The following is a 57671-nucleotide window of genomic DNA, read 5'->3' as shown; positions in this document are numbered from 1 at the left end:
AAGCAGGCGACCCCAGGATCAAGGCAACACTTTTTAAAGCAGGCGACACCTATTTTGACGGTACGGCGTTCGATGTATCGGCTTCGCTTACGGGATATTGCGTTAAGAAGTTTTTGGGCAATTTCAATCCCCTCGACGACGGCGGCATTGACTATGTATATATCAGGTATGCCGACGTGCTTTTATGGAAATCGGAAGCATATCTGCAGTTGAACGACCTCAATAACGCTAAAGCCGCACTTGAAATAGTTCGGGCCAGGGCCCGCGCAAACGCCGGAGGAGGCGTATTGCCACCGGTTACTACAGGTAATAAAAATGATCTGCTCACGGCAATACAACACGAAAGACGGGTTGAGCTTGCTTTTGAAGGACATCGTTATTACGATCTTGTTCGGTGGGGGCTCGCCGCCACCGTGCTGGCTAAATCTGCTTTGGCCAATCCGCTTACGGGTTACAAAGATTATGGCGAAGGATGGCAGCCGAAGAATGCCCTGTTGCCTATTCCTCAGCGCGAAGCCGACCTGTTAGGACTTTCTCAGAATTCAGGGTACTGATTTTAATTAGATAGCAGGCTTGTATTAAGATCAGAGAGGCCTTTATGGCCTCTCCTGACAAAACCTTGCCCTGCGCGTACCATTATTTATCCGGTACCGTTATGCCCTCAATTTTACATACAATTATTTTTTGAAAGCAAACTGATATGAAAGATATCGCAAAACGATTTGAGCAGAATCCTTTGTTATCGCCTGCCAGCCTGAACCCCAGCCATGAGTACCTCGAAATTGCCTGTCTGCTGAATCCGGGCGTATTCCGTTTTAACGGCAAAGTATGGTTGTTGGTGAGAGTTGCCGAAAGGCCAAAGCAAAAGCCGGGTTATATTTCTTTTCCGGTATTAAGTGCCGCGGGTATGCAAATTATTGAGATCCCATTGAATGATCCTGGCCTGGTTGCCACAGATGCCAGGGTTATAACGTATAAAGGCACCGATTACCTTACCACCCTTTCACATTTGCGATTGCTTTGCAGTGATGACGGGTTACAGTTCTATGAGCCCAATGAATATCCTGTACTGGTTGGGGAAGGGCCGCTGGAGTATTTCGGAATTGAAGATTGCCGGGTAACAGAGCTGGATGGCACTTATTATCTTACCTATACCGCCGTTTCGGATAATGGGGTAGGTGTGGGCTTGAGAACTACCCGTGACTGGAAAGAGTTTCAATTGAACGGGATGATATTGCCGCCGCACAATAAGGACTGCGCCATTTTTGAAGAGAAGATAAATGGTAAATATTATGCATTGCACCGGCCAAGCAGTGTAGATATAGGTGGTAATTATATCTGGATCGCCTCTTCGCCTGATGGCCTTCATTGGGGAGATCATCAATGTATTATTAAAACGCGCAAAGGATATTGGGACAGCGCCCGGGTGGGTGCCGGCGCTGCCCCTGTTAAAACCGCTATGGGCTGGCTCCAAATATATCACGGCGCCAACGGGCGGCACCAATATTGCCTGGGCGCTTTTTTGCTTGATCTGGAAGAACCAACAAAAGTGCTGGCGCGTACCGAATTGCCAGTTATGGTACCCTCGGCGCCTTATGAACTGACTGGCTTTTTTGGGAATGTGGTATTTACCAACGGGCATATTGTAGACGGTGACAGGCTGGTGATCTATTACGGCGCCTCTGATGAACATGTTTGTGCAGCCACTTTCTCTATACAGGAAATATGTTCACAATTAAAATGGCAACATGCTGAATAAAATAAAGAACGAAATAGGACAGTTCAATAAGCAGCCGCACAATTTCAGGATACTTGTTTTAACAAACCTGGTATATGCTTTTGTGCTTCCTGTTATAGATATTTTTGTCGCCGCCTACGTAATGCGTAATTCAAACGACCCGGTTAAAGTAGTTGTTTATCAGCTTACCATTTATACCGGCATACCATTGACATTTTTATTGAACGGAGTATTGCTCAGGTATTTTAATATAAAATCATTGTATGCTGCGGGTATGATGTTGAGTGCAGTTTCGATGATCATTATGATGTCGCTTAAAACCCTCAATTTAACGGGTATCGGAATAGCCGGCATTATCATGGGCATTTCATTTGGGTTTTATTGGGCCAACCGCGATTACCTGGCCCTGGCCACCACCAGCGACCATAACCGCAATTATTACTATGGACTCGAAACATTTTTTTATACCATCATTGCCGTAGTGGTTCCGGTATTTATCGGCTGGTTCATTGAGTTGCACCACGGGAACACAGAGATCCACAAGGCGTATAAAATTATAACCGGGCTTGTATTGTTGATCACTGTTATTGCATCAGTAGTTTGTTATAAAGGAAGCTTTGGTAACCCGGTTAATAATAAGTACATCTATTTGAAGTTTCATCCGTTGTGGAACCGGCTGTTGGTAATGGCATTGTTAAAAGGACTCGCCCAGGGCTTTCTGGTAACCGCACCAGCCATGCTTATTATGCTCATACTCGGAAAGGAAGGCACGCTGGGGACTGTGCAGTCGGCGGGAGCCGTATTTGCAGCACTCATTATGTATATTTTAGGACGCTTTACCGGCCCTGCTCACCGCATACGCATTTTTACTGCCGGGTTGGTATTGTTTGCACTGGCCGCTTTATTAAATGGTATCTTATTTAATAAGACGGGGGTTTTATTATTCATGTTGTGTTTGCTTATTGCCAAACCCCTGCTCGATTTGGCTTATTTTCCTATACAGTTCAGGGTAATTGATGTGGTGTCGAAAATAGAGAACCGGGGTGAATTCGCTTACATTTTAAACCATGAAACAGGATTGTATGCAGGCCGTTTCCTGGGCGCGGGCACTTTTATTGTGCTGGCCTATGCCCTGTCAACCGAAATTGCGTTACGCTATGCAATTATAATTATAGCGTTGTTTCAACTGGCATCGGTGATGGTGGCAAAGAAGATTATCAGGCAGGCAAATTTACTGGCTAAAGTAAACTCCATTAATTGATCATATTAACGAAATATTATCTGAAAATAATTATGAAATATCTGTTCAATATAGCTGTTTGCTGCTTTTTTTCTTTCACCTGTTTTTCACAAGGGAAAAAACAGGTTATTCAAAAACATATATCCCGGGTAGATCAGATGCCTGACCTGCCCCGGCCTTTACATGTAATAGATTACCGGCAACTGGCACTGCGTTTCGACAGTACAGTATTTGATTTTAACGCTACAGATAGTTGCTGGCCATTGGTATGGAAAGACAGCAGCGGCAGAAATTTTCCTCAGCCGGTGGTTGGCTTATATACTGCCATTGGTGATGTTCGCCAGGGGCCCACAAATAATAAAGGGATGTTTCATGAAGCCGTAGCAACTATGGGCTCGGTATTGGGCGCATCATTGGTTGATATTGATAAAACCAACCGGCAGGGATTGAATTATGTAAGCATGTTAAAAAATTATTTTAATAAAGATGCGGGGTGGAATATCATGATGAATAATACCTGCCCGCAGGTTGGAATGTTAGGCGGTGGTTATGGTCGCGATTGGTGGTATGATGTTTTTCCGAATGTGCTTTTTTATGCCATTTATGATAAATACCCGCATGAACCAGGGCTCGATACGCTGGCCCGCAGCATTGCTGAAAAATTTTGCCGGGCAGACTCAGTGTTGCAGGGTAATTATGAATATTCGTTTTTCGATTATGCCCGCATGATACCTGTAAAATCCAGTCTTTGCGTACAGCCGGATGCAGCGGCAGGGCAGGCCTGGGTTTTATATGCCGCCTATAAGAAATTTGGTGACAGCCGTTACCTGAAGGCCGCGGTCAATGCATTAAGATCGCTTGGGAAGGTGAAGTTCAATCCCAATTATGAAGTATTGATGCCTTTCGCCGCTTATCTGGCTGCCAGGATGAATGCTGAGCTGGGCGAAAACTTCAATCTGCAAAAAATGCTTGACTGGACATTTGACGGAACGGCAGCCTGCAGGGAAGGCTGGGGCGTATTGGTGGGGAACTGGAATGGGATAGATATTTCAGGGATAGTTGGCAGTACTACTGATCATGGCGGATATGGTTTTTTAATGAATACCTATGATGCAGCCCTGCCGCTGCTGCCTATAGTCCGTTATAACAAAGCCTATGCTGCAGCTATTGGTAAATGGATGTTGAATGCAGCGAATGCTTGCAGGTTCTTTTATCCTCAATATATGCCAAAGGAACACCAGACAATTCCCCACCTGGCGCATATTGCCAGGGGCGTTATTGGTTATGAAGGAATAATTCATACTTCAGGTTATAGCCAATACGCCGGCCTGTTAGCACCTGTTGCACAAGGCGACGGCCCCCAATGGGTTCCCGGTAAGAATCCCGAGGTTTCGCAGTTAAGTGTTTATGGAAGCGCACATGCAGGCATTTTTGGAAGCATTATACATAACACTAACGTTGCCGGTATTCTGCAGCTTGATCTGCTTGCTACTGATTTTTTTCACGATGAGGCATATCCTACCTGTCTTTTGTATAATCCTTATAATGAATCCAGGGAAGTGGAGCTGTTACTTGGAAATGGCAAAAAGCTTGATCTGTATAATACTATCTCTGAAGCTTACATGGCACATGGGGTTTCAGGTGCCACACGCGTCAGATTATCTCCCCGGCAGGCGGTTGTACTGGTATGCGTACCTTCCGGCGGAAAAACGACCTATAGCGGCTCAAAAATGCTGGTCAACGGAATTGTGGTTGATTACAACTTTCATAAATAATAGGGGAAACCGCATGGGTGTGCCGTGCCTGATGCAGTTACTGTATATAAAGTTGCAGGCAGCTAATGTAATGAGTGGCGCATTCCCCAGCACGGTGATTTTAATCAGTGCACACTTTGACCGGTATCATTTAAAAGCAGAGATGTTGCAAATAAATTTGTAACAATCATTTCAAACCTGTTTTTATGATACCAAAAACAATGAAAGCTGCAGTGCTGCATCAGTTTGGAAAACCGCTGCAAATAGAAGAAGTGCCGGTAAAAGAACCGGGCGCTAACCAGGTACTTGTAAAAGTGATAACCTGCGGTGTTTGCCATACCGATCTGCATGCCTGTGAAGGCGACTGGCCTGTTAAGCCTAAGCTTCCCTTAATTCCCGGACATGAAGCCGTTGGTTATGTAGTGGCGCTGGGACGCGATGTGCAGAATTTGAAAGAAGGCGATATCGTAGGCGTACCCTGGTTATACAGTGCCTGCGGATGTTGCGACTACTGCATTACGGGATGGGAAACGTTGTGTGAAAGCCAGCAGAACGGCGGATACAGCGTTGATGGCGGCTATGCGGAATATGTAACTGCCGATGCGCGTTATGTTGCGCATTTCCCACCCAATATTAATTTTCTTGAAATTGCTCCCATTACCTGCGCCGGTGTTACCGTTTATAAAGGGCTAAAAGAAACTGATACCAAACCCGGTGAATGGGTGGCCATTTCGGGTATTGGCGGGTTGGGGCACCTGGCCGTACAATATGCCAAAGCCATGGGGCTCCACGTGGCAGCCATCGATGTGTCGGATGACAAGCTGAAACTGGCGAAGAGCCTGGGTGCTGAGTTGACCGTTAATGCCAGAGAGGCTGATCCAGGGGCATATTTGAAAAAAATGGTTGGTGGTATGCATGGCGTACTGGTTACTGCTGTTTCACCCATTGCATTTAAACAGGGGCTCTCCGCACTACGCCGTAAAGGCACCATCTCGCTTAATGGGTTACCACCAGGAAGTTTTGATCTGCCCATATTCGAAACCGTATTGAACCGCTATACGGTAAGAGGTTCAATAGTAGGCACCAGAAAGGATATGCAGGAAGCAATCTCATTTGCGGTTGAAGGAAAAGTAAAAGCCACTGTACATGCCGCCCGGCTTGAAAATATCAATACGATATTCGAAGAAATGAAAAAAGGAGAAATTGAAGGCCGGATAGTGTTGGAGATCGGGAAGGCGTGATGAGAGAAAATATATTCTTCATTCAAAATATTTTTTTATGAAAAAAAATATGGGTATTGCCGACCGGATGATCAGGATATTGATAGCTGCTGTTGTTGTTATTCTGTTTCTGACTAATATAATCACCGGAACCTGGGGATACGTACTAATAGGGATAGCAGTCATTTTTGTGCTTACCAGTTTGGTAGGGGTATGTCCGCTGTATTCCCTTCTTGGAATTAATACACGTACAATCAGGAAAGCGTAGCAATAACGCTGCCCTAAAATGAACCATTATGGGTCGTTACCTTGTATGGCAACGACCCTGGTATTTCTAAAAGGGCTAATAAGGCTTGATGATTTGACCGGTATTCGCGCCAAATACACTTTTGCTGAAGCCGTATTCAAGTTGCTGCATGGTAACGGGTATTTCGCCCGGAAAATAGGGAAAGTATTGCGGTGATTTTTCTATTACGGTCGGGCTAACCGCATTGATGCGAATACCGTTTTCCAGTTCAATGGCTGCCGCCCGTACAAATCCTTCCACCGCTGCATTGGCGGCCGATGCGTTTGCAAAATTCTTTTGCGGGTCATGGGTTAACGCGCCGGTGATTAATGTAAAAGAGCCTTTGGCGTTGATGTAGTGTTGGCCAATAAGTACCAGGTTGATCTGTCCCATCATTTTACCTTCTACTCCATTGCGAAACGTTTTATCTGTTAAATTTTTCCATGGACCCACATAGGTTGGGCCTGCTGTGCAGATCAATGCATCAAAAGAACCAATATTCTTATACATGTTCTCAATTGATTCGGGCGACGTTATATCTACCTTGACGTCATCACTATGGCGATCTGCTTTTATAACTTCATGGTCTTTTTCAAAAGCACTGGCCAAATGCCTGCCCATGGTGCCTGATGCACCGACGATAACAATTTTCATTTTCTGATTTTGCGTTTATATTTACAAATATGGTTTTGAAGGAACCGTTTGGTTTATTATAGCCTGAGCGTGAGCGATGCGCAACGTTATTTTGCATCACTCTTTTTTGAAAGCCTGCTGATCATAAATTCAAGGAGCGGCACAGCAATAAACATCATCCAGGGTACCAATGAAATAGTCAATAGGAATGTTCTTTGGTACAATGGAAGTATTGACAACTGTTTGCCAAAAAGAAAAAGGAATAGGGTGATAGAAGGGTATATTACTATCCAGATCTTCAGAGAGGCTATTAGCTTTTCTTTTGTTTTCATGCCTGTTACTTTTAGTGTTTTTTATTTATATGCAAAAGTAGATCAGGCAGGAGGGGGTATGGTAGGACAGCGATAAAGTTGAATAGGACTTATTTAAAGTTCTTTCTAAACGCCTCTGGCGAATAGCCTGTATGCTTTTTGAAAAATCTTATAAAGTAAGAAATGTCCTCATAGCCTAAGTGATCGGCTATCTCCTTTATCTGGTTGGGAGTGGCTAATAAATACCTTTTTGCTTCCAGGATTATTTGATCGTTGATAAGTTCCGATACTGTTTTCCCTACAGAAGCTTTTGTAATGGAGTTTAGCTGGTAAGAAGACAGGTTTAGCAGGTCGGCATATTGCGACGCATTTTTTATTTTCGTGATGTTGAGTTCCAAAAGCCTTAGCAGATCTTCGTAACGTTCCTGTGTGTAAGTATTTGTTGTGTTAGAAATTTGAGCTGGATTATTGCTTTGGCGCACATATTCGATGAAGAAAAGATCGAGATTGGCCTTTATTGCCTCAATAAAACCCTCCTGTTTTGCAGTATACTCGGTAGAAATATTTGTTAGAAATGAAAGTAGTTTTTTGAAACGGGTATCCTTTACTGTACAATAGTTTTTACTCGTAGCCTTCTTCCACCGTTGCGCTGTTATGCTATTCTTTGGCTGATAAAATAAATTATCAAATTCCATCAAATAACCTGTGCACTTTGCTGCTAATTGAAGTTGATGTACCTGGCCGGGGCGAAGAATGAAGACCGCATAATTGTGGATGTTGTAGCTGATAAAATCAATTTCATGAACACCGGCGCCTTTTTCCAATGCCAGAACAAAATAAAAGTCGTGTTTATGAAGTTTCTGCACCAGTTCTTTCCCTTTCAATACTTTTGATAGCTCTCTGATGCTGAACCGACCTTTATTGCTTTGTTCTTTATGCGTAGAAGCGATATGTTTGACCGGTATTTTTTTCAACGGCGGCAATTTAACTAAAATATAAATGGGCTACTCTATATAACAGGCAAAATTTTCATCATATTTAGTTGGAATGACTTCAGTGATCTCGTAGTCGGCAATCTCATTCTGGTAGAAAGGATCTTCTTTGATAATTTCCTGCAAACTGTTTTTGTCAACGTTGCGAACTAATATAATTCCGCCAGTTCTTGGGTTTTTCCTTCCGGAAAAAATAAATTTCTTTTCCGAGTAGTATTTATCCAGGAATTTGATATGTGATTCAAGAAATTTATCTACCTCGCTGTTTGCTTTTTTGTATGACAATGAAACTATAAACATGCTAAATTGCTTTTAAATATTTCTGCTGTTTGGCTGTTTGGGCATTTATTAGTTAAAAAATGCGGGTGTAAGTTATGGAAGTTGATGAATATTTTAAATAAGCTATTGTCTACCCCCCATAGTAACCGGGCGATGAGTACGAAATAGACCTGTTTAGGCATAATTCACCCCCTAAGTTGTCGTTTTTACACCGTATCAAATCCGGACGTGAATGCTAGTTTTGAGTTGTCAATAACATTCAAACTAAAATTCAACCAGCGTAATGAAAAATTTGCTCAAAACACGTACTGCTCTTAAATCAATACTGCTAATTGTAATAATGTTTGCAGCATCCCGGTCAAACGGACAACAAATCAAACCTTCCAACAGCGGTTACGCACCTGTTAATGGCATCAAAGTTTATTATGAAGTATACGGCGAGGGTAGGCCTTTAGTTTTATTACATGGTGCTTTTATGACAATTGATATGAACTGGGGCCAGTTAATCCCTGAGCTGTCAAAAACCAGGAAAGTAATTGCCATTGAATTGCAGGGACATGGGCATACTCAGTTTTCAGATAGAAAATTATCGCATACTACTTTAGCAAGTGATGTAGAAGGAGTGATGGATTACCTGAAAATTGACAGTGCTGATGTAGCAGGATATAGTTTTGGCGGCGCTGTGGCTTACCAGTTTGCCATACAAAGCCCTAAACGGTTAAGAAAATTAGTGATCATTTCTGCTACTTATAAAAGTAATGGTTGGCTACCCGAAATAAACAATGCGTTTAAGGCAATGAAGCCTGAACTTTTTGCGAACACTCCTATGAAAGCCGCATACGATGCTGTGGCACCTGATAAAACAAAATGGACAAAGTTCTTAGAGCAGATGATTGCTTACGCCGGAGTGCCTTTCAACCAGGGCGATTCTAATATTTCTAAAATTTCTGCGCCTGTATTGATCATCTCCGGTGACAATGATGGATTGGATAAAATTGAATTGATAAAAACATATAAATTGTTGGGTGGTGCTGTATGTGCTGATTTTGGAGCAATGCCAAAATCACAATTGGCCATTGTTCCTTCACAAGGGCATGTAAGCCTGATGATGCAGACAACAACGATTTTGACCTACCTGAACGGTTTTTTAAAGTAACCAATTGCAAACGGGCCTGAGAAATCATAACAGGCAATGTTGGAGCTTAGGTCGCACCTGGTTGATTACGGACTTTCCTTATAACGCCCCATCGTTATCCAGAAATGATCAATATCAGAAGTGAAAATGTTTCCCTGCCTTTGCGCGAAAACGGTAACAGAACAGATAACGCAACAAACCAGCAGGCTAATACATACAGGTATTCGACGGTACATTTGTTTCAGATTAGAATGAAGGTTAATGTAATATTGTACAATTTACAATAAAGGCTTTTCTTCACAAACAGCATTGTCGCAATGCACTCCGTAGTGAAGGATTTCAGGCCGAAGGTGCATGATGGTAGCAAGCCATCCATAAATTAAATTTGAAGCTGGTGCAACTGACTATGAGCTGCTGATCATCTTTGTTCCATTAAAACAGTAAAGCCCTGAAATCTCTATTTTTTTACATCGCATCCTTTTGGGCATTGAACGCCGCTGCCAAACCTGAATTGCCCCTGGTCTTTGGCGATCATATGGTATTGCAACGCAATCAGCCGGTACCGGTTTGGGGAAAGGCCGCGGCAGGCGCTCCGGTGAAATTGATCTTTGATAAACAAGTGAAAGAAGCGGTTGCCGGTGCAGATGGTTCGTTCCAACTCTGGCTCGATGCTATGCCTGCAAACAGCAACGGGCAATCACTTTTCGTGATCAGTGGAGATACCATTGAATACAAAGATGTGCTGGTAGGGGAGGTATGGCTTTGTTCCGGACAAAGCAATATGGAATACACCATGAACAGAAGCGCTCATTATTATAAGGCCAAACGATCTCATGGGCTTGATTCGGTGCAGGTGACCCAGGAAAATAATCCGGCAATCCGGCTCTTCCTGGTGAACCGGGAATTGACCAAACCTACTGATCGTAATAAAGGATGGCAAAGAGGGGAATATCCCTGGGTAGGGCAGTTTTCTGCAGCCGGTTACTATTATGCCCGGGAATTACAAGCGCGCTTGCAGGTGCCCGTGGGCATGATAGCTGCCTCTGTTTCCGGCTCGGCTATTGAGCCCTGGTTGCCGGCACATCCGGCTGCCAAAAGCCTGGATACTTTACAATCAGGGGAAGAACCGGCTGGTAAATTTTTCGCCGGTCGTATTCAACCCCTCGCACCCTATGCGCTAAAAGGCTTTCTCTGGTATCAGGGCGAAACCAATTGCATGTTAGATCAGCGCGAGGAGTACACCCGGAATATGTTGTTGCTTATTAAGAGCTGGCGGGGTCTTTGGAATAATAGCAGTCTTCCTTTTTATTACGTACAAATTGCGCCATTCTACTATAGTCATTCCAAAGGTAAAGGCAAGGTGCAACTGAACGACCGCAGCCTGGCTTTCTTCCGCGCGGCCCAGGATAAAGTGCTGACTTCTACACAAAACACGGCCCGCATTATTACCACCGACCTCGAGGACAATCTTGATGATATTCATCCTACTTACAAATGGGAAATTGGAAAACGACTGGCCTGGCTGGCACTTGACCACACTTATCATGTAAAGCAGGTTTCAGGAGGTCCGCGCATTTCAACCGTGCGCTTCAATGATCATCAGGCCCGCGTAAATTTCGCGAATCCTGAATCCGGACTTGAAGTACATGATGGCAGCAAGATCACAGGCTTTGAACTGGCGGGAGCAGATGGCAGGTTTTATGCGGCTACAGGAATAGTTAAGAAAAATTATGTACTGGTAAGCTCACGGGAAGTGCCTGATCCGGTGGCGCTGCAATTTGCCTGGAAGGAAGATGCCGAACCGAATCTTTTCAATAAGGCCGGCTTACCAGCGGAGCCTTTTAAAACAGGTGGGGCTGACAATCAAAGTAATGAATATGGAAAATAATAAAACCCTTTTAAATCAGCATATTGAAAATGTGAAGGGTTCTTTTGGGAGTTATTTTACTCAGGACAAACTTAAAAATGATTTTTTCAAAGGAAAGGAAAGTGAGATTTTCAGTGTATTCAATTACAAAGACGAGTTATATGAAATGGAATTATCTATACATGATGAATTTACTGTGATGAGCGTTAAAATGAAATTTGATTTTCGAGGTTTTACACATGTCTGTATTGATGTTGCAATAGGAGGCCTGGATGACACCAGTGGCTATCCCGCCGCAGGTAAATGTTATATTAACATGGAGTATGATAGCGCCCTGGAATTACATGATTGTATCCTTAGAGATTTTTACTAGGTAAGTTTTATTTATAAGTCGATATTTTTATAACTCCCCGCACTAACTATACATTATCCAGCTGTAATTATACAAAATCCCGATCTCAAAATATTGTATACAGATTTCATTATGGAACATCAGTAACCAACTTTTTGATATCAGTAGCAAAGAATTCGACGTCCCAGCATAAGATTTGGCTATACCTAAGTAAGGTATGGTATAATCTTAGCCAGGTATAGAGCAAATCCATTCGGGTATGATGTAAATCCATTCAGGTATGACCCAACCTTGGGCAGGGATGCTCCAATGTGAGCCTGGAGTACAAAAAGTTGAATCAAAATGCGGCATAGTTACATCAAAATGCGGCATCCGAAGCCTGGTAAGCCATTTCCGAAGCCTGGTAAGCCATTTCCGAAGCCTGGTAAGCCATTTCCGAAGCCTGGTAAGTCATTTCCGAAGCAACATAAGCTCCGATCTTCTAAACTTTTGTAGTTATCGGGAGAAGATGCTTCTGGAATGTGTGTTGTGGACATTTCATTGAGAGGTTATGGCTGCAACCCGGATGTCGCCGTTGCGCCATGTGGTATCTCCGTTAATTCAGTAAAAAAGCGGGCAGTGGGCTATATTTGTAAGCAGGCGCCCGGTGAAGTAGTAGCAAGGGATGTTGGTAAATGATTTCACTGGTGATCACTCCGGCCTCTTTCCGGAACTAATGGATTTGAAATAAATATGATGAAATATTCCGTTGTCAGAATTCTTTTTTGCTGCCTTGTGCTACTGGTTGGAACGACCAATGCGTTTGCCAATCTTGTTAGAGAGGATAAGCTGTACAGGAAGCTCTTTCCTTTCATTTACGAGCTTAATTTTCCTATGGGGCAATATATCAGGAATTCAAAACCCCTGGATGCTATACGGGCAAGGCTACAGCGGGATGCTCTTGATGGAATTAAGAACTGCGAAACAGCAAGCTGCTTTGGTAGTTCATTGCAATTCACGGGCGCAGAGATAAAAACCATTGGTGATGAGCTGGTGCGTTTATCGTTAACACGATACGAATGCAGGAAATGGGTCGACAGCTTTAAAATTGTATGTCCTTACGTTCTTTTTAAAGGGGAGGATGATACAGCTTTTGTTCGCAAAGCCTGGGAAACAGAGGTACGCGGCCTTAATAATATCCTGGGTGTTTATATTGAAGGACGTGCACCGCTGTACCCGAAAATAGATGCCATCAGTTTTCAAAATGATGATCCGGCTTTTCGCGATAGTATTGCCGCCGGCGTTCATGTAATATTGGATAAATATGGCAAATACATGAACTGTTTCACTTTGCCTGTTCGGCTGGCGGTGGAAGCCATGCGGTTAAATGGGCGTAATGAAGCCATCCGTTACGAACGCGATTATATATCATTTTACAACGATTATGTTGGTGGAAAGGCAAAAGAAATTAAATGGGATTCTTTTCCCTATAGTGTGATCCTGGTACCGGGTCTTGGTCCTGAACAGCCTGGCGTAAAGCTGGACCCTGGTGGCGCCCGGCGATGCGACAGCGCTGCTGTTCGGTTCCGGGCCGGGCTGGCGCCATTTATCGTAGTATCAGGCGGCCATGTACATCCCAATAAAACGCCTTATTGCGAAGCGAATGAAATGGTAAATTACCTGATAGATGTATGTCATATACCTATGGATAACCTTATTGTTGAGCCCTACGCCCGGCATACCACCACCAACCTGCGCAATACCAATCGCATTATTTTTAATGAAAATATCCCGCCAGGTAAACCGGTATTGATTGTAACCGATGCCGCGCAAACGAATTATATCAATGGCCCAATGAAAGAGAAAGTAGTGAAAGAATTAGGGTATACACCTTTCAGTTCTATGAAGAAATTAAGCGCCACGGAAACGGAATATCTTCCAACAGAAAATTCCCGGCAGGTCAATTCAATGGACCCGCTTGATCCATAAACAAAAATTCATATATCCGGAATATAACCAATTCTCCCATATTTATGGGATTGCCTTACTTAAACGAATAGGCGATTTTTGTGCTCAACACATTAATCAATGGGCCTGAAAATTACCCCTGTAATTTTATTGATACTATTCTTCACCGTCAAAACTACCGAGGCGCAGATCTATTCTTTTGGCTTTAAAGGGGGCGCCAACTACTCAAAGGTCAGCAACCTGTCTACGATCATCCTCAGCGAACCCTACTTTATAAATTACAGCATTACCGAAACAGGCCGTTACGGCTGGCACCTGGGCATTTTTTACGAATACAACTTTGAAGAACAACCCCTGGGTTTTCAGTCAGAGGTCATGTATTCCCGGCAGGGCGGCAATGTTAATTTCAGCAATTACGAAAAAGACTTTCATTATAAAATGGAGTTTGCCTACCAGTACATGAACATCGTGGGACTGGCAAAATGGTTTCCCGGTCATGGGCACTTCAGTTTTGGCGCCGGTCCTTTTCTCGGCATCAATGTAGCTTCCAGGAATATTAAATACAAGTCGTGGGGTACGGGCAAACAGGATGCTTTCGGGACCGATCTGCAGCAACAACAACAACTGCAAAATGTATTGAGGGGCAAGAATAATTTTGGCCTGGCCGTTGATGCCGGCTTTGATGTGAACCAGTATGTGAAAATAGGGGCGCGCTATTACTACAGCGCCACCAATACCGTTGAAACACAAGCCAATTCGTACAATTTTATCACGGCGAAAAACAACAATACAGTCATCGAGCTGTCTGTGGCAGTAAGTGTGGAGAAGCTATTCGACTAGTTGTTGTTTTCTTTTCCAACAAAATATATGGCAACCCTCAAAACAGGCTCACTGCTTGGCATGCTGTGGGCTATTACCTGTACTGCCTTATGCCAGTCACCCTCGCCAGGAGGTATTCATGGCGCTATACAATGGTATAGCACCGACACCGGCATTACTACGCCCGGCCTTCGCAGCAGGCTGCCCGGCGATACAGGCCTCCTCACCTTTGATAAAGCCACCACCGCATCGCTGAATTTCCATCCGGCCCTGGTATTTACAGGCGCAAACGCTATTAACGTGAACCTGGCCGGGCACGACCTGTGCAGCGCCAGCTATTTTACCGTATACCAGTCGCTCGACACTGCCCACGAAAATAATATCTGGCATCTCAGCAGCGACACCAGAACAGGGCTGGTGCTTACTACCAACCGCATGGCCGATCTTTCGGCGTATCAGTACATGAATTATATTGATGTGGTGCGTGCACAGCCTAAAGTAAATGTATATGTGCAGAACAAAGAAAAAGACTCGCTGGACACCGGAATGTATTCATGGACCATTGGCATGAAACCCACTGCACCGCAATTGCCTGTTGTGAATTTCAGGGGGTATGTGCCGGAGGTGATTGCTTACAACAGGGCGTTGAACAGCCAGGAACGTTTACAGGTAGCTTCATACCTGGCGTTGAAATATGGAATTACCTTAACAGAACCCGGCGCTACCTATTTGAACAGTGCCGGTGAAACCATCTGGAGCGGCTATGACTATCCCCAATGGCACCACAACATTGCCGCCATAGGCCGCGATGATTCGGCCGCATTGTACCAGGTTAAAGCCACCAGCAGCAACCATCCGGGCCTGCTTACCGTTTCAACAGCTGATCAACTAAATAATAACTCCTTCCTGTTGTGGGGCGATAATGGAAAACCGTTAACCCCTGCGCCCAAAATAGCAGGCCTGCCGGTGATGTTGCAAACAACCTGGCTGATGAAAAGTTATGGCAATGTGCGTGCTTTCACTACCGATGTAGTGATTGATACAAAACCGGTGGATGCCCCTTTGCCGGTACAACCTGTATACTGGCTGGCTATTGACCGCACGGGGAAAGGCAGCTTCAATATGCCTGGGGTGGAATTTGTGAAAATGGAAAAGCTCGACCCGCAGGGAAAAGCATATTTCAGGAATTTGGTATGGAATAAAGACAGTTCGGGAAAAGCCGTATGGGCTGTTATAGCCGCGCAGGACTTACTGCTGGCAACCACCATACAACAACCCACCTGTACGCAGCCCCGCGCCGGCGGGCTGCAGGTAAAGATCCTCGGCGGCCAGTCGCCCTTTCTGCTGCAGGTCCGTAATACCGGCGGATTGTCAACCAGCAAAAACATTTCTAACAGTACTGTACCGGTTACAATTGCCGGGTTAGCCGCAGGTAAATATTTCCTCGTTGTTACCGATGCAGCACAGCATATTTACAGGGATTCGTTTTATCTCAATAACGATGATGTACCGGTGCCTACAGCTTTGGCTGCCAGCTATGAACTGCCCGCAGGTAGACCGCTCACCATCAATGCAGCTGACAATATGCCCAATGGCTTATTGTGGGAATGGAGCGGCCCCAACGGCTTTCAATCATTTAACCCGCAGGTAACCATAACCGAACCGGGGTTATACACCGTGCGGTGCAGTACAAATGGCTGCGGCAGCCAGCAGGACCTGAAAGTGACTGCCGCACCGAATAATATGCTGTCCGATGTAACGGTATATCCCAATCCTTCACCGGCTGCTTTTAATGCCCGGGTAACCCTGCCCAAACCAGCGCCGGTAACCATGTCGGTGTATGCACCCGATGGCCGGCTGATCACCACACAGAAAGGAGACAATCGTTCCAATTATTTATTCACCGGCGATCTGAAGTCAGCTGGTGTATATGAACTGGTCTTTACATCGGGCCAGTCGCAAACGAGCAAAAGACTGGTAATCGCAAAATGATAATAGCCTCTTCTTATGATAAAAAACACTACCCTTCTATTATATTGTACAGGTGTACTGTCTACAGCAGTTTACATTCATAAAGAGTGGCCGGGCAGCAGCAGGGAGCCGGTTAATACCAGGAACCTACAACAACATAAAGACAGTTCAACGCGGGTACACTCCTCATTTGTTCAGCAATCAATGAGGACAGGCCATACCGGCGACCCGGTTAACGATCTTATTCAATTGCCAGAACAGCCGCAAACGCAGGGCTATGCGCCCTCTTCCATTAAAGATTTTGAAGCGGCAGACCCTGCCACCGGCATTTCCCTGATGAGCGTACCTGTTGCCAATAGCCTCGGCAATGCCGTACTTTCTTTCCCGATGAACCTGCCCGAAGGACGTGGTGGCATGGAGCCCGACATCAGCATCACCTACAATAACGAAGGCGGTACCACGTGGATGGGTACTGGCTGGAACCTGTTATCGCCTGCTATAAGCATAGATACCCGGTGGGGTGTGCCGCGCTATGATACCGGTTTGGAAACTGAAATGTATATGCTGAATGGCGAACAGATGGCGCCCGTGAATAACCGCGATACCCTTATGCCCCGGGTGGCAGATAAGCGTTTTTATGAGCGGGTAGAAGGGAACTTCAACAAGATCATTCGTCATGGTAACAGTCCTGCCAATTATTGGTGGGAAGTGGATGAAAAAAATGGCAACAGGCACTACTATGGTGGTAAGAACGGGGTGATCAACAGCGCAGTGCTCAAAGACGACAAAGGCAATATCGCTTACTGGGCGCTTACAGAAAGCAGGGACCTGAACGGTAACTTTATTAGTTATGAATACCAAACGGTGCAAAATGCCGGTGTTGCCGGAAGCAACGTAATGGGCCGCCAGCTGTACCTCAGCCGCATTTTGTATACCGGGAACGGCACTACGACCCCACCCTATAAACTGGATTTCATCAGCGACCGCTCGCTGGGCGAACCGCAACGAAAAGATGTGACCATTGACGCCCGGCTGGGTTTTAAAATGGTAAGCGCCGACCTGCTGCGGAAAGTGAACGTCAGTTTTAATAACCAGCTCATTCGCACCTACGATTTCAGTTATGCAGAAGGCGCTTTTTATAAAACCATTCTCAAAAGCATTAAAGAGATCGATGATAGCAATAAGGTGTTTTACAACCAGGAATTCGATTACTATGATGATGCGCGTATAAACAATAGCGCCACCAATTATAAGTCAAAAGACACTGCCCGGTCGTGGCAGGTCCAGGGCGATGGCCTCAAAGGTGATATTCAAAACCCCATCCCGCAATTCACCGATGAGGCTTCTGTGATCAGCACCGCCAAGGTTACCAGCAAAACAGGCGGCGTGGTGGTTACAGTAGGCGGCATCCTCGATGATTCGTGGAGCAAAAAAATGTCGGTAGGCGGCGGCCCTGTTTTTGGAAAAGACGACCAGGAAGAGATCACCAGCCTCATCGACATAAATGGCGATGGCCTGCCCGATAAAGTTTTCAAAGCCGGCGGGCAGCTCTGGTACCGCGCCAACCTGGGCGTAGCTACCCACAGCTTTGGCGGCAAAAGACCCATAACAGGCGCTAACGATTTCGGCACCAGCACAACAGATAATGTAGGGGGTGGCGTTCAGGCTTTGCCCTGGGCTGGTTTTTTTGGCTATAACTATACCAAATCCACGACTACTTCCAAAGTGTATTTTGCCGACTTCAATGGCGATGGATTGATTGATATCGCAAACGATGGCATGGTATACTTCAACCACCTGAATGCGATCACCGGCGATCCTGAATTTGCACCCAACAGCAGGTTAACGCCCAGCCCTGTTTTTCCCGGCATCCTCGACCCTTCCTTTATGCAGAAGGATACTGCCCGGCAGGCAAAACAGGAACGCGACTTTCCCTTGCAGGATATCATCCGTTTCTGGGAAGCGCCTGTGAGTGGCACTATTACTATTACTGCGCCGGTTCAATTGCAAAATGTGCCCAATACAACGGGTGCTGTCAATAATAAAAAAGATGGCGTTCGGGCAAGCATACAACAGGGCGGTACCGTGCTGTGGAGCACCACCATTGGCCCCACTGATTTTACCGTGAAAACGCCTGCGAATGTGAGCGGGCTCACCGTAACAAAAGGACAACGCATTTATTTTCGCCTGCAGTCTGTTTACAATGGCGAAGATGACCTGGTTAGCTGGGACCCCGTCATTCAATATACCACACCGGTTGTTCCCCAATCAGATGTTCAGCATAAGATCAGCAATTACTACCAGGCCTCCGCCGATTTTATTTTACATAGCATCAGCGGAAGCGGAATGGGTAAGGCCGGCACCATTGTAATTGATGGAAATTTTACAAAACAGGTTACTGCCGATTCTGTATTCCTGCAGGTTACCCGTACCCGTAATAAGGTGACGACCTCATTTTTTCAACAGGGTTTTTCGGGCAATGCCGTATTTAATGGTGGGGTGCCCGTACCCGGACAATTTGCTGTTGACACAGGCGATGTGCTGAATTTTTCCCTGGTATCCCGTTCCTATATCGACAGGTCGGCCATGCAGTGGACACCGCACTATGCCTACATTATCATTAATGACGGTACGCCCGTAACTACTTCTACCGGAGCACCTACCATGCAGGGCTATCCCATACCCAATAATGCCAATTTCAATAACTGGCTCATTACGGCCCCACCGGTTACCGTTGCGCAGCAGGACACCGTGATCCTGTGGCCACAGGTGTCGGGTGGTGGCAATGGCACCTTGTGGTTTACGGTGAAAGGCAATGATACCGTGTATGCCCGGCGCCGCATTTATATTACTGGTGGCACCATGAGCACGGCAATGGACAGCATTCACCTGGTGCGTAAGGCAGGGGAGCCGTTGTTCATGGAATATGCTACCGACACCATGGACTTTGCCGTAACCCTGGCGCCGCCAACCGTACAGGTGTACAGGGATTCATTGTATGTTGACAGTACCGGCGCCCCGAAAGACACGATCGTTCTCACCGGCGCTTTGCCGGCCAATTTGTACACCAATCCGGCACAGGAATACCTGGGGCCCCTGTTTCGCGGCTGGGGCGCTTTTGGTTTCAAAGGCGATAAGGGAAATGGCCCGCTCGATGAAACAAAGCTCAACCTTAATGAATTCAATAATTATCCTACCGATCCCAGTGTGTTTTACGACAGTGCTACCATGAGCCAGATCCCCGATCCCTCCAAAGCCGACTTTATAACTTTATATCCCGATTTGCCAAAACAGTCATGGATGGGGTACGATACCAGCGTGTATATCACAGGCGGCACTATGAGCAGTTCGCGGCTGTATATGCACGATGTAATGGTCGACACCCTGGCAGCCGGCGCCACCGCTGTGTATAAAATAAGCACCACTGAAACCAATAGTTACTCATTGGGTGTATCGGCCGGCCCTTTTAGTCCCAGTGCAGGTAAATCAGATGCAACCACTGTTATCAATACCGATGTGCTGGATATGAATGGCGACCGTTACCCCGACGTGTTAAATACATCCATTACATCCATCTTTAACAATTCGCCTGGTCCTAATATCCAATATACCCTGCCACATGGTGGGTTAGGTAACCTGACCCTGAGCCAGCCTGGTGGCTTCTCTTACAGTACCGGCTACCAGGAAGGGCTTGGTTTGGGCGGTGAATTTGAAAAGGCGTTCACCGGTAATAAAACCACTAAAGCCGCCAGTGGCGCACAGAATTCAGCCAAAGCCAGCATGGGTGTTTCGGGCAGTATAAACTGGAATGAAGACAATACCGGAAGCACCTGGGCCGATATAAATGGCGATGGCCTGCCCGACCGCGTTTTTGATGATGGCAATGTGATGCTGAACCTGGGCTACCGGTTGGCTGCACGGGAACAATGGGGCCTGCAGTCTATTGACCATGCAAAGAATTTAGCGTATGGGGCCGGACTGGGAGTCAACATCAATGGCGGATCTTTTGAAGGCGGCTTTGGCATTTCGAGAACCGATGGCAGAAACTCTTTTATCCTCAACGATATCAACGGGGATGGCTTGCCCGACCAGATGATCCTGAACGGAAATGATGTGCTCATCAGGTTCAACACCGGCAATGGCTTTGGGCCCGCCATTCCATGGAATGGCTTCAATGATATAGCCTCGCTTTTCTCTGTAGGCGAATCATACAACCTGGCTATTACCGTAACCATTCCCATCTACATTTTCTTCATCAAGATCTGTATTAATCCAAGTGGCAGTTTCGGGCACGGTACAAGCCGCCAGGAAAAAGCATTCATGGACCTCGATGGTGATGGCTATGCCGATTATGTGGAGTCAAAGAACGACGGACAATTATCAGCATCTTCCTCAGCCATCGGCCGCACCAACATGCTGCGTACCGTGAAGTCACCCATAGCGCATGGTTCCTTCACCCTGGATTATGAGCGGGTGGGCAATACCTATGCCATGCCACAAAGTAAATGGGTGCTAAAAAATGTTACGGTGTTTGATGGGGTGCCGGGCGATGGTATAGATACCATGCGCCGCCAGTTTAAATATATAGAAGGCTACCAGGACAGGTACGAAAGGGAGTTTTATGGCTTCAGCAAAGTGATCACCAGCGAACTGAATACCGCCGGTAACAATGCGGTTTACCGAAACCATGTACAACAATATTTCAATAGCAGTTATTATAATAAAGGATTGCTGGCCAGTGAGTATATCGAAGACGCTGCCGGCCATAAGTATACACAAACCAATTACACCTACGACATTCGCCCAACGGTAAAAGATACCTCAGTCAGGTTCCCCGCATTAATAACAACCGAAAAGGTATTTTACGAAGGCGGCGCCACCGCCAATGCGCATACTGCGGTGCATTATGAATATGATACGGTGGGCAATATTACGCGCATCACCGATGAGGGCGATGGCAGCAACCAGGACTTGCGGATCACCAACATCGCGTACCACAGCAATAACAGTGTATATCTTAAATCCATTCCATCCGATATCGAGATCACTACAGTAGAAGGGGTGAAGCGTAAACGCACCACCACCCTCAACACCTCAAATGCCATTGCTGGCATCAGTGAAGTATTGGCCGATGGCACGGTGGCAACTACCAGTCTGGAATATGATGGGTACGGAAATATCACCCAACTCACCCAGCCTGCCAACTACAAAAACCAGCGGATGTCGTATACTTTTGAATATGACAACGTGGTGCATAACTATCCGGTGAAAATAACAGATGCCTTTGGTTATATCACCACCAATGAATACGACTACCGGTTTGGCACAGTTACCCGTACGGTAAGCCGGAACAATGAAGAAACAAAATACGCACTCGATAATCGTGGCCGTATCATCCGGTTCACCGGTCCATATGAATTGGCGGCCGGAAAGCCTTATACCATAGCTGTTGAGTACCATACGGCAGATACGGTGCCCTATACCATAACGCGGCATTACGATCCCGAATACAACGACGATATCAACCTATACAATTTTGCAGATGGCCTGGGAAGGTCGGTGCAGTTAAAAAAACAGGTGTCGTTGTTCAAAGGGAAAGGTGTTGCCGATGAGGTAACCATGGTTGTATCGGGCACTTCTGCGTTCGATGCTTTTGGCCGGGTGATAGAACAATATTATCCGCTTACAGAAGCAATAGGCGCCCTGAATCCATTATTGAATTATGCTTCCGGCAAATTCCATTACCGGGATGTGTATGATGCGGAAGACCGCCTGGTAAAAAGAGTGCTGGCCGATAGCAGTGCCATGACTATTGCGTATACGTTGGCCGGTAGTATGATCAGCAGAACGGGCACCGATGCGCTTGGCAATAAAAAAGAAACCGGCTTCGATGTACGCGGCAGAAAACGTTTCCAGAAAGCATATGCTGCCGCCGGCCCCATTACCACCCGCTACGAGTACGATGCGCTGAATGAAATGGTGAAGGTGGTTGATGATAAGGGAAATGCCCTGCAGGCCACTTATGATAATATGGGCAGAAGAACAAGTGTAACGCATCCGGATGCAGGCCTTACCACCTTTGAATATGATGCCGCCGGTAATTTGCTGAAAAAGGTCACGGCCCAGATCCGCCAGCAGATTGCCACCAACGGCGCTATTCAATATCAATACGATTACGACCGCCTCACCGGTATTGATTATCCCCGCAATTATCAGAACAAGGTAAAATATACCTATGGCGCCCCGGGCACCGGCACAAAGGCCGGCCGGTTGATCTTACAGGAAGACGCCAGCGGCGGACAGGAGTTTTTCTACAGCATGCAGGGACAGGTGGTGAAGACGATCCGTACAGTGCTTACCAGTCCGTTGTTTTGCACCACCTATATAAGCGAGCAGGAATACGATAGCTGGAACCGGCTGAAAAAGATGGTGTATCCCGATGGAGAAACCATGCTGTACCACTATAACAAAAGTGGCGCGTTGAGCAGCATGGATGGCATTAAAATAGGAAGCGCGTACCAGTTTGTAAACCAGGTGGGGTACAATGAGTTTGATGAGCGCGTATACATGCGTTATAGTAATGGTACAGAAAATGTATACCGGTACGAAGACAAGCGCCGGTTGCTTACGCAGCTGCAGGCGCTTTCACCCACCGGGCAGGCCATGATGAACAATGCCTATACGTATGATGCCACAGGCAGGGTGTTGGGTATTATTAATAATGTGCAACCTTCCGCTGGTACATTGGGCGGGTCGGCAAAACAAAGCTACCAGTTTGATGCGCTGAATCGCCTCGAGGCGGCTACCGGCGAGTTCAGCGGCCCGGGCGGTTCTACCAAATATGGACTTACGCTGGCCTATGACAACCTGAACAATATTGTGCACAAGACCATGACTGGGGCCACCAGCGAAAGCGGGTACGATCATGCGTACAGCTATGGCGGCCGCGCCCCTTACCAGGCTACACAAATTGGAAGCAATACATACAAATATGATCTCAATGGCAACCAACTGGGGTATGGCGATATCGAAAATGCTTACGATGAAGAGAACAGGTTGGTGCGGGTAATTAACAAAGGGGTGATGAGCCAGTATACCTATGATGCCGATGACAACAGGGCGGTAAAAAGCAGCGGCGGCGTACAGGGAATAACCGTGAACGGTGCGCCTGCCGGCGCCGTAACGCATGCCGATAACTATACCGTTTATGTGAGCCCCTATATGGCGGCACAAAAAGCAACCTTCACCAAACATTATTATATCGACGGGCAGCGTGTGGCCAGCAAGCTGGGGCATGGCACTTTTACCAATATCTCCTTTCCGCAAACGGGGCTTACTGCCGGCGGTATCGACTATACCAAACGGGCGGCATTGATTGAAAAGGCCCGCAATGATTATTATGCATCGCTGGGCGTGAGCCCTGGTCCGCCCACTGATAAGAATTTTTATGCGCGCCCTGAAAACAGCGGCATTGCGGCCCCAGTATATATAGATACAACATCGCCCAATGTGCCAACAGGCTGGCCGGGCAATACCACGGCGCCGCCCAACGGTCCGCCGGTATATGTAAGCGGTATTCCTTCACGCGATTCTGTAAAAGCAGGCTATGGTTTTGAAGATGCCGGGCAATTGTATGAGGGTAGCATTTATTTCTATCACTTCGATAATGTGGGCAGCACGGCTTATGTAACCAATTTCGCGGGCCAGGTTATTCAGCATATGGAATATGCGCCATCGGGCGAAACCATAGTGAGTGAGCATGCCGGTTCTTTTCAAACGGCGTATTTGTTCAATGGAAAAGGATACGATGAAGAAACCGGTTACTACTTTTATGGGCCGCAATACTATGATCCCGCACTCAGCCAATGGCTCAATGTTACGGACCCCTCAGGCGAAGGTTCCTTGGACGAGGCCACCATGGCGTATAGTGTTGTTGACAATGACGAGGACGATGCCGATGAACTCGTAGCCAACCCGGTGGTAAGCAAGATCTCGTACAGCGGTTCGGCAGCAACAGAAAGCCAATGGCCGGAAAATAAAGCAGAAGGAGATAAGTCAGCAAAGAAAAAAGAACAAACCCGGCGGGTTTACAATAAACCGCGGCGCAAGGTGTTGGCAAACAGGTATGGCAATCTCGATTACCGGTTCAATAAATATGGACCGGCAAAGGGTTCAGCAGAAAGTCCATTCCGTGATGTGGCGCACGATGTAAGTGATTATGAGGGACCTGTTCGCGACCTGGATGACGTGGTTACCATACATGGGCGGGAAAGAAGCAATTCAGTGGTTCATCAACATGGATTTCAGCGCCAGCGAAGCATTTCACAGGTAACCATACATGTGCGGGAATTACAGCGCGTAAACAGTAATTCAATGGTGCGGTTACATGCCGCATCGGCTGTGCGCAGGAACTCGCTCAGTGTAAGCAGTGTCAGAAGGACAATTTCAGGCCGGCGGTAAATAACAAAAATTGGTAAATTAGCAGAATGTAGGGCCTGAGCGTGGCCGGTCCTGAGCAGAGCCGAAGGATCGAAACCGTACTTAACTAACTCTCCTGAAAAACACTGCACTGATATTTGTCCTGGTTATGTGGCTTCCCCTGTATACAGGGGCGCAGCATGCCCTGCAATATACCCGCCTTACAGTAGAAGATGGGTTGAGCAATAATTCGGTTCAATGCATTTTGCAGGACAAAACAGGGATGCTTTGGATTGGAACCAATGGCGGACTGAACCGGTATAACGGGGCTTATTTTATCCAGTACAGCATACTTGGCATGCCCGCACTCTCAAACAGTTCGGTAACCGCATTGATGCAGGACGACAATGGCGATATCTGGATAGGTACAGAGAATGGCCTCAACATCCTCGATAGCCGCACTAATAGCATCAGGCAATTTATTCACCGCGACGATATGCCGGGTTCATTGCCGGCAGGTGCTATCCGCGCTATTCAGAAAACCCAATACGGGCACATTTGGGTGATGGGCGAAAAATGGCTGGTTGAATTTTCGGGCAGCCGGCATTTTACCACCGTTGCCATTGATAGCGGTCTGGTGCAAAAAGATATGGTGCTTACTTCACTTGCTGAAGCCGGCAGCCAGTTGGTTTGGATCTCTTACCTCGACCAGCCTGCAACCCTGGTTAAAAGATCGGCCGTAGCAGCAGGGCAACGGTTGGGCGATCCGGTGCTGCAGGCAAATGACTATTCAAAAATTTATATCGATAACCAACAGGTAACCTGGGGCATTTCCAGTTATGGCATCAGCAGGTATAACAACCGGGAAAGGGTTTTTGACAGTTATATAAAAAACCAACATGCGGTGAGTGGCCCCAACCTGCACCTGCGCACCTGTTATTGCATTGATGCGGAAGGCAATTTATGGCAGGGCAATGAACGGGGTGGTTTGGCAAAATATGACCTGCAGCAGCGGCAGGCGATCGATTACAGTTGGCTCATTGCCGGTGTTAACGCTTCGCTGGTGTATTGCTTATACAAAGACAACAACAATACCATTTGGGCAGGAACCGACAACGGCATTATTAAGCTGTCGAACCGCGAAGCCGTGTTTGCCCGGTGTCCGTTTACCTTGCAGGGCAATGAATTGAAAAATATCCGTTGCCGCCGCATCATGGCCGACAGGTATAATACCCTGTATGCTGCCACTGAAAATTACGGGCTGCTGAAAAAAATGCGTACTACTACCGGAAGGGATACCACCATCGCTTTATCAACTTTTGGAGCGCCGCCGGTATCTAAACTACCGGTGGTAAACAACCGGATCAGTTTGTTGCTGAATGGCCGCTATGATATCGGGTACATGTACGATATGTGGTATGATGGAAACAATTATCTGTGGATGGCAGGGTTTGGCATCAGCCGGCTCAATTTGAAAACCGATTCGCTGGAGATCTTCCTGGTGAATGGTACGGAGCAGGAAAGGGAGAAAAGCATCAACCAGTTCAGTATCGCTTTTGATGGCCGTTTGTTCTGGACATCGGGGCTGCACAACCTGTATACGTTCGACCCGGCTTCTACACAAATGCAGCCTTTCCGCGACAATACCGGTAAAATGCCCTTTGAAGAACTGGCCTGCTGGAGCCTGGTGATGCGGGGTGAATGGTTGTGGGCAGGCGCCGCCAATGGATTATACAAAATAAACACCCGCACCAGGCAGGTAATAAAGCTGCCGGTGCATCAGGTGCTTGAGTTTGGGATCAATGATCTTGCTTTTGACAGCGACAGCAGTTGCTGGATCAGTACGGCCGGTGGCGGGCTCATTTGGTATAACGACTATACCAGGCAGGTGAAACAATATACAAACCGGGATGGCTTAAGCAGTAATACAGTTTGCGGGTTGCTGATAGATGATCAGCGCAATTGCTGGATCAGCACCTATGCCGGGTTAAGTTACTGGAACCGGCAAACGGGGCAATTCACCAACTTTTATGCAAAGGATGGTTTAAATACCAATGAATTCAACAGGAAGGCGCTGTATAAAGGGCCCGACGGGAAAATGATCTTTGGCGGACTGAATGGTTATATGGTGGTTGATCCGGCGAAAGTGTTCATCACCCAGCAGCCGGTAACGATAGCGCTTACCCGTTTCAGTAAAATAAACGGGGCCGGCGTACCACACGATTCCCTGTTTAACCTGCAGGCATTTACCCAGGCCATTATAGAGCCGGAGGATAAATTCTTTTCGTTTCACTTCATGTTGAGCGACCAGTATGACCCGGCGGGCGATCGTTTTTTCTATCATCTGCAGGGAGTGGACAATGCCTGGCATGATATCGGTAACCAGCATTTTGTTTCTTTCAACGGGTTATCGCCCGGTAAATATCTCCTGAAAATAAAAGGGAGTACAGGCCGGGGATCACAAACCATGAATGAATTAACCATTCACATCCGGGTAAAGCAGGTGTTTTATAAAACAACCTGGTTTATTGCGCTGGTTATTGCCGCCCTGGTAGCCATTGCCTGGCTGATAGTGAACTACCGTATTCGCCAGGTAAAGAAAATTCAGGTGCTGCGCGACCGTATTGCCAGTGACCTGCACGATGATGTGGGCAGTTCGCTGGTGCGCATTACGATACTGGCCGATGTGATGAAGCGGGGCGCAGCAGATGCAGGTATGCAGGAACAACTGGGAACTATTTCCGGCATCAGCAGGGGAGCGGTCTCTACCATGAAAGATGTGGTATGGAGTATTGATACAAGAAATGATACCATGGGCGGCATGATACAGTATATGCAGGAGCACCTGCACAACATGTTAATGCCGGCGAATATTGATTTTGAACTGAATCATACCGGTTTTACGGAACAGGAAAAACTCACTATGGAATTTCGCCAGAATGTATACCTCACCTTTAAAGAAGCGATCAACAATATTGCAAAACATGCAGGGGCCACAAGGGTATGGGTGGATATGAAAAGAGAGAACAATTATTTCATTATGCAGATCCAGGATGATGGCCGGGGTATGGGCGAACAAAAAAACAAAACCGGGCATGGCCTTTATAATATGCGGTTAAGGGCCGGCCGGTTGAAAGCCAGTATTGATATTGTTTCAGCAAAGGGCGTTACCGTAACCATGAAAGTGCCGCTTTGAACCACTTAAAAAACGAACTATGATCCATCTGGCCATAATAGAAGATGATGATGTGATAAGAAATCACCTGGCGGCTTTCTTTTCAGGCCAGGAAGCTATACAATGTGTGATAGCTGCGGGCTCGGCAGAAGATTTTTTTGAAAAAGCAGCCGGCATTGCGCAGGTGGATCTGGTATTGTCTGATATTGGGTTGCCAGGTGCCTCGGGCATTGAGGCTATTCCCGGCATCAGGCGGAAATTTCCCGACGCCTCCATCGTCATGCTTTCGGTGTATATGGATAATGACCGGGTTTTTAAAGCGCTTTGCGCCGGCGCTGTTGGTTATCTGCAAAAAGATACAGCCATGGAAGAGATCCTGGAATGCATTCACATCATCAATAAAGGCGGGTCGGTAATGTCGCCCATTATTGCCCGCAAAGTGGTAGAATATTTTGCGCCCAAACGCACCTACAATGAACCTTTGACCGCCAAAGAGCAACAGGTGGTTACCGCCATGGTCGACGGACTGAGTTATAAAATGATCGCCGCCCGGCTGGGCATTACGTTGGAAACGGTTCGCCAGCATATCAAAAACATTTACCGTAAACTGCAGGTAAACAGTAAAAGCGAAGTGATTGTAAAGTCGCTGAAAGGGGAGATCTAGCTTCCCTTATATTTTAAAAGTCAGATCAATTGAACAATATACCCGGTTACTGAGAGTTTCATAATAATTCCTGTAACGCGTTGCATTGGACGTGGTAACGGTAATATTTACATGGTTTGGATTTACCGGGATGGCATAAACAGGAGTAATGCCAATGGTAAAACGGTGTTGTGTATATTCCAGCGGGACCGTAAGCTCATAATCCAGGATCTTGAATGCCGCTGCGTCTTCGGTGCTGGCAGCTACGGTTCCTACCACCTTCTGTACGCCCTTACGGTTGGTCGCATATTTTCGTTTCTGGAAATAAGCATTATAATAGTTCTGGGTGGCGGCATTTACATAGATACCCGGTTCCAGCTGCAATCTTTCATTTAAAAACGAAAAGTCATGTTCCAGACCCAGGGTAGCTGTGTAGTCGGTTGACTGGCTGAATTTCATGCCGGCACTAACGCTGGGTGAAATATACCCGAGGTCATATGCTGCATACAGGCTTAATTCGCCTTTGGTTTCAGCGTTTACTGAATAACTGTTGGCATTGTAATAATATTTGGTACCGGAAATTTCAGCATCCCAATTGCCTTTACTCAGCATATAACCGCCGGTTAGTTCAAACAGATCTGTTCTGCCTTCGGTGGAAAGATAGTTAGCGCTTACACCGGCAAACAAGCCAGATTTATGAATATACCGCAAACCGGCAGTGATATAGGGTATTCTTACAGAATCGCTTCTGCCGAGGTACACATTATCGCTCAGGTAACCCAACTCAATTTTCAGGTGCGATCTTCTTTTTACCGGAATAGAATCGGATGCCGTTAACAGGGAGTCCTGTGCGTATGTAACAGCCGAACACAGCAGGAAGGAAATGATGAGGCAAAGCAGGGGTTTATTTTCAAGGGGCATTGTAGTGACATTAAAAGGGTCCGGGAACAACAGCTCCCGGACCTGGTTGTTGATATTAGTTTCCTGTAGCGTCTTCTACTCTTTCTTTTTTGTCCTGGTTCAGGTCTTTTTTGTCTTTTTTCAGATCTTTCACATCACCTCTTCTGTCGCGACGGTCTTTGCGAATATCCCGGTTGTCTTTCCTGAGATCTTTGTTGTCGCTCGTAATATCCTTGCGATCGTTCCTGATGTCTTTTTTATCAGCAGCAACATCAGCGGCATTGCCATCTTTTTTGTCCTGGGCCAGGTCTTTTCTGTCATTGCGAATATCTTTTTTATCCTGGTTGCGGTCTTTTACATCCTGGCGGCGGTCTTTTTTATCGCCCTGAATGTCTTTGGTATCCTTGGCGATGTCTTTTTTATCGCTGCGGATATCGCGGCGGTCGCTGCGAATGTCGCGGGTATCTTGTTTTACGCGGTGAGGATGAGCAATACGGGTTTGGGCAGAAGCGGTCAGAGAGAGGCATATGGCAATGCCGAGAATGATTGTTTTCATGATGTGTTATTTTTTATACTACTGTAGATATTAAAAACTCATTAATGTTTAATTGAGTATGCGAAAGATGTTGCGGAATGGTGGTTTGTTATTACAAATAAATGAAAGTCAGTAGGTTTGGCGTTTGTTATCGGGTTGTTATCGGGGAAGCGCGGACAATTACTCCTGGTTCATTTATATTTGATGCATCATTAAACTATCGCCATGCTACCACTTTGTGAAATTAAAGATACAGACCTCAATAAACCCGGTATAGTTATCATCGATGCACGTGGCGGGAAGGATTCCTGGCAACGATACATGGCCGGGCATTTAAAAAATGCCATCTATGCCGACCTCGACAAACACCTGGCCGCTTCTGTTACTGATGCAGCTGTAGGCGGCAGGCATCCTTTGCCTGAGATCAAAGATTTTGCCACCTTGTTGGGAACCTGGGGCATTACACCCGATAGCCATGTTATAGTGTACGATGATAAATCGGCCGCCAACAGCGCCGCCAGGTTATGGTGGATGCTACAGGCAATAGGCCACGAAAAAGTGCAGGTAATAAATGGCGGCCTGCAGGCAGCTATACATGCCAGTGTTCCCCTCAGCACAGATGTATATACGCCTGTACCCGCAGTGCCGTATCCGGTTACCTTAACCTATAAGGGTACCGCTGATATAACAGAAACCGCTGCAGCCGCACAGGATGACCACCGGTTGGTTATAGATGTTCGGGAAACAGCGCGTTACCTGGGGCAGACGGAACCTATAGATCTGATTGCAGGCCATATACCCGGAGCTGTTAATCTGCCTTATGTAAAAAATCTGGATGCTGACGGCAATTATTTACCTGCCGAAGCATTGAGAAAGGCGTATGAAGAAGTGCTGACAAATGTAGAACCTGAAAATGTTATTGTTCATTGTGGATCGGGGGTAACAGCCTGTCATACGCTTTTAGGTATGGCACATGCAGGCATTATTGGACCTAAGCTGTATGTAGGGTCGTGGAGTGAATGGTCGCGCAGGGGATTGCCCATTGCAACAGATAAAAGATAAAAAAGAAAGAGGCTGTATAGGATCGGGGGCAATATTAAGTGGTTTGCCGTTCCCGCTATTCATTTAAGAATTCTTCGATCAGGGCAACCGTTAATTCAGGCACTTTGCTGCCTTTCTTTGCTGAGCATATTTCACCGATGCAGGCGCCATGAAAGCCGGGCAATATTACCAGCCTGGCGCCAGGGATCTTATGTGACATTTTTACTGCGTGTTCAGCCGGTACTACGTCCTTATCGGTTACCATAATTAAAGCCGGAGCCTTTATAGATTGGATATCACTTTCCGGGATGTCTTTAAAATGCATCATTCGCGCTACATCTTTATTGAACATAACCTGTAGTTTGTCTTTATCAGGTGTTACTTTCAAAAAAGCGTCTTTTAAAGGAGCAGGCATGGTTTCCAATGTAGCTTTTGGAAAACCTTCAAAGAAGCCGGGAATAAATCCTTCCCGCTGATAAGCGCCCGACAGGTCAATTATTTTATTAACTATTTCCGGATGCCTGATCGCAATTTGTAAGGTGGTAGTGCCGCCATTGCTAAAGCCAAAGAAGTTCGCTTTATCTACTTTCAGGTATTTCAGTAATGCAGCCACATCATCAGCATCCTGCTCAAAAGATTCGGGCGCATTCCTGTCGCTTGTACGGCCATGAGCTTGCAGTTCAACGGCAATTACTTTACCTTTTGCTGCAAACAGGGGTAAGGTATTACCGAAAGAGCTTTCAATCGTTGATCCGCCGCCGTGTATCAAAACCAATGGCAGATCGCCTTTGCCATGAATTTCATAATACATGTTCAAGCCATTCACGGGGGCGTATCCAGATTTGTTTGATCCTTCCATTGTATTTGTTTTTTGGGCGTATGTTGTGATCGCTGATGCAAAGAGAATAAAAGCAATTGACATAAAGAATTTAAACGTCCTGCTAAATCTATTTGTCATCGGTATTAATTTTAATTGTGTGTGAAATATTCAATACAAATGTAGAAAGGCCGGGAGAAGTAAGTGGGGTGTTGATGCGGCAAAAGAGGGGTGTGAATGCGACAAATCATAAAAGTGATCATTTGAATGCGAAGGCCAGCCCGGGACAATTGCCAGTTGCAGACTAGCCAGTTATATCTTATAATTATTAACTTTTATCCATGACCGATGGCATACTGGAATAGTTGAAAATGTATAAGATTGTGCTGCCAATAAAAAACTGTATATTGGCGACAGTGTAACAATGAAATTGCCTTTCCCCTGAATTAAAAATGAACTTTATTGTATGAAAAAATTGATCTTAATAATCATTATTTATTCTCTTTCTTCTAATTGTTATTCTCAAACGCCCGCAACCAAAGAGCATATCAGGACCTTGCTTGAGATGATCGGTTCAGGTAAAATTGGAGTGCAGGTCATGGAGAATATGCTTGTGACCTTTAAGAAAACAGTTCCGAACGTACCGAACGAATTCTGGGACGAATATATGAAGGAAGTGAAGCCTGACACTTTAATTGATCTAATTATTCCTGTTTATGCGAAATACTATACAGATGAGGATGTAACTCAATTAATTGACTTCTATCGAACACCGCTTGGTAAAAAGGTAATTGAAAAACTGCCTTTAATAACCCAGGAGTCATATCTTATTGGAGCTGAGTGGGGTAAAAAGTTAGGGGAAAAGGCCTTCAAGATGCTTAAAGAAAAAGGTTATTTGCAAAGTAATTAGTAGGTTTCACCAGGGGTTGTCCTCCCGACTATCAGGTCTTTAATAACTCAGCCCAAAACCAAATTTGTAAAGCGGTTGTTTGGAGTCGTAAGGCACGTCTTCCTTTTGGTTACGCACCGCTTCCATAGAAGAAGGCAATTCAATGGGTAAATGCCCACCCGGTTTGTATTTACCAAAGATCACATCCAGTACAGCGGCATCGCTGGCGCCAAAATTAGCGATCAATGCTTTTGCCTTTGCGCTGATGTCGGGTATTACCGCCGCACGGTCAAGGTAAATGTCCACAACAGTGGGCACAGTATTCAGCAATTGCAGAATGCTGTCTTTTTGTACACCCTTGAAATCAAGATCGCCATGATGAAACATACTGGCAATGGGAATATCGGTTTTTACCGGGTACGCCGGTGTGTTTAAACGAAGAATGGCAATGTCCGCATCTTCAGGCCTGTTCACAACCGTTCCATATTGCGCAGCAATTTTCGGATCTACATTGCGTACGTAAATTTTCAGGCTGCCCAGTTTCAGGGGCAAAGTTTTCGCTTCATTCTTCAGCAAGGTGATGGCCCTGCGTTGCGATGCTTCGCCCGCCTGTATAAATGCCGGCTTGCCTATAATTGCTGTGGCCTTTGTTTCATTGACATATGGATTGTCGAACAGCCCCAGTTCAAACTTCAGTCGCAACAGCCTTTTTACCGAAGAGTCGATCCTGACCTCGCTGATCTTTTTTTCTTTCACCAGTTTCACCACTACCTCAGGAATATTTTCACCGCCAAACTGATCTACACCGGCATCAATGATCCGCTGTACCCTCTCTTCCGGGTTTAAATTCTCCACGCCCCAGGCGCGTGCAGGCCATACAATATTGCCCATGTGTGCATCCGTCACCAGCCCCCAGTCGGTACAAACCACCCCATCAAAATGATATTTATTACGAAGCAGACCTGTTATGATGCCTTTGTTGTAAGAAAAGCCTACGTGCTCATGGGCGGCATCCATTGGTACGCCGTAGTAAGGCATGATAGCCGCTGTATGCTGGGCAAAAGCCGCCTCGAAAGGGATCAAATGATAATTGAAATTATTGCCCGGGTATACCTGTCCTTTTTGAAAAGGAAAATGCGGGTCCAGTCCTTCGAACTGGGGACCACCGCCGGGAAAATGCTTGGTCATAGCAGCCACGCTGTTTACGCCCAGCTTTTGTCCCTGCAGGCCAAGAATGTAGGCTTTTGTCATTTTTGCACTGAGGGCCGCATCTTCTCCAAATGTTCCGCTAATGCGCGGCCAGCGCGGTTCTGTAGCCAGGTCAATTTGCGGATGCAATGATTCGCGTATACCCACGGCTACATATTCCTGCCTCACCACATCGGCAAATTCCTGTGTCAGTTTTTCATCGCCAATGGCAGCTAAGCCTAATGGCTCGCACCACTGCGAAAAGGAAGCAGCAGTCATGGCAAAAATGTTATTGCTGAAATGGTTCCTTGGGTCTGAAGCAATGGTGATGGGAATTCCCAAACGGGTAGAATCTTCTGCAAAATGCTGCATGGCGTTATACCAGTTTGCCAGCGATGGTACGGATGGGATCATCCACAGGTTAAAGTGGTTCATCTTTTTCTGCCGCATTAATTCCAGCGCATTGGGAACAAATGCGAATAGGCCGGTAGCCGGTTTATCTTCAATAGATCCATCTTCGTTCACTTTTGCACCGTTGATGAACATCATCCCTGCTTTCTCTTCAATGGTCATTTGCTGCAACACGTCGTTCACCCTGGCTTCTATAGGTTGCTTTACGTCTTCATATACGTCAAGCTTTCCATTCTTGTTCAGATCGCGGAAAGGCGGATGTTGAGTAGGGGAGAGGGTAACCGTAAGGGCGATAACCCAGAAGGAAAGTTTTTGAGCAAGCATGACAAGGTTTTTGGTGGTAAGATATAACTGATAAGTTACGATTTATTGACCAATTAAATTATCATGGGGGCCGGCGGATTTCCGGCCAGCCGGTTTGACCTACCCCGGAACAGTTATTGCAGGGTATACATAAATAATAGTTTTGAGCAGCTATTTTATTAAACGGCTTGCTTTAAGTGCCCTGCTTTTAATGTATGCTTCGTTGGTTTGCAGGGCTTACTCAGTTTTAACCCATCAGGCCCTTATTGATGTTAACTGGGATAAGGTGCTGCTTCCTTTGTTGAAAGAAAAATTCCCGGGAAGTTCAAATGAAGCGTTGAAAGAAGCCCATGCCTATGTTTATGGCGGCGCTGTGGTGCCCGATATGGGCTATTATCCCTTCGGCAGTAAATTATTTACCAATTTAATTCATTACGTACGCAGTGGTGATTTTGTAAAAGCTGTATTGAACGATGCGAAAAACCTGAATGAATATGCATTTGCCCTCGGGGTATTATGCCATTATTATGCAGATGTGTATGGTCATCGTATTGGCATAAATGTAAGTGTGCCTGTGATATACCCAAAGCTTAAACGAAAATTTGGCGATACAGTTACATTTGAAGAAGATCACGTGTCGCATTTACGTACTGAGTTTTCGTTTGATGTATTACAAACCGCCCGGGGTAATTATGCTTCTACGGCTTATCACGATTTTATAGGGTTTAAAGTGGCAGACACATTGTTGCAGAAAGCATTTGGGGAAACATACGGGTTAGATGCCAATGAATTGTTTGGCAATTTTTCAAAGGCAGTGGGCCGGTTCAGGTTTACGGTCATGAATCTTTTTCCTTTCTTCACCAGAGCCGCGTGGGCTACCAAAAAAGAAGAAATTCAAAAAATGCAGGCAACGGTCACCAGCCGCAATTTTATTTACCGCATGCATCAAAAAAATAACCGGTATAAATTTGGTAGAAATGAACGGCCTGGGTTTTTTGCCCGGGCATTTGCCCTGTTCATTTATGTTATTCCCAAAGTGGGGGCGTTAAAAGTGTTGAAGTTTAAAGACCCCGGGCCGGTTGCTGAAAAGAATTTCATTGCCAGCTTTGATACGGTTTCCATGCATTACGCCGGAAATGTGATCGCACTACACAAACACGTTGTTCCCCTGAATAATGTAGATTTTGATACGGGCATCCGAACAAGTGAAGGCGAATATTCGTTGGCTGATATAACCTATTGTGATTTGTTGCTGCAATTAAAGGCGAAGAATTTTGAAACGGTTGATCCGGCGCTCAGGAATAATATTATTTCATTTTACACAGTTCCTCAAAAGGCCGGTCCATCGAAAAAGCGGGCAAAGGCAATGGATGCGTTGGCGCAACTAAAAATAGCAGACCAATCAACCCAATAAATACCCATTACCCTGAGTTCGATAATTACGCAGGCTTGATTATTTTTAGGCCATGAGTGATTTATCCCAACTGAAAGAACTTGCCAATAATTATGACGTGGAATCAATGGATATTCTCGTTGAAAGCCTTACTCCGCTTCAACGGGAAGAAAACAGGCAGGAGATCGTTGATGCCTATTATCAGGTTTACTCCTATGGCATGCACGACCTTGACTGTAGTAAGGTAGACGGCCCGCTGGACTTTACCTTTTTCCTGCTCAGTATCATTGATTCCATAGAACGTTTCTTCCCCGATCAAATATACTACTCAGAGCGTGCCTGTTGTTACGAGTACCTGTCAGACTATGCAGAGGCTCAGGAAGACAAACTGCATTACAAACAGCAGGCCTTCCATATTTACTACACTGCTCCGGTAACTACCGATAATCAAATATCGATGGTAAGGGTGGTGATCGATAAAATGGAGATCACCGGACAATACACCACAGAAGCGTTCACTGAAGTGTTGTCATTTTTCAGACCGGTGCTCAACGATGCCACCAAAATAGGAGGGTTGATCCATCAATACTTCAGGGTACGATTCCTCCCGTTTGAACAAAACCTTTATTGGTATGAGCGCCTGTTGCGTGAGTTTGAAGGCGCCATGCATGAACACGCGGAAAAGGACCTGCTCGTTTACCTCGATTGGGCAGAGACATATCATTACATTCTCTATCACGATTCTCCTGAAATTGGTTCCGAATACAAGGCTACCATGGTGGCACAAACAGCCATGCTGCTGAAGCCGCTTGAAGGTTATTACACGGAAGATGCAGATCTGCTGAACCGCTTGGGGAAAGCATTTGCTGATACTGCCAAAAGATCAACAGACATTGAGTTGCGTCTGGACTATTACAAAACTGCCGTTGACTTTTTCACGAAAGGTCATGAGTTGGCCTCAGCCGCCTGGACCTTTCCCGTATACGCCACCAATGCCCTGCTTGACATGGCACAGATCTATCATCAGCAGGGTGCATACGAAAAACTGATCAATGCATTTGAACAGGGGCTACAGCTTTTTTCACAGGTATATAAGCACGAAGAAGATCTTTCACTGAATCTTTATTGGGGCGATTTCCTTGTTGCCTATACAGGATTGGCCTATGATTATAAGTCGCCTTCCATCAACCGCCGTGCCGAAGAAAAACTGCAATTGGCCATAAAGCTGGGTGACAGGTATTATTCACGACCTTACTTTACGCTGGCAAGGCTTGCAATAAAAACAGGCGACAAAGAAAAGTGTGTTACCCTGTTGCTGCAATGCAGAGAGGACATCCGTTCACGAGGGTATGTTGCTTATGACCTGGGTGAAGCGTTGGGTGATGAGGATTTCAGGGAGGTGTGGGGGCGGTTGGGATGATTAGCGGTGAAGCTTACGGCTTTTTTGTATCCAGGTTTTTTTATTGGACGGGAAAAACTGCTTTCCTTACAAGGTGTCAGTTTTTATTATTACCCGTATCCTTATTCACCGGCACTATTTTATAATCATCCAACGTGATGCCTTTTACACCCCGTTGCTTATGGGGAGGGGGAACCGAAGCCGAAGAATCAGGAATTAACCGTTGGTGTTGTTGTACAGAATCAATTTTAGGAACACTAACGGGAGGTAAGTTGGCTAATGTATCTTTTTTGACAGATGCACTATCTGCTTTTAAGGGAACAGCAGTTGGAGCCGGTAACGAATATCTATGCGTTGCTTTTTTCGAAGTTACCGAATCTATTTGCAGACTATCCATTTTTGGCTGAACGGGTGATGGCTGGTTTTTCGGCTGCTGCGGATAATTCTCCGGTTTACTTTTTTCGCTTTTATAATTCAACCATATCAAAACAATTGCCGTTAATACAATACCGCTTCCTGCAAAAAGCCAAAGCTTTCTCCATTGGGTAAATTTAACGGTTGTATTGCCCGGCTGACTGCTATTATTTGCATCACCCGGCGCCTCGTTTAGTCCGGCATCAATAGTTGCCCAGATGGCATCAGCCATATCGGGCACCGTGCATTGCCCGGCCTTTTCTGCAATCAATTGTTCATATGATGTACGCTCATTCAATTTTTACCTGATAGTTTCTGTTGTAAAGTTTTTCTTGCTTCGCTTAAATGCCATTTGCTGGTTCCTTCACTGATGCCAAGTTGTTGTGCGATTTCTTTGTGACCATAACCTTCAATGGCAAATAAGGTAAATACAGCATGAGTAGCCGGCGGCAGTTGTTTAATCAGGCGCATGATTTGGTCGGCATCGGTTTTTTCGATAATGCTGTTAGGAATACCCGGATCGTTCACTTCATCCAGCTCTTCGCTGCAGAACCGGCTACGCTGCTTTATATGGTCAAGCGCTTCGTTTATAACAATGCGTTTGAGCCATGAGTGAAGACTTCCTTTATTGGCATCAAATGAAGTGATGCTTTTAAACAATTTAATAAAAGCATGACTGAGAATATCTGCAGCATCCTGCTCATCTCTGGAATAACGCATAGCAATACTCATGGCAAAAGGATACATTTGCCTGAACAAATGTTCCTGCGCCTTTCTGTTGCCTGTGGTGCAATCAGCGATTATGCTATGTAGGTCCTGCTCCAGTTTTCTTTCTATCGATTTACAATCTTACCATTTTGTATCATTCACCTTTCTGGCAAATAGTGCGGTGGTAATGATTGTTGTTATAAAACGGTCTTTTTGTTCCAGTTCATTGTACATCCAAACACTTTTATCAATAAGATCAATAATCGCCATAACGCCATCGGCAGTGCTCAGTTCATAGCCGCTCAGCATTTTAATGGGAAATCTTCCCTGTTTACCGTTTGCTCCTTCCATATTTCGGACCGAAACGGATTTTATAAATATGGTATCTTTACCGTTGGTGGCAGTACCATTGTCATTCGACGGTACATACTTGAACAAGCTTTTTACAGAATCTATTTGCCAGTCATATGCGTTACTCATAACCAGTTGCCAGTTGCCGGTGCTATCGGCGCCCCTGGTTTTTATTTGTGCCGAAAAAATATATTCATGTTGCTCAGTCTGTGTCAGGCCGTTCCAAATACTATTACTGTTCATTCCATGGTAGCCGATGCTTCGGGACAGTTCCTTTTCCTCACCAGAAATGTCAGCCGTATTTTTTTGATCAGTTATAGTATACCTGAATTTTGTTTTATCCTTTGACACATGTTCCTGCTTTTGCACCCCTGCCGGCGCCAGCAACAAATTTTCGAGGAAAAAACCATTAGTGCCCGAAGACATAATATGTAATCCTCTTTTAATTCTTGAGGTTGAATAATCACCTACTACCATTTTATTTTTCCGGGCGCCCTGCACACGCCAGTTTGTTGCCTGCTTTTTAAAGGTATCGGGTATCGACAACTTCATGGCTGTACAGGAAGTAAATATCAGAGAAATGATCAGGCTTGTTATACTTTTCATATATAGGTTAGTGTTTAATTTCCGGGTTCTGCTGCAATACCCCCACATGCAATGCAAAGGTTGGGTAATGGGGTAAAAAAATAATTTTTTCTTTTACCCAACCTCTGCGTGGCACATGCAGGTATTACTCCCGAAGCGCTTCAAATGAATTAGTAAATATTAAACATTATTATATGAATACCATAATCAGACAGATTCAGGCAATATTTTTATTTACCGCAATTGCAGGGGCGTTTACCGCCTGTAAGAAGGAATCAAGCGATAGCAATGAATGCAAAACCGATATGCAACATATTGCAGGCACTTATAAATTAACGGCAGTAAAATATAAAGCAAACAGTACAGCTACGGAGATAGATTATCTGCCATACTTAGACGACTGTGAAAAAGATAATATAATAGAATTGCACACCAATGGCACTTATAATTATAACGACGTTGGTGTAACCTGCTCCCCCAACGAAAGCAGTAACGGCACCTGGAATGTAAAAGACAATGTACTAACCACCAGCGAAGCGGGTATTATCGACAACGGCGTTGTTTCGGCCTTTGATTGTAAGCAGTTGGTGTTTTATCATGATGATTTAATAACGAAGGGGGACAGGATGGTGTTTACGATGACGAAGGAGTGATCTCTTTGAAAAGATACCCTCGTATTGAAAACAGTCTGGAAATATGCCAGGCTGTTTTCAGCATTTGTTTCCAGTTTTTTGGGGTAAGTTGCTCAGGATACCGCATCCCTAAGCAACTATATAACATTCCTCGCTAACGTTGGAGCATAGGCGGCTAACTTGTGTGCATTCCACCGCATATTTGACACAAGGCTAAGAACAATGGAACATTCCTGGTCAACTTTAGTTAATAAGTTTGGAACATACGAGCATAAGTTGTAGACTATTGCACCAAAGTTGCAAAGAGACAACTCAACCTTTGTTACGGATGATATATCCTTGAGAAAGGAATACAATGTTTGAGTTAGGGATAATCTATAATGACAACGGGATAACTCATAGTGAGCGCGGATAATTGCATTACAGAAAGATAGAAATAGTGTGAGTGGCTTATGAGAAGATAGGGAAACCAATTTTCTTAAAATCTCCCAACTTTTTCACTTGATCCCTAATAATTCTTTTTCCCTGTCCTTTTCCAATGTTCAAAGCCGTTTTATCGCCTGCAAAAGAACTACTTTATCCTAAATCCCCCAATTCTTCAATTGGATCCCAAACCCCCAACAATTTGATCCGTGAAATCCCATATAATCCGGAAGGGGAATTGTAAACACCCAAAATGCAAAATGGACCACCATTGCTGATGATCCTTTTTTTGCGGACCGGACGGGATATGTGCGGCCGTTATATCTTCATGAAAATCAGCTATTTAATTTTTTGGTCGATTTAATGAGCGAGGGAGGCTAATTCTTACCTGGGTTTATTCAGGTAGACTATTACTTTACAAAAGTAATAGTCTAATTTACTCTTATGAATCAAGTTTTCCAATGCTGAAACGCAGTCGCTTCTATACTTGTTAAATTCGCCTATAAGAAAACTTCATAACTTCAATAATATTTTTCGTTTTTTGAACCTTATTTGGAGAATGCCTGAATTCTGAAATCTATTTACCCATTCAGTATCCGGTAGAAAATATAACCCACTCCATCAAGCACAAACATAACACCGGTTGTTTCCCGGCTTCCAAAATGACAGCAACTATTTGACATTAAGCTTGCCTTCAATATTTTCATATTCTAGCATTAGTTTCTTTTTCTTCACATCGGTTATGTTACTATTTTGACAAATTGGAAATCAGTAGTTGGCTTCGAATAGGAGTTCTGTAACATGCTTCCGATATAACTACCTCACTCACAAACGACTTGTTAAATTTCGCCATTCTAATATTCAGTCTTTATCCTTATGTGAGACTTACTCATTTTATTGATTGCAAAATTACAAAAGCAAAAATAAACAACATTGAGTACTTTTGTTATATGGCAGATGTTCATTCAAAGGAAATACGAAGTTTCAATATGAGCCGGATCAAAGGCACTAACACGAAGCCCGAAATGATTCTGCGAAAATTTCTGTTTGCAAACGGGTTCAGATACCGGTTACATGTTAAAAGCCTGCCAGGTAGACCTGATGTTGTTTTAAGTAAATATAAAACGGTGTTATTTGTACATGGATGTTTCTGGCATGGACACGACGGCTGTAAATACTTCAAAATTCCATCAACACGAAAGGATTGGTGGATAGATAAGATCAACAGAACTAAACTTCTTGACGAACAAAATAAAGAAAAACTTATTGCGGCTGGCTGGAAAGTGTTTGAAATCTGGGAATGTGACTTAAAAGATAAGACAGTAAAAGAACTTCAAAAGTTAATATCCATACTAAAAAAACAATAGTCAGATGCCTGAAAAAACAAGCCCGGCAAATTTGTGGATTCTTAAATCAAAAGGAGAAAATAGCGCATTTGGAGGAAACACCGGATATGCAGATAAAGTAGATGCTGTATATGTTTATGATACAAACGTGAAAAATCACGACAAGGTTAAAGTAAATGATTATGTGGTGATTGTAAACAAAAAATACATCCTGGGCTTTGCGAAAATAAATTCTGTAATGGAACGAAAAAACGTTCCAAAGGTCAGATATCGCTGTCCTGAGTGCAACACTCAGGAACATTATAAAAGAGTCGGGATAACACCAACGTACAAATGCCGGAATAAACACGAATTTGATAATCCAATTGAACAAAATATTCTGGTGAACGAATATACAGCTCATTATAACAGCTCTTTTATTCCAGCTCCACCCAAAACAGATGTTAAAATTCTCAGAGCTTACTTTATACGATGGAACCTCTATTATTCTATTCAGCCTGCAGAAGTCACATTTCTCAATGACAACTTTCGGCCGATATATAACAGGCTTAAAAATAAGACCACTGCCATAGCTCCAAAGCCAGCTTTCGAAATACCTGTATTGCACCCTTACGAACCAGATAGCGCAGACACACGCACTTACAAACTGAGAAAGACTCCATCAAGGCAGGGTCAGCAACGATTTAAGGAGCAGCTACTTGGCATTTATGGGGATACATGTATGTTAACAGGATGTAACATAAAAGAAACTATTGAAGCCAGTCATATTTGCTTCTACAGAGGAAAAAAAGACCATCATCCGGCCAATGGATTATTATTGAGAAAAGACATTCACAGCCTGTTTGATGCCAATTTATTCGGTATTCATCCGGAGACCATGAAAGTTCATCTGCATTCCTCTCTACGGAACTCTTATTATGAAAAGCTCGAAGGAAAGAGCATTAAGTTGAGAAACAAAAAATTCAATCCATCCACAAAAGCCTTAATAAAGCGATGGAAAGAGTTTAAAAGTAAATCGGATCTTTGACTTTCCGGTTATAAATAGCCAGAATTTCTCTGGCGCCTGAAATAAGCTGACTACTCATTGCTTTCTCCTTTCTGATAGAGCTAATTACATTCTTAATAACTCCTATTTGCAATGGACTGAATTTGCCTTTGTTTTTTCCAAATTCTTCAATCAATTCCCAGTTCTCTAAAGGAATCGATACCATTCTGTTCTCTAGATCTGCATCATCCTCTTTTTCCGAAGCCGTCTGATTCAGATCCTTTGAAACAGATTTAAAATCAATGCCCCACCTTTTTGGGCTGATGCTTTTTAATAGCTGCCAGCATTCGTCTCGTTTAGCCCATTCCCCCATTAGAGAATACGAAGCAGGTTTCTTCTCTTGAAAAAAGATATTTACATGCTTTAAAACATCCAGCAGTAAGGTGCTTAATTCAGGAGATAGGCGCTGAGCTGTCCATATTTTTCCAAGGTTAATATCTTTAGGTAAATGACAATTCAACCAGGAGATGGCATATGGAATTGCTATGTAACGCAAATCACCTAAAGCGTATGGTTTTTTCCCATAAAGTTTTTCAGCTTCATTAAAAAAAAGAGCCATTGCAACAGTTTCTCTGAAATAAATGCGTGAGGGTTTTTTATTCCCATTCGCCTGAATAAAGTAAAGATAGTTTTTCTGACTGCCCCTCGACACCAAATGAGGCAATTGAAACCAAGCATTCCTATATTTTGCAACTTCCTCTTTCTTGATCACTTGGTGCGCAGGATTTCTCTTTTTAAAATTCTTTTTGCGGGCCCCTGTATGTTCTTTATTCAGTTCCTCTTTGTATTGACCTTTCACGCGTTCATAAAACCAACGCGTTTGCTGAGTACTTCCCTGAACCGGCGGTGCCCAGGTGGTGCGGGAAAACTCTTCAAGAACAACATGAAAAGCTTGATTGGAGGTCAGATCAATTTCGCTTACCTTATTTTGACTATTCGCATATTTTGAAATGCTGGAAACAATTTTCTCCATCTCTTCTTCTTTATGGACCAGCGTGATTTTAATTTGTACATAAACTTTACTAAGATCAGCTCTGTCTTTTTTTCTTGCATAATAAACAGATGAAGTGGTTTGGCCACCATTTACAATCTGGAAACCTGATATTTTCTTAATTAATTCCACTCCATTACCATTGTTAGCTTTGTCAAAACTTATGGCAGTTGCTGTGGCCGAAATACCATTATTGTAAGCCATGAACATTTCAGGTTTTTCCAATATGGTTTTCCTGATTTCCTTATTTACTTTCCCTACATTTTGCAAATACACGCGCACATTCTGTTCAAGCAATCGCGTTCCATATTCATCATAAAGATCAGCTAAAAGACTGGCCGGAATAATGGAAACATAAGTACTGTAACTCTCTGTTTTTTGCGTAAGAGGCAAATATTTAATCTGGTAGTTGAATTGCTTGTGAACATCTATTTCAATTATTTCCCGTTTTCTCTGTGAAGACCACAACTGATTAATCCGTTCCACATCCCACACATCAAAAAGAACAGTGAGGTCGCCCTCCTTGGTCTTAGGTCTTGAAAGCTTTGATTTTACAACACCATCAGTTAGCAAGATAATTCTCACCCTTAACAACTGGCTGCGGTACTCATTAAAGTTTTGCAGAAACTCTGTTTCCGGTGCCGACTCCTCCAGCTCTTCTGTTTTTCCTTTTATTGCGTAACCAAGGTATTTGAGTGCCAGATTAAAATTACTTTCCACCTTGCTTTTGTCAAGTGTGTATACTTCTCCAGAACCATTGAAATCTGTAATAAACAGATCCAGTGTTTCATAATTATCCCATATGCTGTATGCGTTTATTTGTCGTAACCGGTTTCCTGCCTTGTTTCTGTGAACTGCAGTACAAATCTGCCCGTTTGAAGTTTCGTTTGTATCTGAAAGGTAATCCAGCACCAGCTCTGTAAAGGCAACCTCCCTGAACCCCGCATCCTTTTTTGATTGCAGCAGATTTGATACCTCTGCATTTAAAAACGCTGAAAAATTGCTTAACTCTGATGGTAATTGCTTCATAACAGCTTATATTTCATCTTCCGTTTCAGGGTTCTCCTCAGCATCTTCCGGATAGCTGAACAACTCCTGCATAAACACGTCATTTACTTTGTAAGGAAGTTTGGTATCTCCTTCAATTTGAGGCAGGCCGATCGCATAACCTGTGGCTGGTAAATCCTTATCACCGTTAAACCCTGTTGGATCCAGCAGGTATATTATAAGAAGCGCGTTTTGACTTCCCCTGTACTTTCTTACATATTTACCGCCAGGATTTTTAGGAGTTGCCCTTGATCGGCTGTTTTGTATGGTTTCATCTTTGGCTTTCAGATAGCGCTCATCCGATTCTTCCATATCCAGATATTCATGCGGAGGACTGATGATATGTGATTGGCGGATGATATAATTCACAGGATCTACTGTTTCAACACCATTTTTCTTATGTATTGCCTCCTGACGTTTTGTTAACCCTACCTCTAACATGCTTTCAGCGGTAGCTAATTCATATGAATTTTGGGGAGATGAATTACTGATTAGTACAATTGTCCAATTTATAAGATTTCCTTTTCTCACTTGGTTGGCAATATAACTACGGATAAAATCCGGACGGATATTGGATTGTTTTGTGAGATAGTGTTCAAGAAAAGCATCAACCGGTTTAAATGGAATATTCTCCCAGATATAAGATTGGCCCTGCCGCACTTTACCGGATAGCGCCGGCAGAGATGTTACCAGTTCTTTTATGACACTCAGATTTTTCCTTAACGTATCCCGGTCTTTACTGATTATATAAGTTTCCAGCAGTTCGCCTGAATAACTCAGATTCAGATCGGTGGCCCCTTTAATTTTGGCAGCAGCTGAGATCATCAGCATGCCTGGCGCCGAACGTACTTTAAATCCGAAGTTTCGGGGTATTCTGTCTGCCAGATTCATAATATCAAACTGTTCCTTAAGTTCATCAGTGGCATTGCCAATGTACTGATACCAAGTGATAAGTTCTTCGGTGGTAAATAAACGGCATACATCTGCATAACCAGATCGGTAGCCAAACCAACGCCCCATTTGAAGCAGTGTGTCATAAAATTTGGTAGCCCTTAAAAAATAGCTTACAGAGAGACCTTCAAGTGTTAAACCCCTCGAAAGTTTATTACCACCGACTGCAATCACCGATAAACCATTGTCATATTCATGATAATTCAGCGGCGTGGTGTTATCGTAAGGCAACCCTCTTTGAGCCCCGTGAACAGCGCGAACTTCAATTTTTTCAGCCGCCTGGCACAGGAAAGGCAGTATCTCGTCCCAGTCATGATCTATTAAACGTGGATCATCGTACCCCAGGCGTTCAGCCACCACATGAGTACGTCCTTTATATTCTTTTTCCCAAACCTCTTTTAATGTCTTAGCAACTGCTCCGCCCTGATCATAACGGATACTATCCTTAACGGCGGATAACCAAGTATTGATCAGAAGAGCCACCCGGTTAATCCATATTACATACCAAGACACATGAACCAGCATTGAGTTATGCTCTTTTTCACGTCCGCGTGCTATCCGTACAGCACAAACAATAATGAAACAATAAACAGCATATTCAAGGCTTGGGGGTAGTGCTGCCGGCAGATCATCATCTTTCCGGTGTGTCTGGGGAATATAAGGTTCAAAATCATCAATTTCATTTACAAGTGGTAAACTCTCTTCTTCAGCTTCCGGCCAGGTCTCCGTGTCAAACACCTTCGTATAACCAATATAATTGGAAGGTGGGGGAATATTTATAATAAAGTCACGCGGAAACAGCTCATCGCCCAACCGGAACTTTTTACCATCAATAATTATATCTTTTCCCTCCGTATCATTTGGGTCTGACATAAATATATTTGCAAAAGGCGTGGCGGTATAACCAATAAAAGCACTTTGCTCAAAAAGTCCCAGCGTGGAGCGAATATATCCGTTAATTCGTGAAACAAAATCCTTGTCCACATTTATAGAAGCGTAATCAGCCTCGTCATCAATAATCAAAAGCGGAATGTTTTTAATGATCTGATACTCCCCGTCCTTTTCACCCCTTGCATACAGCCAAGTCAGCAAATTTTTTAATACCGAAGCATTTTTCTTAATAACAATGGCGTAATAATCGTTCGTATTCAGTGGCAGGTTTCGAAGTGAGGAAGCACGCAGATCTCCTCCGTCTTTAGTGTGTGTAATCGGATGTACAGGAAAGCTTTTCCTGTGCTTACCCACTCCAATTATTTCACTGTTGCTGCCAGGGGCGGACATAAATCCTGAAAATCCTTCATCCACACGTTGTTGGGTTTGTTGCCTGAGGTTCTCATAAAGACCGCTAAGAATAATAATGATACGGAATCCTGCATCAGCGGCCTTATTTATTAAACCAATATAATTACTGGTTTTACCAGACTGAACATCGCCAACAACCATTCCTCTTTTATCCCACACGCCTGGCTTATTGGGGTCTCCAATCCGGTTCAGGATATCATCAGTCAGATGGTCCAGTTTGGTAATAGTAGAGGCTGCAATTCCCTTATGATCCAGGTATTCCTTATATGCCTTCCAAAAATTCCAAGTAATCTTTGCCCCTCTTCCCTCAACCCACTTCTCATTGGGCTTCTGGTTTTCGAATATCTGATAATTTGGGTTCGATACAAGATTTTTACTCTCCAGTAACACTTGTAAAGCAGGTCTGTTTAATAGCTGTGAGATTATTTGCTTACCCAAAAAAGCTTCTGCCCCTGTAATTGCCGCATTAAGCGCATGGTTAATATCTTCACGCTCAGGGTCTGTTTCATCTTCCAGATAGCTGAGATTTTTTTGAGCATCGTCAGCTATTCTATTTCTGATTTTTTCCCGTCGTCCAAGCAGGCTCAGTTGCAATTCCAGATCTTCTCTGATCTCTGCAGGAGGATTGCCCTCCAAAGCCTCTGCGAGTAATATTTTTGCCTCCTCAAAATTATCCAGGTTTAAGGCAAAATGTACCGCCCCCTGGTACAAAACAGATCTGGAAGGTTCCGAATCGTCAATATCTTTCAGCAATCTGGCAGCTGCCTTTTCATAGTTTAAAGCGCGCTGAATGTATTTCCAGTAACTGTATTGTTCACTTCGGCGGCCGGCAAAAAATGCCATCTCCGCAAAATCCATGGCCTCCTCATGCCAAGTATTTATTTTATGAATGTTATCGCTCATCGGGCTCCTGTTAAACTTTTAGGATTACTGAATTCCACTATAACCGCATAGGCCGGCAGGTTGGTACTGTCTGAACGGGTCGTTTGCTCAAGCTTGCTCTTAAGCCGCTGCCTCAGTTCGGCATCAGTACCCCTAAAATCACCACTCACTTCCAATCTTAATGTATCTTTAAAAGGATAACTTTCTTTTTGATCTCCCACCCAATAATCAAATCCGGTTCCTTTCCATGATCTCTTCACTTTCCATCCTTTCTGATCGTGAATGAGAGCCACAGCAATACCCATTGCACCAAACTGAGCCGCTTCGTCTATATCAGCAAAGCTGTTAATACTTAATTCATCTGTTTTTAATCGTGATAACTGGTAAGATTCCTGAATGGCACCCACCACAGCAAAATTTACCCGCGATGGATGTAAATGATGATGCAGGCAAACTGATGCTGCCTCTGCCATAAAACCACCATTCCGTACGGATAATCCCGTACTTTGTCCATCTTCCAGAATTTTTAAATTCATTTTTTTCATGTGGCACATTATTACTTGCTCAGGCTTTCTATCAGGTGAGGATAGTTACTGAACGGATCAATAAAATACAGTTCTTCCAGCGCTTTCGAACGGGTATGCTTATCCTGCAGCAACTGTTTATAAGTTGCCTTCATCAATTCCGCCACTTCACTGTCATTGGAAGGAGTCCCCGATTCTGCTGGTTTATCCGCATGCTGACTTTCACTTAGCACAATTGCCGGAACAGGCAAGGTTATCTCCAGTAGTTTCAACAGTTTCTCCAGGTCGCTTTTCTTCGTACCCATTTTTTCTGCCATAGATCGTACCAGAGGATGATTTCTGTTCACCCTGTAATACTCCCGCCCATTCTCTTCAACTGTCATCCAAGCAAATTCAAAGTGGGAGCGACCCGCTTTCCGCTGCTTTTGTTTGCCACGGTGCTTATATACATCAATAGCGCTTTTCGTTATTTCAAGCGCATAACGTTTCAGATCATCCTGGAACATTTTTGGGGGTATGGCTCTTGATTTACGAATGTCCAGTTGCCAGGCAAAATCCAGTTCTGCATCAATATCGATCATTATCCTTGCCAGACGGGTGAATTCCTGCTTTTTTAAAAGGCCAAGCCAGTCACCTGCGAGCAGCATACGATCCTTTCTGTAGATATAAAATCCCTGACTGGCATTCCAGCCTTCAGTTCCTGCTGCAGCGTTCCACACTTCAGCAGTGGTTTTAGAAGGATGAGGAAGAACATAACCGGTGATACAGATCTTCCCCTGCATAAACGTTTCTGTAGGAAATGACTGTGTGGCTCTTTCTTTTCTTAAAAATGGATCCCAGGCAGAAACCGGCTGTTCATTAATAAATAATTTTATTTTACCCGATTCCAGAAAGCGGTGAAAAACCATTGATAAATGATGTTCAATTTCCCGAACAGCTTCGAGAAACTTACGTTGTGTAATCAGATGACCATTCTGGTCATAAATGATTCTGTCCAGATTCTCCCAAACAACAAGCGTCCCTTTAGATTTATTTTTCAGAAGGTCTTTGAGTTCGGGCATTGAAATATATTCAATGATCTCCCAGATGTTATAGTGTTCCACATAATCCAGATGCCAAGCTCTCAAATGCACCTTTGGGTTACCCGCATTCTTTGAAATTATAGACAACACCCGGCACTGTGAAAAAGAGGCGGTTTTTAATCCCAGACCAAACCTGCCCAGATCTTCGCTCTTCCGGTCGCCCAGCGGATTATGAGTGCCTGGCCGTAGCGCCTCCACCAGCTCTTCTTCGCTCATACCTTTTCCGTCATCCAGAATGGTTATATAAGTATCTTCTTTTTTCCAAAAAAAGTTAATATGTACATATTTGCACTCTGCAGATATACTGTTATCCACAATATCAGCCAATGCACTGGCAAGGTTGTAGCCAATAGCCCTGAACGTTTCAATCAACGAAGCAGGCCTTGGCTCCACTGTTTCTTTCCTAAATTTCTTCAGATAGCGAAAATTGCTTTTATCTGACATCTAAAGGAGTATTAAGCATATTTTTGATTGTAGCCGCAAGTTGTTCGGCCATTAATGGAGGCACCGCGTTCCCAATTTGCCGGAATGCAGCATTCATAGCACCGGCAAACTGAAACCCGTCAGGAAAAGATTGCAGTCTGGCAGCCTCCCTAACGGAAATGGTGCGGGCCTGGTTACTGTCATAATGGATATGAGAATAGCTATCCTTACCAAGGTGCGCCATTAATGTACGGGCCGGTTTGTCCGCTTCCATTTTCCGCCATTTATTCGGAAACTTTTTATCGTCATAGGGTGGCACTGTTTGCTTCAGCAATAATTTGTACTCCTTTGAATTTTCTGAAAACTTACGTTTCTGTTCTTTTTCAAGCTTTTTCAGTTTCCGTTTAAATGACTTTACTGCTATGGCCAAAGCCTGGGGATACTGATCACCAGCCTTCATTTTTTTGAATACAGGATAGTCTCTTGGCAGAATACGGATTACATTTCCACATATAAAGCCGTTAGTTTCATAACCCGGCCATTTTCTCATAAGGGTCTGATAAGCATTCTGCGCAGTTTCCTGAGAATATGAAATCTGCTCATCCATTTTTCTAATACCGTTCTTCAAACCATTTTTCAAATGGGCCGTTATCACCGGTAGATCAGACAAGGCAACGGCAGCCGATACAGCAGGTAAAAGATCAGAAGTTGCTTCAGGCATTGGCATGTAATACCGGTGCTGATTGTCTTTATCAATATGTTTCAGGGCTACGCTTCTTGAACCGTGATACCCTCTGGGAAGATCAATGAAATGTGTTGGTAATGGAAATTCAATTTCATCACGAATGCTGGAATGTACGGCTATGAGAAACATTCTTTCCCGCATCTGAGGGAGACCATAATACACTGTATTTAATAACGTATAACGACAGGTATAGCCGTATTCTGTCAGATCATCACAAACCAGATCAGCAATATTAACCCCTCCATAATTCAGCATATCGGGCACATTCTCCATTAATATGGCCAGCGGCTGCAAGGTTTTCACATATTTCAGATACCGTTTATACAACTGGCTTCTTGGATCGTTCAGAAACGCATCTGCATCACTAAATACTGCACGAAGTTTGGCCCTTCCAATTCTGGTAAAAGCCTGGCAGGGAGGCCCGCCAATAATAATATCCACCTGGTCTCCTGGTTCGCCTTTCAGTCCCAGGTCCTTAAACAAACCTGCGGGGGTGGTTTTGGTAATGTCCCGGGCCTTTGCATACTGCTTAAACAACGGATGATCCTTATGGAAATTAAGCGCATGAGAAGTTGCCGCCTCCTGATCCATTTCCACTGCTGCTATATTCTCATACCCCTGCTTACTGAATCCGAGCGACAGTCCACCACATCCTGAGAACAAATCCAGAAGTCTTAAATTCTCACCATTTCTGAAGCGCTCTATCTTTCGTTCAATAATCCCTGTCGGGTCAATATCATTAAAATCATCTGACAACGCTTCGGCTACGGTGCAGGCATCCACATGCTTTAAATTACTTTTCATCATCATGTCTCAACCAAACAATTATTAAAATCAGATCTTTCAGGTAATATAAATATATCGCATCCCAATAAAGTAGACAATTCAATAGCTAACTGTGACTATTCATATTCTTAATAATTTAGGTGAATTTCCAAGGTAAGTGAAGTTACATTATGTGATGATAATTGTTAGTTTTTAGGGAGTTAAAAATATTTTCTAAAGTAAATTATAAATTTTTAAGATAAACATCAAAATTTAAGATTGTTTCGTTTCAACTGCAATCAACTTTAGGTAAAACTACGGTTATTTGTTCCCTTGATATAGAGCCTGATTTCAATTGTTGCTAAACAATAATTAAATATATTACACTCCATCCCATGTAAAACCATGCAAACAAGCTCATAAATTTCTGATATTCAAGTCGACAGCATTTCTACAATATTCCAATCATAAACAGATAAATTTTCAAGGTCGAAATACGGGAGGTTGATATGAATCAAGTTTTATAGAAGTCTGTTAGAACTTTTTTGCCAAAACTTGAGGTGTTTATTGGAGAACGTTCCTAATATCTTTTCCCTGTTTGAGGAAAAATCGGACAGCAAACTGTCCACTACGGTCTCAAACCCACACCGGTTAATACTGAAGAATTGTATGAGCCGGCTGATTACAATATCCGCTTATGGATGTCATTGGTGCAAAATGATCGGCGGGCCAATATGCGAAGTGATCCAGTCGTACTTGGGTTTTATGACCTCAATACTTTTGTTTCCTTTTTTGTAGGAGAATTTAATGGAGCGGTTCAGTCCAGCTAGTTTGCCGATGGTTTTGATGTGGCGGTTGAATTCGGGATTGGTAAGCGCTGGTATCTTTTCTTTAAACTGCCGGGTGAAGATATGTTTGGCTTCTTCGCGCAGGGGAATGATCACCCAGTGATCGGATTTCTCCTGCTTCTTATACAGCATATCCCGCTGCAGGTCTTCCGGCTTTAAGGTGGAGAAGTCGGAGAAGCGCAAGCCGGTTAAGCAGGCCAACACAAACAGATCCCGGTATTCGATCAGGTGAGGATGGGCGGATAGGTCAGCCTGGTAAATAGTGGCTATTTCCTGGTGGCTTAAATAAATGGCATCACATTCTTCTTCGGGTATTTTAAAATCGGTGAGGTCAATGGGCGCAATGATCTTTCTTTTCACCCGGTCTTTAAGAAAGCCGCGCAGGTGCTTGATGGTTTTACCAATGGTGTTCTGCTTTAAGCCCGTTAATACCTCCTGGCGACGCATATGCACATGCTCGAAGGTGAGGTAGTCAATAAAGTCGTGATAGAAATTAAAATCAAAGCTGGCGAAGGTGATCTTTTCCTGCCGGTATTTTTCAAATGCCTGTAAATGGGCTTTTACGTTACCGTATACCGTCAGCGTGGCTTTGCTTACCTTTCTTTCCTTCGTCTTGATGTATTCATCAAACTGGCAATAAATATCCTGCTTCGCTTCTTTCTTTGCCGTTTCCTGTTTGGCGACGATAGTGATCCGTTCTTCCAGGGCTTGTAAATCGAGGGTGGGAGTAAAAGCCTTTTTTACAAATGTCCCTTTATCAGTGATCTGTTTTCTGGTAGCTTCGGCAACCAGGTCTTCCACCAATCGCTTTTGACGGAGTAGTTCATCGTTTAATTTTAAGGCATCGCCAAACTGCGGTGGTAGTTGTGGGGAGATCCGTAATTGCTTCCGTTGCCAGTATTCCGGCGGTATAGCAATTCCTGTGCTTAATAATGTGCGCTTTGTTCTGCTGTAGCAATATTGCAGAAATATCGGCGCAGTTCCATCTTTCTTAACTCTTTTGCTGCGGCAAATCGCTCTGATAGGTAACAACATAATTTGGTCGATTCATTGGTCGATTCAACAATGTGTCTACCTGAATTAAAGGTCGGAAGAATAAAAATCGCCCGCTGTTATGAATACCTGAAAATCAACCGGCTAAAAGTAAAATGGAGTAAAATCAAAAAAGGTTCATCATTGCTGATGAACCTTCTTCGCGGACCGGACGGGACTTATCCCTAACGGTTACAATTATTTGAAAATGAAACGCATGTGCTTTGCTGTTTAAAATCTTACGCGACGAATCCTGCTTTTTTCAAAAAACTTACACATCCATACGTATCCGGACATGTCATTACAAATATAGCCAAATTGGCAATAACATAGTTTTCCCCGCTAGTATTTCTTCTACTGAAATATGTGAATATTATCGGATATCCATAATCAAATACCACACGAAGTCCCGCCTGCACTATTGGAAACACACAAAGAATTGATTCTAGTCAAAACGACAGCAAAAATAACCGGCACCTCTTCCTAGTAGCCCGACCGAACTTCCTAGGAAAGGAAAAGCATATCTGAATGAGAGTAAGACTATTGGTAGGTTAGGTATGCCTCTCGTTAGCCCTATTATAGATATAAGGTTTTACCGGGCAGCCTGGGGTAACAGCCGGAGGGGGAAATCTCCAACTTTGTAAAGGCGCGAGGTATTCATAAATTTACAATCTATGGCGTTTTCCGATTATCCCCAAGTCGACGATGCATCCGAACGGGCTGACGAAAGCAGTACTTCCCTAATGGCGCTCTTTAGTCAGGCTAACGGCTTTATTTGCCGCCCATTGCCGCGGGACACAGGTGTCGACTTTATGGTTGAGTTGGTTACCGAGCGACAGAAGGCCAGAGGTTGGCATTTTGGGGTTCAGTTAAAAAGCGTCAGTGAGATCGAGACCGTCAACCAAGGACAGATGATTTCCTACAGCTTCAAGACATCCAGATTACATTATCTTGGGGTAAACGTGCCAAACCTGGGCATGGTTGTTATTTATGACTACAAAACGAAACAAAGTTACTACGAGCTGGCCTCTTTGATCACTAAGCATCTTTTCGACGAGCGAGGAAACTCGGATTGGGAGCAACAGGATACCGTGAACATCCATGTCCCAACTAACAATAAATTGGATTCCGAGTCCATACCTACCTTGCATGCCTGGTTGGTGAGCGTATTCAATAATGCGGTCCGCATGAACGACTCTTATGGCGGGCTGTATGGGCTCCCTCGGACGTCAATGCGGTATTCGCCCGATGATTTTGACCTTAATAGTCCGCAAGGGATAATTTCATATTTGGAGAAGAATGGCACGGATCTCTTGATCAACTATCAGCTCGGAGAGGTTTCGAGGCTGATTGCAAGGTTGACGGACCAGGATATTAGTGAGCATACAAGTATTCTATGCTTGGCTGCGACGGCACGTTCCCAGGCCGGCAGGTTTAATGAATCCCATGTCCTTTGCCGAAAAGCATTGCGGAGATCCGATCTAACAGAGGATCAACGGATTCAGATCTTGTATGAGGACATAAAAAATCGGTTTAAGCTCGGCAAAGTATCACTCGAAGATTCCATTACAGAAATGGCTGCTCTGAAGGAAAGGCCGCTAAGCACTCAAAGCAGGCTGACCATTGCGGTTAATCAGCTTCAGGCCCAATTGGCGAACGGGACGTTCGTGGATGCGGTGACTGAGAAATACCGGCAGCAGATTTTTGCCCTCTTTGATCAAATAGAGGCGTCGAACCTTCCAGGTTCGATAAAGTTCCTGTTGAATCTTTGGAATGCCGACAACTACTCACTTTTCATCAATCTCACCTTTACGGTTAACGCGAGAGCAGCACATCTAGGGACATTCAACGATTGGGTACAGGCGATGCAAAGGATAATGGCTTTAGACAAGGAGTTGTTGAATTTCCTCGAAACGATTGCTAAGCGAGTAGAAGGCCAGAGTTGCAAATTGGTACGGGCCTATACATTGCAGATCCATGTCAAACACATGGTGACTCGGGAGATTGGCTCTTCGTTCCTGCGACCGGAGCGCAATAATTTTGAAGGTTTTCAGAAGAACCTCCAGGCGAATATCAACCTGGCGCTCAATGCGGTTAACTATTTCAATGAGGAGGGCGTGAAGTATGAAGCCTACGTTGCCCTACGCAACGCATTGGAGTTGCTGGAGATTGGTAGATTCAAACTCGGTAAAGCCCTTAACCATGACATCGACGGCTTATATGAATTGTTGAAGACATGGGAAGATGAGATGTTGTTGGACCCTGTTGATCTGCAGGTGCCAGGCATTTTTGAGCGAGCCGGGCTGAAAGCGACAAAAGAAGGCGAGGTGATCGCTGATTTTACCGACGAGCAGAACCAAATCCTCTCAAGACTTCTAAGTCGTAAAGATGGCATGTCGACGAACCAGCTCGGGTACTTGATCGGGGAGATTAATAGCTACCAGGAGGTATTCAAGCGGTGCCCACCGGATGAAATTGGCGTCCGCTCGATATATCAACCTGTGCCAGACGTGCCACGATACGACCATCCTGTCCGGTACGTTCTTATCAAGAAGTCCTTCAACTTCGAGAGTTCTCCGAGCTACGATATTTTTGTGCCTCTAAAGGATTGGGGGTACTGGATTGAAGAATATAATAATAGTGCCTAACACCGAATTGCCAAAGCGTGGTTTGACAATGCTTATTTATTTTGCATTCGTACTGTAATTTCCGGCCTCCGGAAATTGCCCGAAACGTTGTTACCAAGCTTAAAATGAGATTCCCAAATAATTTTTCGGAATTATCGGTTAATTGACACAACCGATTTTGCGACCTCTTGTGCGCATCCATCCGATTTAAAAAATTGTCCGACGTCAACTAACATTCTTTCAAGTTAGAGCTTTTGGGTCTATGCATTATCTTTTAGGTCTAAAACTCCTAAACATGAATATAGCAGCAATAATCGTAGCTATCATGGCATTAGCAAGTAATCACATTAGATTTATTTTTCGCTTTTCATTAAGCGCGATAACAGGATATTGGCTTTATAAATTACGGCATCCTAATGTTTATCTACTTGACTTTAACGAATACAATAAAAATCAAATTGAAGAATGGGTTTCAAGTGGACGTGCAATAGAATCAATAATAATGCTGGGGGCTTGTTATTTCCTTTTTTATAAAGTACTCATGTTTTTATTGTTTAATACAGTCGATAGACCTTTGTCGAATATATTAAAAAGGTTTTTTTCAAAATTTAGCCTAAGTGATTTACGAATAATTGAAACCGTCATTATAAAATACATAAGAGGTACAGCAAGGAAGGCTATTAAAATTGGGTTTATAAAATCCCAAAAAAGTAATAAACCATTTACTACTCAACAACTTCATGAAAAACTATACTCAGATTTTTGTACATGCTTGCATATAATAATATGTTGGCTTATCCTTAGAATATATAACGACTATCCGATTTACATTTTAATATGCATTATTATTTTATATTTTTTAATCAATTTTATTGCATTGTCATTGATTAGAATATTTAAGGAATCCGTAATGAAAGCAACTGAACATGGATCAGCATAACTTGAATGAACGTTTTCTGCTGAAAATGTATAGAGTGCAAATACAACTTTAACTAAAAAACATGACACAGTCTACTAATGACATTTTTCCACCAGTCATGACGAAAGAAGATTTCGTATATTCTCGCATTGGCATGGCTATAACTTCTGCTCAGAGGGTTGAATTCATTGCAAGTCAACTGCTTAACCACCTCGTTGAATTTGATAAAGACCTTTATGGAATAACTACTGTAGAATTTCTTGATAAAGCTGCAAAATCAAAGAGTGGGAAAAAGACTTTAGGAGCAATATTTAATTTACTCAAACTAAATCCAAAATTGACCTTGTGTAATCGGTAATTACAACTACACAGT

At 44.2% G+C, this 57671-nt stretch carries 42 protein-coding genes (1 of these 42 running past the window's edge); 25 read left to right on the top strand and 17 right to left on the bottom strand.

Features of this window, described 5'->3' with window-relative positions:
• The 6 genes from A3860_RS22060 to A3860_RS22030 form a co-directional block, all read left to right on the top strand.
• Nucleotides 1-554: the 3' end of a RagB/SusD family nutrient uptake outer membrane protein gene (locus tag A3860_RS22060; RefSeq protein WP_081149996.1), read on the top strand. It extends 937 nt beyond the left edge of the window; only the last 554 of its 1491 coding nucleotides appear in the window; its start codon lies beyond the left edge, outside the window; the stop codon is at nt 552-554.
• A gap of 146 nt (nt 555-700) precedes the next feature.
• The gene (locus tag A3860_RS22055; protein ID WP_081149993.1) at nt 701-1759 is read left to right on the top strand and encodes a glycoside hydrolase family 130 protein; all 1059 of its coding nucleotides are present in this window, start codon (nt 701-703) and stop codon (nt 1757-1759) included.
• Entirely contained in the window at nt 1749-2999 is a 1251-nt protein-coding gene (locus A3860_RS22050; RefSeq protein WP_081149990.1) for an MFS transporter, read from the top strand. The genes A3860_RS22055 and A3860_RS22050 overlap by 11 nt, the downstream gene beginning before the upstream one ends.
• Nucleotides 3000-3031: 32 nt before the next feature.
• On the top strand, nt 3032-4753 hold the full coding sequence (locus tag A3860_RS22045) for a hypothetical protein (protein WP_081150200.1): 1722 nt from the start codon (nt 3032-3034) through the stop codon (nt 4751-4753).
• Nucleotides 4754-4938: 185 nt separating this feature from the next.
• On the top strand, nt 4939-5973 hold the full coding sequence (adhP, locus tag A3860_RS22035) for an alcohol dehydrogenase AdhP (RefSeq protein ID WP_081149985.1): 1035 nt from the start codon (nt 4939-4941) through the stop codon (nt 5971-5973).
• Nucleotides 5974-6010: 37 nt separating this feature from the next.
• Nucleotides 6011-6220 carry a YgaP family membrane protein gene (locus A3860_RS22030; RefSeq protein WP_081149982.1) on the top strand — a complete coding sequence of 70 codons (210 nt, stop codon included), beginning with the start codon at nt 6011-6013 and terminating at the stop codon, nt 6218-6220.
• A gap of 75 nt (nt 6221-6295) precedes the next feature.
• On the opposite strand, the gene A3860_RS22025 is transcribed toward A3860_RS22030, so the two are convergent.
• From A3860_RS22025 to A3860_RS22010, 4 genes are all read right to left on the bottom strand, one after another.
• Nucleotides 6296-6892, bottom strand: coding sequence for a short chain dehydrogenase (locus A3860_RS22025; protein WP_081149979.1), 597 nt, complete (start codon nt 6890-6892; stop codon nt 6296-6298).
• 86 nt (nt 6893-6978) lie between these two features.
• Nucleotides 6979-7203, bottom strand: a complete 225-nt coding sequence (locus tag A3860_RS22020) for a hypothetical protein (protein ID WP_081149977.1) — start codon at nt 7201-7203, stop codon at nt 6979-6981.
• A gap of 89 nt (nt 7204-7292) precedes the next feature.
• On the bottom strand, nt 7293-8156 hold the full coding sequence (locus A3860_RS22015; protein WP_081149974.1) for an AraC family transcriptional regulator: 864 nt from the start codon (nt 8154-8156) through the stop codon (nt 7293-7295).
• Nucleotides 8157-8186: 30 nt separating this feature from the next.
• Nucleotides 8187-8474, bottom strand: a complete 288-nt coding sequence (locus A3860_RS22010; protein WP_081149971.1) for a YciI family protein — start codon at nt 8472-8474, stop codon at nt 8187-8189.
• A 262-nt stretch (nt 8475-8736) separates the two neighbouring features.
• Here A3860_RS22010 and A3860_RS22005 point away from each other — a divergent pair, with 262 nt between their 5' ends.
• From A3860_RS22005 to A3860_RS21965, 9 genes are all read left to right on the top strand, one after another.
• Entirely contained in the window at nt 8737-9609 is an 873-nt protein-coding gene (locus tag A3860_RS22005; protein ID WP_081149969.1) for an alpha/beta fold hydrolase, read from the top strand.
• Between the two features lie 466 nt (nt 9610-10075).
• Nucleotides 10076-11476 carry a sialate O-acetylesterase gene (locus tag A3860_RS22000; protein WP_081149967.1) on the top strand — a complete coding sequence of 467 codons (1401 nt, stop codon included), beginning with the start codon at nt 10076-10078 and terminating at the stop codon, nt 11474-11476.
• Entirely contained in the window at nt 11466-11828 is a 363-nt protein-coding gene (locus A3860_RS21995; RefSeq protein WP_143774217.1) for a hypothetical protein, read from the top strand. Before A3860_RS22000 ends, A3860_RS21995 begins: the two co-directional genes overlap by 11 nt.
• A 711-nt stretch (nt 11829-12539) precedes the next feature.
• Nucleotides 12540-13775, top strand: a complete 1236-nt coding sequence (locus A3860_RS21990; RefSeq protein WP_081149962.1) for a YdcF family protein — start codon at nt 12540-12542, stop codon at nt 13773-13775.
• A gap of 99 nt (nt 13776-13874) precedes the next feature.
• Nucleotides 13875-14594 (top strand): outer membrane beta-barrel protein, encoded by a 720-nt coding sequence (locus A3860_RS21985; protein ID WP_081149959.1) that lies wholly within the window; start codon nt 13875-13877, stop codon nt 14592-14594.
• Nucleotides 14595-14621: 27 nt separating this feature from the next.
• Nucleotides 14622-16565 (top strand): T9SS type A sorting domain-containing protein, encoded by a 1944-nt coding sequence (locus tag A3860_RS21980; protein WP_081149957.1) that lies wholly within the window; start codon nt 14622-14624, stop codon nt 16563-16565.
• Nucleotides 16566-16580: 15 nt separating this feature from the next.
• Nucleotides 16581-25004 carry a SpvB/TcaC N-terminal domain-containing protein gene (locus A3860_RS21975; RefSeq protein WP_081149950.1) on the top strand — a complete coding sequence of 2808 codons (8424 nt, stop codon included), beginning with the start codon at nt 16581-16583 and terminating at the stop codon, nt 25002-25004.
• A 127-nt stretch (nt 25005-25131) separates the two neighbouring features.
• The gene (locus A3860_RS21970) at nt 25132-28158 is read left to right on the top strand and encodes a sensor histidine kinase (protein WP_081149947.1); all 3027 of its coding nucleotides are present in this window, start codon (nt 25132-25134) and stop codon (nt 28156-28158) included.
• Between the two features lie 19 nt (nt 28159-28177).
• Nucleotides 28178-28801, top strand: a complete 624-nt coding sequence (locus A3860_RS21965; RefSeq protein WP_081149945.1) for a response regulator — start codon at nt 28178-28180, stop codon at nt 28799-28801.
• Nucleotides 28802-28807: 6 nt separating this feature from the next.
• On the opposite strand, the gene A3860_RS21960 is transcribed toward A3860_RS21965, so the two are convergent.
• Nucleotides 28808-29701, bottom strand: a complete 894-nt coding sequence (locus A3860_RS21960; RefSeq protein ID WP_081149942.1) for a hypothetical protein — start codon at nt 29699-29701, stop codon at nt 28808-28810.
• 55 nt (nt 29702-29756) lie between these two features.
• Nucleotides 29757-30236 carry a hypothetical protein gene (locus A3860_RS21955; protein WP_081149939.1) on the bottom strand — a complete coding sequence of 160 codons (480 nt, stop codon included), beginning with the start codon at nt 30234-30236 and terminating at the stop codon, nt 29757-29759.
• Nucleotides 30237-30440: 204 nt separating this feature from the next.
• Between A3860_RS21955 and A3860_RS21950 the strand changes: the two genes are divergently transcribed.
• The gene (locus A3860_RS21950; RefSeq protein ID WP_081149936.1) at nt 30441-31277 is read left to right on the top strand and encodes a sulfurtransferase; all 837 of its coding nucleotides are present in this window, start codon (nt 30441-30443) and stop codon (nt 31275-31277) included.
• A 55-nt stretch (nt 31278-31332) separates the two neighbouring features.
• Here the strand turns inward: A3860_RS21950 and A3860_RS21945 are convergent, their stop codons facing one another.
• Nucleotides 31333-32115: an alpha/beta fold hydrolase gene (locus tag A3860_RS21945; RefSeq protein ID WP_081149933.1), complete on the bottom strand. Its 783-nt coding sequence runs from the start codon at nt 32113-32115 to the stop codon at nt 31333-31335.
• A 424-nt stretch (nt 32116-32539) separates the two neighbouring features.
• Here A3860_RS21945 and A3860_RS21940 point away from each other — a divergent pair, with 424 nt between their 5' ends.
• The gene (locus A3860_RS21940; protein WP_081149930.1) at nt 32540-32983 is read left to right on the top strand and encodes a DUF2059 domain-containing protein; all 444 of its coding nucleotides are present in this window, start codon (nt 32540-32542) and stop codon (nt 32981-32983) included.
• A gap of 39 nt (nt 32984-33022) precedes the next feature.
• Here the strand turns inward: A3860_RS21940 and A3860_RS21935 are convergent, their stop codons facing one another.
• Nucleotides 33023-34885: a glycoside hydrolase family 3 protein gene (locus A3860_RS21935; RefSeq protein ID WP_081149927.1), complete on the bottom strand. Its 1863-nt coding sequence runs from the start codon at nt 34883-34885 to the stop codon at nt 33023-33025.
• Between the two features lie 142 nt (nt 34886-35027).
• On the opposite strand from A3860_RS21935, the gene A3860_RS21930 reads away from it, so the two are divergent.
• Together A3860_RS21930 and A3860_RS21925 are read left to right on the top strand one after the other, a co-directional pair.
• Nucleotides 35028-36278 (top strand): zinc dependent phospholipase C family protein, encoded by a 1251-nt coding sequence (locus A3860_RS21930; RefSeq protein WP_081149925.1) that lies wholly within the window; start codon nt 35028-35030, stop codon nt 36276-36278.
• A gap of 52 nt (nt 36279-36330) precedes the next feature.
• Complete coding sequence (locus A3860_RS21925; RefSeq protein ID WP_081149922.1) at nt 36331-37677, top strand: tetratricopeptide repeat protein; 1347 nt, start codon at nt 36331-36333, stop codon at nt 37675-37677.
• A gap of 76 nt (nt 37678-37753) precedes the next feature.
• On the opposite strand, the gene A3860_RS21920 is transcribed toward A3860_RS21925, so the two are convergent.
• The 3 genes from A3860_RS21920 to A3860_RS21910 are packed head-to-tail and all read right to left on the bottom strand — an operon-like array spanning nt 37754 to nt 39735.
• On the bottom strand, nt 37754-38368 hold the full coding sequence (locus A3860_RS21920; protein WP_081149920.1) for a hypothetical protein: 615 nt from the start codon (nt 38366-38368) through the stop codon (nt 37754-37756).
• Nucleotides 38365-38895, bottom strand: a complete 531-nt coding sequence (locus tag A3860_RS21915; RefSeq protein ID WP_143774215.1) for an RNA polymerase sigma factor — start codon at nt 38893-38895, stop codon at nt 38365-38367. The genes A3860_RS21920 and A3860_RS21915 overlap by 4 nt, the downstream gene beginning before the upstream one ends.
• A 24-nt stretch (nt 38896-38919) precedes the next feature.
• A complete protein-coding gene (locus A3860_RS21910; RefSeq protein ID WP_081149914.1) occupies nt 38920-39735 on the bottom strand; it encodes a hypothetical protein in 816 nt (271 codons plus the stop codon).
• Nucleotides 39736-39908: 173 nt separating this feature from the next.
• Between A3860_RS21910 and A3860_RS21905 the strand changes: the two genes are divergently transcribed.
• The 3 genes from A3860_RS21905 to A3860_RS21895 all read left to right on the top strand — a co-directional run bounded on the left by A3860_RS21905 (nt 39909) and on the right by A3860_RS21895 (nt 43142).
• Entirely contained in the window at nt 39909-40367 is a 459-nt protein-coding gene (locus A3860_RS21905) for a lipocalin-like domain-containing protein (protein ID WP_081149912.1), read from the top strand.
• 1352 nt (nt 40368-41719) lie between these two features.
• A complete protein-coding gene (locus A3860_RS21900; RefSeq protein ID WP_081149909.1) occupies nt 41720-42136 on the top strand; it encodes a very short patch repair endonuclease in 417 nt (138 codons plus the stop codon).
• Between the two features lie 4 nt (nt 42137-42140).
• Nucleotides 42141-43142 carry an HNH endonuclease gene (locus A3860_RS21895; protein ID WP_081149907.1) on the top strand — a complete coding sequence of 334 codons (1002 nt, stop codon included), beginning with the start codon at nt 42141-42143 and terminating at the stop codon, nt 43140-43142.
• Here A3860_RS21895 and A3860_RS21890 read toward each other — a convergent pair.
• From A3860_RS21890 to A3860_RS21865, 6 genes are all read right to left on the bottom strand, one after another.
• Nucleotides 43120-45180, bottom strand: a complete 2061-nt coding sequence (locus A3860_RS21890) for an AIPR family protein (RefSeq protein ID WP_081149904.1) — start codon at nt 45178-45180, stop codon at nt 43120-43122. The two genes, A3860_RS21895 and A3860_RS21890, sit on opposite strands and share 23 nt — an antisense overlap.
• A 6-nt stretch (nt 45181-45186) precedes the next feature.
• Nucleotides 45187-48354, bottom strand: a complete 3168-nt coding sequence (locus tag A3860_RS21885; RefSeq protein WP_081149902.1) for a Z1 domain-containing protein — start codon at nt 48352-48354, stop codon at nt 45187-45189.
• Nucleotides 48351-48878 (bottom strand): hypothetical protein, encoded by a 528-nt coding sequence (locus A3860_RS21880; RefSeq protein WP_081149899.1) that lies wholly within the window; start codon nt 48876-48878, stop codon nt 48351-48353. The genes A3860_RS21885 and A3860_RS21880 overlap by 4 nt, the downstream gene beginning before the upstream one ends.
• An 11-nt stretch (nt 48879-48889) precedes the next feature.
• On the bottom strand, nt 48890-50383 hold the full coding sequence (locus A3860_RS21875; RefSeq protein ID WP_081149897.1) for an ATP-binding protein: 1494 nt from the start codon (nt 50381-50383) through the stop codon (nt 48890-48892).
• The gene (locus A3860_RS21870) at nt 50373-51917 is read right to left on the bottom strand and encodes a DNA cytosine methyltransferase (RefSeq protein ID WP_216823487.1); all 1545 of its coding nucleotides are present in this window, start codon (nt 51915-51917) and stop codon (nt 50373-50375) included. The genes A3860_RS21875 and A3860_RS21870 overlap by 11 nt, the downstream gene beginning before the upstream one ends.
• Nucleotides 51918-52576: 659 nt before the next feature.
• Nucleotides 52577-53755 (bottom strand): site-specific integrase, encoded by a 1179-nt coding sequence (locus tag A3860_RS21865; protein WP_245843587.1) that lies wholly within the window; start codon nt 53753-53755, stop codon nt 52577-52579.
• A 671-nt stretch (nt 53756-54426) separates the two neighbouring features.
• Between A3860_RS21865 and A3860_RS21860 the strand changes: the two genes are divergently transcribed.
• The 3 genes from A3860_RS21860 to A3860_RS21850 all read left to right on the top strand — a co-directional run bounded on the left by A3860_RS21860 (nt 54427) and on the right by A3860_RS21850 (nt 57656).
• Nucleotides 54427-56400: a DUF4365 domain-containing protein gene (locus tag A3860_RS21860; RefSeq protein ID WP_081149894.1), complete on the top strand. Its 1974-nt coding sequence runs from the start codon at nt 54427-54429 to the stop codon at nt 56398-56400.
• A gap of 274 nt (nt 56401-56674) precedes the next feature.
• Nucleotides 56675-57319 carry a hypothetical protein gene (locus A3860_RS21855; RefSeq protein ID WP_081149892.1) on the top strand — a complete coding sequence of 215 codons (645 nt, stop codon included), beginning with the start codon at nt 56675-56677 and terminating at the stop codon, nt 57317-57319.
• A 61-nt stretch (nt 57320-57380) separates the two neighbouring features.
• Nucleotides 57381-57656, top strand: a complete 276-nt coding sequence (locus tag A3860_RS21850) for a hypothetical protein (RefSeq protein WP_081149889.1) — start codon at nt 57381-57383, stop codon at nt 57654-57656.
• Nucleotides 57657-57671 lie beyond the last annotated feature (15 nt).

It is taken from the genome of Niastella vici, from assembly GCF_002077945.1.
Classification (GTDB): Bacteria; Bacteroidota; Bacteroidia; order Chitinophagales; family Chitinophagaceae; genus Niastella; species Niastella vici.
The sequence above is the reverse complement of the archived record's forward strand: the minus strand, read 5'-3'. Positions and strand labels throughout refer to the sequence as shown.

Coding starts and splice junctions, on each gene's coding strand:
- A3860_RS22055 (WP_081149993.1), top strand. CDS start 701: ATGAAAGATATCGCAAAACGATTTGAGCAGAATCCTTTGTTATCGCCT.
- A3860_RS22050 (WP_081149990.1), top strand. CDS start 1,749: ATGCTGAATAAAATAAAGAACGAAATAGGACAGTTCAATAAGCAGCCG.
- A3860_RS22045 (WP_081150200.1), top strand. CDS start 3,032: ATGAAATATCTGTTCAATATAGCTGTTTGCTGCTTTTTTTCTTTCACC.
- adhP (WP_081149985.1), top strand. CDS start 4,939: ATGATACCAAAAACAATGAAAGCTGCAGTGCTGCATCAGTTTGGAAAA.
- A3860_RS22030 (WP_081149982.1), top strand. CDS start 6,011: ATGAAAAAAAATATGGGTATTGCCGACCGGATGATCAGGATATTGATA.
- A3860_RS22025 (WP_081149979.1), bottom strand. CDS start 6,892: ATGAAAATTGTTATCGTCGGTGCATCAGGCACCATGGGCAGGCATTTG.
- A3860_RS22020 (WP_081149977.1), bottom strand. CDS start 7,203: ATGAAAACAAAAGAAAAGCTAATAGCCTCTCTGAAGATCTGGATAGTA.
- A3860_RS22010 (WP_081149971.1), bottom strand. CDS start 8,474: ATGTTTATAGTTTCATTGTCATACAAAAAAGCAAACAGCGAGGTAGAT.
- A3860_RS22005 (WP_081149969.1), top strand. CDS start 8,737: ATGAAAAATTTGCTCAAAACACGTACTGCTCTTAAATCAATACTGCTA.
- A3860_RS21995 (WP_143774217.1), top strand. CDS start 11,466: ATGGAAAATAATAAAACCCTTTTAAATCAGCATATTGAAAATGTGAAG.
- A3860_RS21990 (WP_081149962.1), top strand. CDS start 12,540: ATGATGAAATATTCCGTTGTCAGAATTCTTTTTTGCTGCCTTGTGCTA.
- A3860_RS21985 (WP_081149959.1), top strand. CDS start 13,875: ATGGGCCTGAAAATTACCCCTGTAATTTTATTGATACTATTCTTCACC.
- A3860_RS21980 (WP_081149957.1), top strand. CDS start 14,622: ATGGCAACCCTCAAAACAGGCTCACTGCTTGGCATGCTGTGGGCTATT.
- A3860_RS21975 (WP_081149950.1), top strand. CDS start 16,581: ATGATAAAAAACACTACCCTTCTATTATATTGTACAGGTGTACTGTCT.
- A3860_RS21970 (WP_081149947.1), top strand. CDS start 25,132: ATGTGGCTTCCCCTGTATACAGGGGCGCAGCATGCCCTGCAATATACC.
- A3860_RS21965 (WP_081149945.1), top strand. CDS start 28,178: ATGATCCATCTGGCCATAATAGAAGATGATGATGTGATAAGAAATCAC.
- A3860_RS21960 (WP_081149942.1), bottom strand. CDS start 29,701: ATGCCCCTTGAAAATAAACCCCTGCTTTGCCTCATCATTTCCTTCCTG.
- A3860_RS21955 (WP_081149939.1), bottom strand. CDS start 30,236: ATGAAAACAATCATTCTCGGCATTGCCATATGCCTCTCTCTGACCGCT.
- A3860_RS21950 (WP_081149936.1), top strand. CDS start 30,441: ATGCTACCACTTTGTGAAATTAAAGATACAGACCTCAATAAACCCGGT.
- A3860_RS21945 (WP_081149933.1), bottom strand. CDS start 32,115: ATGGAAGGATCAAACAAATCTGGATACGCCCCCGTGAATGGCTTGAAC.
- A3860_RS21940 (WP_081149930.1), top strand. CDS start 32,540: ATGAAAAAATTGATCTTAATAATCATTATTTATTCTCTTTCTTCTAAT.
- A3860_RS21935 (WP_081149927.1), bottom strand. CDS start 34,885: ATGCTTGCTCAAAAACTTTCCTTCTGGGTTATCGCCCTTACGGTTACC.
- A3860_RS21925 (WP_081149922.1), top strand. CDS start 36,331: ATGAGTGATTTATCCCAACTGAAAGAACTTGCCAATAATTATGACGTG.
- A3860_RS21910 (WP_081149914.1), bottom strand. CDS start 39,735: ATGAAAAGTATAACAAGCCTGATCATTTCTCTGATATTTACTTCCTGT.
- A3860_RS21905 (WP_081149912.1), top strand. CDS start 39,909: ATGAATACCATAATCAGACAGATTCAGGCAATATTTTTATTTACCGCA.
- A3860_RS21900 (WP_081149909.1), top strand. CDS start 41,720: ATGGCAGATGTTCATTCAAAGGAAATACGAAGTTTCAATATGAGCCGG.
- A3860_RS21895 (WP_081149907.1), top strand. CDS start 42,141: ATGCCTGAAAAAACAAGCCCGGCAAATTTGTGGATTCTTAAATCAAAA.
- A3860_RS21890 (WP_081149904.1), bottom strand. CDS start 45,180: ATGAAGCAATTACCATCAGAGTTAAGCAATTTTTCAGCGTTTTTAAAT.
- A3860_RS21885 (WP_081149902.1), bottom strand. CDS start 48,354: ATGAGCGATAACATTCATAAAATAAATACTTGGCATGAGGAGGCCATG.
- A3860_RS21880 (WP_081149899.1), bottom strand. CDS start 48,878: ATGAAAAAAATGAATTTAAAAATTCTGGAAGATGGACAAAGTACGGGA.
- A3860_RS21875 (WP_081149897.1), bottom strand. CDS start 50,383: ATGTCAGATAAAAGCAATTTTCGCTATCTGAAGAAATTTAGGAAAGAA.
- A3860_RS21870 (WP_216823487.1), bottom strand. CDS start 51,917: ATGATGATGAAAAGTAATTTAAAGCATGTGGATGCCTGCACCGTAGCC.
- A3860_RS21865 (WP_245843587.1), bottom strand. CDS start 53,755: ATGTTGTTACCTATCAGAGCGATTTGCCGCAGCAAAAGAGTTAAGAAA.
- A3860_RS21860 (WP_081149894.1), top strand. CDS start 54,427: ATGGCGTTTTCCGATTATCCCCAAGTCGACGATGCATCCGAACGGGCT.
- A3860_RS21855 (WP_081149892.1), top strand. CDS start 56,675: ATGAATATAGCAGCAATAATCGTAGCTATCATGGCATTAGCAAGTAAT.
- A3860_RS21850 (WP_081149889.1), top strand. CDS start 57,381: ATGACACAGTCTACTAATGACATTTTTCCACCAGTCATGACGAAAGAA.